39 protein-coding genes and 5 pseudogenes are annotated in these 45,604 nt (G+C 57.0%); 28 read left to right on the forward strand and 16 right to left on the reverse strand.

The window, feature by feature from the left end; translation table 11 throughout:
- The first annotated feature begins 81 nt into the window (after positions 1-81).
- The 9 genes from K0F75_RS10270 (at position 82) to K0F75_RS10310 (ending at position 7,045) form a co-directional block, all read left to right on the forward strand.
- Positions 82-1,542 carry a 2-hydroxymuconic semialdehyde dehydrogenase gene (locus K0F75_RS10270; RefSeq protein WP_219061762.1) on the forward strand — a complete coding sequence of 487 codons (1,461 nt, stop codon included), beginning with the start codon at positions 82-84 and terminating at the stop codon, positions 1,540-1,542.
- A 7-nt stretch (positions 1,543-1,549) separates the two neighbouring features.
- Positions 1,550-2,347, forward strand: coding sequence for a 2-oxopent-4-enoate hydratase (gene dmpE / locus K0F75_RS10275; protein ID WP_219061763.1), 798 nt, complete (start codon positions 1,550-1,552; stop codon positions 2,345-2,347).
- On the forward strand, positions 2,344-3,147 hold the full coding sequence (gene dmpH, locus K0F75_RS10280) for a 2-oxo-3-hexenedioate decarboxylase (protein ID WP_219061764.1): 804 nt from the start codon (positions 2,344-2,346) through the stop codon (positions 3,145-3,147). The genes dmpE and dmpH overlap by 4 nt, the downstream gene beginning before the upstream one ends.
- A 24-nt stretch (positions 3,148-3,171) precedes the next feature.
- On the forward strand, positions 3,172-3,384 hold the full coding sequence (locus K0F75_RS10285) for a tautomerase family protein (protein WP_219061765.1): 213 nt from the start codon (positions 3,172-3,174) through the stop codon (positions 3,382-3,384).
- On the forward strand, positions 3,381-4,295 hold the full coding sequence (locus tag K0F75_RS10290; protein WP_219061766.1) for an acetaldehyde dehydrogenase (acetylating): 915 nt from the start codon (positions 3,381-3,383) through the stop codon (positions 4,293-4,295). Before K0F75_RS10285 ends, K0F75_RS10290 begins: the two co-directional genes overlap by 4 nt.
- On the forward strand, positions 4,295-5,350 hold the full coding sequence (gene dmpG / locus K0F75_RS10295) for a 4-hydroxy-2-oxovalerate aldolase (RefSeq protein ID WP_219061767.1): 1,056 nt from the start codon (positions 4,295-4,297) through the stop codon (positions 5,348-5,350). Before K0F75_RS10290 ends, dmpG begins: the two co-directional genes overlap by 1 nt.
- 58 nt (positions 5,351-5,408) lie before the next feature.
- Positions 5,409-6,164, forward strand: a complete 756-nt coding sequence (locus K0F75_RS10300) for an SDR family oxidoreductase (RefSeq protein ID WP_219061768.1) — start codon at positions 5,409-5,411, stop codon at positions 6,162-6,164.
- A gap of 15 nt (positions 6,165-6,179) precedes the next feature.
- Complete coding sequence (locus K0F75_RS10305; protein WP_257604300.1) at positions 6,180-6,656, forward strand: tautomerase family protein; 477 nt, start codon at positions 6,180-6,182, stop codon at positions 6,654-6,656.
- A 92-nt stretch (positions 6,657-6,748) separates the two neighbouring features.
- Positions 6,749-7,045 (forward strand): 2Fe-2S iron-sulfur cluster-binding protein, encoded by a 297-nt coding sequence (locus K0F75_RS10310; protein WP_219061769.1) that lies wholly within the window; start codon positions 6,749-6,751, stop codon positions 7,043-7,045.
- A 72-nt stretch (positions 7,046-7,117) separates the two neighbouring features.
- Here the strand turns inward: K0F75_RS10310 and K0F75_RS10315 are convergent, their stop codons facing one another.
- The 3 genes from K0F75_RS10315 to K0F75_RS10325 are packed head-to-tail and all read right to left on the reverse strand — an operon-like array spanning position 7,118 to position 9,768.
- Entirely contained in the window at positions 7,118-7,738 is a 621-nt protein-coding gene (locus K0F75_RS10315) for a TetR/AcrR family transcriptional regulator (protein ID WP_219061770.1), read from the reverse strand.
- Positions 7,725-8,576 (reverse strand): 3-hydroxybutyryl-CoA dehydrogenase, encoded by an 852-nt coding sequence (locus K0F75_RS10320; RefSeq protein WP_219061771.1) that lies wholly within the window; start codon positions 8,574-8,576, stop codon positions 7,725-7,727. Before K0F75_RS10320 ends, K0F75_RS10315 begins: the two co-directional genes overlap by 14 nt.
- A 10-nt stretch (positions 8,577-8,586) precedes the next feature.
- Positions 8,587-9,768, reverse strand: a complete 1,182-nt coding sequence (locus tag K0F75_RS10325; protein ID WP_219061772.1) for an acetyl-CoA C-acyltransferase family protein — start codon at positions 9,766-9,768, stop codon at positions 8,587-8,589.
- 184 nt (positions 9,769-9,952) lie between these two features.
- On the opposite strand from K0F75_RS10325, the gene K0F75_RS10330 reads away from it, so the two are divergent.
- Both K0F75_RS10330 and K0F75_RS26220 read left to right on the forward strand, forming a co-directional pair.
- On the forward strand, positions 9,953-10,951 hold the full coding sequence (locus K0F75_RS10330; protein WP_219062032.1) for an AraC family transcriptional regulator: 999 nt from the start codon (positions 9,953-9,955) through the stop codon (positions 10,949-10,951).
- Positions 10,952-11,766: 815 nt separating this feature from the next.
- Positions 11,767-12,000: pseudogene (locus K0F75_RS26220) on the forward strand (methyl-accepting chemotaxis protein); the annotation flags it as partial.
- Positions 12,001-12,067: 67 nt separating this feature from the next.
- On the opposite strand, the pseudogene K0F75_RS25690 reads toward K0F75_RS26220, so the two are convergent.
- Positions 12,068-12,238 (reverse strand): annotated as a pseudogene (locus K0F75_RS25690) (chemotaxis protein); the annotation flags it as partial.
- Positions 12,239-12,297: 59 nt separating this feature from the next.
- On the opposite strand from K0F75_RS25690, the gene K0F75_RS10340 reads away from it, so the two are divergent.
- Together K0F75_RS10340 and K0F75_RS10345 are read left to right on the forward strand one after the other, a co-directional pair.
- Positions 12,298-12,741: a hypothetical protein gene (locus tag K0F75_RS10340; RefSeq protein WP_219061773.1), complete on the forward strand. Its 444-nt coding sequence runs from the start codon at positions 12,298-12,300 to the stop codon at positions 12,739-12,741.
- A 354-nt stretch (positions 12,742-13,095) separates the two neighbouring features.
- Positions 13,096-13,785: a dTMP kinase gene (locus K0F75_RS10345; protein ID WP_219061774.1), complete on the forward strand. Its 690-nt coding sequence runs from the start codon at positions 13,096-13,098 to the stop codon at positions 13,783-13,785.
- A gap of 24 nt (positions 13,786-13,809) precedes the next feature.
- Here K0F75_RS10345 and K0F75_RS10350 read toward each other — a convergent pair whose 3' ends face one another.
- From K0F75_RS10350 to glaH, 4 genes are all read right to left on the reverse strand, one after another.
- Positions 13,810-14,058, reverse strand: a complete 249-nt coding sequence (locus tag K0F75_RS10350; RefSeq protein WP_219061775.1) for a hypothetical protein — start codon at positions 14,056-14,058, stop codon at positions 13,810-13,812.
- A 210-nt stretch (positions 14,059-14,268) separates the two neighbouring features.
- On the reverse strand, positions 14,269-15,645 hold the full coding sequence (locus K0F75_RS10355; RefSeq protein WP_219061776.1) for an aspartate aminotransferase family protein: 1,377 nt from the start codon (positions 15,643-15,645) through the stop codon (positions 14,269-14,271).
- Positions 15,646-15,724: 79 nt separating this feature from the next.
- Positions 15,725-16,984 (reverse strand): L-2-hydroxyglutarate oxidase, encoded by a 1,260-nt coding sequence (gene lhgO / locus K0F75_RS10360; RefSeq protein WP_219061777.1) that lies wholly within the window; start codon positions 16,982-16,984, stop codon positions 15,725-15,727.
- An 88-nt stretch (positions 16,985-17,072) separates the two neighbouring features.
- Positions 17,073-18,050 carry a glutarate dioxygenase GlaH gene (glaH, locus tag K0F75_RS10365; RefSeq protein WP_219061778.1) on the reverse strand — a complete coding sequence of 326 codons (978 nt, stop codon included), beginning with the start codon at positions 18,048-18,050 and terminating at the stop codon, positions 17,073-17,075.
- 193 nt (positions 18,051-18,243) lie between these two features.
- On the opposite strand from glaH, the gene csiR reads away from it, so the two are divergent.
- The 8 genes from csiR to K0F75_RS10405 all read left to right on the forward strand — a co-directional run bounded on the left by csiR (position 18,244) and on the right by K0F75_RS10405 (position 30,332).
- Entirely contained in the window at positions 18,244-18,963 is a 720-nt protein-coding gene (gene csiR, locus K0F75_RS10370; RefSeq protein ID WP_257604301.1) for a DNA-binding transcriptional regulator CsiR, read from the forward strand.
- 868 nt (positions 18,964-19,831) lie between these two features.
- Positions 19,832-22,042, forward strand: a complete 2,211-nt coding sequence (locus K0F75_RS10375; protein ID WP_219061780.1) for a bifunctional diguanylate cyclase/phosphodiesterase — start codon at positions 19,832-19,834, stop codon at positions 22,040-22,042.
- A 163-nt stretch (positions 22,043-22,205) separates the two neighbouring features.
- On the forward strand, positions 22,206-25,205 hold the full coding sequence (locus K0F75_RS10380; RefSeq protein WP_219061781.1) for a molybdopterin cofactor-binding domain-containing protein: 3,000 nt from the start codon (positions 22,206-22,208) through the stop codon (positions 25,203-25,205).
- On the forward strand, positions 25,202-26,008 hold the full coding sequence (locus K0F75_RS10385) for a xanthine dehydrogenase family protein subunit M (RefSeq protein WP_060742345.1): 807 nt from the start codon (positions 25,202-25,204) through the stop codon (positions 26,006-26,008). Before K0F75_RS10380 ends, K0F75_RS10385 begins: the two co-directional genes overlap by 4 nt.
- A gap of 2 nt (positions 26,009-26,010) precedes the next feature.
- Complete coding sequence (locus tag K0F75_RS10390; RefSeq protein WP_219061782.1) at positions 26,011-26,511, forward strand: (2Fe-2S)-binding protein; 501 nt, start codon at positions 26,011-26,013, stop codon at positions 26,509-26,511.
- A 5-nt stretch (positions 26,512-26,516) separates the two neighbouring features.
- Positions 26,517-28,055 (forward strand): AMP-binding protein, encoded by a 1,539-nt coding sequence (locus K0F75_RS10395; protein WP_219061783.1) that lies wholly within the window; start codon positions 26,517-26,519, stop codon positions 28,053-28,055.
- A gap of 19 nt (positions 28,056-28,074) precedes the next feature.
- Entirely contained in the window at positions 28,075-28,878 is an 804-nt protein-coding gene (locus tag K0F75_RS10400; protein ID WP_219061784.1) for an enoyl-CoA hydratase/isomerase family protein, read from the forward strand.
- A 101-nt stretch (positions 28,879-28,979) separates the two neighbouring features.
- Positions 28,980-30,332 (forward strand): MFS transporter, encoded by a 1,353-nt coding sequence (locus tag K0F75_RS10405; protein WP_219061785.1) that lies wholly within the window; start codon positions 28,980-28,982, stop codon positions 30,330-30,332.
- Here K0F75_RS10405 and K0F75_RS10410 read toward each other — a convergent pair.
- A complete protein-coding gene (locus tag K0F75_RS10410; protein WP_219061786.1) occupies positions 30,325-31,110 on the reverse strand; it encodes an alpha/beta fold hydrolase in 786 nt (261 codons plus the stop codon). The two genes, K0F75_RS10405 and K0F75_RS10410, sit on opposite strands and share 8 nt — an antisense overlap.
- 90 nt (positions 31,111-31,200) lie before the next feature.
- Between K0F75_RS10410 and K0F75_RS10415 the strand changes: the two genes are divergently transcribed.
- Both K0F75_RS10415 and K0F75_RS10420 read left to right on the forward strand, forming a co-directional pair.
- Entirely contained in the window at positions 31,201-32,172 is a 972-nt protein-coding gene (locus tag K0F75_RS10415; protein ID WP_219061787.1) for an XdhC family protein, read from the forward strand.
- A 188-nt stretch (positions 32,173-32,360) separates the two neighbouring features.
- On the forward strand, positions 32,361-33,215 hold the full coding sequence (locus tag K0F75_RS10420; protein WP_219061788.1) for an AraC family transcriptional regulator: 855 nt from the start codon (positions 32,361-32,363) through the stop codon (positions 33,213-33,215).
- A 103-nt stretch (positions 33,216-33,318) separates the two neighbouring features.
- Here the strand turns inward: K0F75_RS10420 and K0F75_RS10425 are convergent, their stop codons facing one another.
- Both K0F75_RS10425 and K0F75_RS10430 read right to left on the reverse strand, forming a co-directional pair.
- Positions 33,319-33,615, reverse strand: a complete 297-nt coding sequence (locus K0F75_RS10425) for a DUF6388 family protein (RefSeq protein ID WP_219061789.1) — start codon at positions 33,613-33,615, stop codon at positions 33,319-33,321.
- A 70-nt stretch (positions 33,616-33,685) separates the two neighbouring features.
- The gene (locus K0F75_RS10430; RefSeq protein ID WP_257604304.1) at positions 33,686-34,438 is read right to left on the reverse strand and encodes an SPOR domain-containing protein; all 753 of its coding nucleotides are present in this window, start codon (positions 34,436-34,438) and stop codon (positions 33,686-33,688) included.
- Between the two features lie 593 nt (positions 34,439-35,031).
- On the opposite strand from K0F75_RS10430, the pseudogene K0F75_RS10435 reads away from it, so the two are divergent.
- Positions 35,032-36,796, forward strand: a pseudogene (locus K0F75_RS10435) (monovalent cation:proton antiporter-2 (CPA2) family protein).
- A 3-nt stretch (positions 36,797-36,799) separates the two neighbouring features.
- On the opposite strand, the gene K0F75_RS10440 reads toward K0F75_RS10435, so the two are convergent.
- Entirely contained in the window at positions 36,800-37,708 is a 909-nt protein-coding gene (locus K0F75_RS10440) for a LysR family transcriptional regulator (protein ID WP_219061790.1), read from the reverse strand.
- A gap of 109 nt (positions 37,709-37,817) precedes the next feature.
- Between K0F75_RS10440 and K0F75_RS10445 the strand changes: the two genes are divergently transcribed.
- Positions 37,818-38,825, forward strand: coding sequence for a zinc-binding alcohol dehydrogenase family protein (locus K0F75_RS10445; RefSeq protein ID WP_116579514.1), 1,008 nt, complete (start codon positions 37,818-37,820; stop codon positions 38,823-38,825).
- An 83-nt stretch (positions 38,826-38,908) separates the two neighbouring features.
- Positions 38,909-39,217, forward strand: coding sequence for a putative quinol monooxygenase (locus K0F75_RS10450; RefSeq protein ID WP_008155402.1), 309 nt, complete (start codon positions 38,909-38,911; stop codon positions 39,215-39,217).
- 54 nt (positions 39,218-39,271) lie between these two features.
- Here the strand turns inward: K0F75_RS10450 and K0F75_RS10455 are convergent.
- Positions 39,272-40,255, reverse strand: a pseudogene (locus K0F75_RS10455) (LLM class oxidoreductase).
- A 71-nt stretch (positions 40,256-40,326) separates the two neighbouring features.
- A pseudogene (locus K0F75_RS25695) lies at positions 40,327-40,485 on the reverse strand (alkene reductase); the annotation flags it as partial.
- Positions 40,486-41,008: 523 nt separating this feature from the next.
- On the opposite strand from K0F75_RS25695, the gene K0F75_RS10465 reads away from it, so the two are divergent.
- Both K0F75_RS10465 and K0F75_RS10470 read left to right on the forward strand, forming a co-directional pair.
- Positions 41,009-42,316 carry an OprD family porin gene (locus tag K0F75_RS10465; protein WP_219061792.1) on the forward strand — a complete coding sequence of 436 codons (1,308 nt, stop codon included), beginning with the start codon at positions 41,009-41,011 and terminating at the stop codon, positions 42,314-42,316.
- Between the two features lie 319 nt (positions 42,317-42,635).
- Positions 42,636-43,439 carry a CmcJ/NvfI family oxidoreductase gene (locus K0F75_RS10470; protein WP_219061793.1) on the forward strand — a complete coding sequence of 268 codons (804 nt, stop codon included), beginning with the start codon at positions 42,636-42,638 and terminating at the stop codon, positions 43,437-43,439.
- 141 nt (positions 43,440-43,580) lie between these two features.
- Here the strand turns inward: K0F75_RS10470 and K0F75_RS10475 are convergent, their stop codons facing one another.
- Positions 43,581-44,681: a low temperature requirement protein A gene (locus K0F75_RS10475; protein ID WP_219061794.1), complete on the reverse strand. Its 1,101-nt coding sequence runs from the start codon at positions 44,679-44,681 to the stop codon at positions 43,581-43,583.
- A gap of 374 nt (positions 44,682-45,055) precedes the next feature.
- A partial coding sequence (locus K0F75_RS25700; RefSeq protein WP_257604305.1) for an MFS transporter occupies positions 45,056-45,604 on the reverse strand: 549 nt, incomplete at its 5' end.

A 45,604-nucleotide genomic window follows, 5' to 3' on the forward strand; every position in this document is an offset into this window, starting at 1 on the left:
ACTCGCTTTCAGGGACTAATACTCGCTGAACCTGGGCAAGGTGCAGCGGGTAGTCATACAGAACAACACCCCGGAGCTTCCATGCGCCAGATTGAAAATTTCATCGCCGGTGAGTTTGTCGGCGCTGCCAGTGGCAAACGTTTCGACAAGCGTTCACCGGTCGATAACAGTGTTATTTGCTCGATCAGTGAAGCCGGACGCGGCGAGGTAGATGCCGCCGTCAGCGCTGCACGTAATGCCCTACAGGGCGAGTGGGGTGGTCTTACCACGGATCAACGCATTGAGTTGCTCTACGGCGTAGCTAACGAAATCACCCGCCGCTTCGACGACTTCGTTGAGGCCGAGATGTCCGACACCGGCCAGCCGGAGCACGTCATGAAGCACGTGTTCATCCCGCGCGGGGCGGCCAACTTCAAAGTGTTCGCCGACGTGATCAAGAACGTCGCCAGCGAATCCTTCCAGATGGAAACGCCTGATGGTCGCGGCGCCTTCAATTACTCGATTCGTCGCCCCAAGGGTGTGATCGGCGTGATCTGTCCGTGGAATGCCCCGTTCATGCTGATGACCTGGAAAGTAGGTCCGGCGCTGGCCTGCGGTAATACCGTGGTGGTCAAACCGTCCGAAGAGTCGCCACAAACGGCGGCACTGCTGGGTGAAGTGATGAACGCAGTGGGCATCCCCAGGGGTGTCTACAACGTAGTGAACGGATTCGGGCCTAACTCCGCTGGCGAGTTCGTCACCCAACACCCGCACGTCGATGCCATCACCTTTACCGGCGAGACCCGCACTGGCGCGGCCATCATGAAAGCCGCTTCCGAAGGCATGCGCGATGTGTCGTTCGAACTGGGTGGCAAGAACGCCGGCATCGTGTTTGCCGATGCCGACTTTGATGCGGCGGTTGAGAGCTTCTCACGCTCGGTATTCCTCAACTCGGGCCAAGTCTGCCTGGGCACCGAGCGGGTGTATGTCGAGCGTCCGATTTTCGAGCGGTTTGTCCAGGCCCTGAAGGTCAAGGCGGAAGCGGTCAAATATGGTCGTCCTGATGATCACCATGCCAACTACGGCCCGCTGATCAGCCAGGAGCACAAACAGAAAGTGCTGTCTTACTACCGCAAGGCGGTGGAAGAGGGCGCCACTCTGGTGACGGGTGGCGGCGTGCCTGATATGCCGGCGGATCTGGCCGAAGGTGCCTGGGTGCAGCCGACTATCTGGACCGGCCTGCCGGAAACAGCCTCCGTTGTGCAGGAAGAAATTTTCGGACCGTGCTGCCACATTTCGCCGTTCGACAGCGAGGACGAAGTTGTGCAGAAAGCCAACGCGACCGATTACGGCCTGTCGACCACCCTCTGGACCTCTAATTTATCTCGTGCCCACCGCATGGCGGCGCGGATCGACGTTGGCATCACCTGGATCAACAGCTGGTTCCTGCGCGATTTGCGCACCCCGTTTGGCGGTTCCAAACAGTCGGGCATCGGTCGTGAAGGCGGCGTTCATTCGCTGGAGTTCTACACCGAAACCCGAAATATCTGCGTGAAACTCTGAGGCCCTTATGGACAAGCAAAAGATCGAGCATTACGGCGATGAGCTGTATCAAGCTTTCGTCTCCCGTCGCGCCGTTGCGCCACTGCTCACCCGTGAGCCAGAGATCACCCTTGAGGATGCTTACCGTATCCAGGAGCGCTTTGTCGCTCGGCGGCTGGCGGCGGGTGAAACCATAGTCGGCAAGAAAATCGGTGCGACCAGCAAGCCTGTGCAGGACTTTCTCGGCGTCTATCAGCCGGACTTCGGCATGCTCACGTCGGCCATGGTTTTTCAAGAGGGCGACACCATCGACCTCAGCCAGTTGATTCAGCCGAAAGCCGAAGCTGAACTGGCCTTTGTGTTGAGGCACGACCTCAAGGGGCCAGGCATCACCGCGATGGACGTGATCCGTGCGACGGACTACGTGGTGCCTTGTTTCGAAATCGTTGATTCACGCATTACCGACTGGCAAATCAAGATCCAGGACACCGTTGCGGACAATGCCTCTTGCGGCGTGTTCGTCCTGGGTAAAACCAAGGGCGATCCGCGCAAGCTAGATATCATTCTGGCAGGCATGGTGCTGGAGAAGAACGGCGAGTTGTTCTCTACCGGCGTGGGTGCTGCGGTGCAAGGTTCACCGGCGAATGCTGTGGCCTGGCTGGCCAATACCCTGGGTGCGTTGGGTATTCCGTTCAAGGCAGGCGAGGTGATCCTCTCGGGTTCCCAGTCTTCGCTGGTACCGGTGATAGATGGGGATGAGTTGGTGTGTACCGTCGGCGGTCTTGGTAGCTGTCGCGTCAAGTTTTCCGGGAGGAGCGCAGTATGAGCAGCAATCTGACACTGTTGCGTGAGGACATCGTTCGCCTGTGCGAGCGGGTTGAAGGTGCGCAGACCCGCGCCTATGCCATCCCCAAGCTGACCGACGAGTACCCGGACATGACCATCGCCGATGGTTATGCCGTGCAGAGCGAGCTTCGTCGTCGCTTCATCGAAAAAGGCCACAAGCTGGTGGGCTGGAAAGCCGGGCTGACGTCGAAAGCCAAGATGCAGCAGATGGGGGTCAACGTGCCCTCGATCGGCTTTTTGACCGATCGCATGGCCCGCCCCGAGAGCTCGGCCATCTCCACTTCAGACCTGGTGCATCCACGGGTTGAATGCGAAGTGGCTTTTGTTATGAAGAGTGACTTGCAGGGGCCTGGTTGCACCGCCCAGGACGTCTTGGCGGCGACCGACTACGTCCTCCCGGCGGTCGAAATCATTGATTCGCGATTTTCCGGATTCAAGTTCGATCTGGCCAGTGTGATCGCCGATAACGGTTCTTCCGCGCGCTTTGTCGGAGGCGGACGTGCACGTTATGTCGATGATCTGGACCTCAAGACCCTTGGCGTGGTGATGGAGAAAAATGGCGAGATCGTCGCTATGGGTGCCTCTGCGGCAGTCATGGGCCATCCGGCCGAAGCCATCGCCATGCTGGTGAATATCCTGGCGGATATGGGCGAGATACTGCCGGCCGGCAGCTTCGTGATGAGTGGTGGCATCACCGAGGCCCTTGCGGTGAAACCAGGCGACAGCATTGTGGCTCGCTTTCAGGAGCTGGGTACCGTGTCGATGCGTTTCGTTGAATAACGACAAAAACGAAGAGAATCAAGCATGCCAATTATCGAAATGCACATGGTCGAAGGCCGCACCGCTGAGCAGAAGAGCCGCGTTGCAGCAGCCGTCACCACGGCGGTTTGCAACAGTCTGGAGTGTGCTCCAGAAACAGTGCGCATCCTCATTACCGAGCACGGTAGCGACGAGTTTTACGTGGCCGGTATGACCATGGCACAGCGCGCCGCGAAGAATAAGGAACAATCTCAATGAAGAAGATCAAGTGTGCACTCATAGGCTCAGGCAACATCGGCACTGACCTGATCTACAAAATCTTGCGCAGCCCAGTGCTTGAACCTGTCTGGATGGTCGGTATCGACCCCGAATCCGAGGGTTTGGTGCGCGCTCGTGCCATGGGTTTGAAAACCACCCATGAAGGCGTGGACGGTCTTCTGCCGCACGTGCTTGAAGATGGCATTCAGATCGCTTTTGACGCTACCAGCGCCTATGTCCATGCCGAAAACAGCCGCAAGCTAAACGCCCTTGGCGTGCTGATGATTGACCTTACCCCAGCGGCTATCGGCCCGCTGTGCGTGCCACCGGTGAACCTGCGAGAGCACGCGGAGAAGCTGGAGATGAACGTCAACATGATCTCCTGCGCTGGCCAGGCCACTATCCCAATCGTCAATGCCGTCTCGCGTATTCAGAGCGTCGAGTATGCCGAGATTGTCGCCAGCCTGGCGTCCAAGTCGATTGGCCCGGGCACCCGTGCCAACCTGGATGAATTTACCAACACCACCTCAAGCGCCATTGTGAAAGTCGGTGGCGCTCGCAAGGGCAAGGCGTTGGCCATTATCAACCCGGCCGACCCACCGATGATGATGCGCAACACCATCTACTGCCTGACGGATGACGAGCCGGATAGAACCCGAATCACTGAGTCGATTCTGAAGATGATCGTCGAGGTGCAGAAGTACGTGCCGGGCTACCGCCTGGTCAACGGACCTGTTTTTGAAGGCAAGAAAGTCTCCGTGTTCCTGGAAGTGGCGGGCCTGGGCGACTACCTGCCGACCTATGCCGGCAATCTGGACATCATGACGGCGGCCGCTACCCGTACTGCAGAGATGTTTGCCGAGGAAATTCTCGCCGGCAAGATTCAGCTTAAAGCTTCGGAGGTCGCGTAATGAGTCAGTCCCCCCGTTCCAGCCTCAAGGGCCGCAAGGTAATCCTGCACGACATGTGCCTGCGCGACGGCATGCACGCCAAGCGTGAACAGATCAGTGTCGAGCAGATGGTCAAGGTCGCTACCGCGCTGGATGACGCTGGCGTGCCTTACATTCAGGTCACCCATGGCGGTGGTCTGGGCGGCAATTCGCTGCAGCATGGTTTTGCCCCTCATACGAATGAGGAGTACATCAGCGCAGTGGCACCCAAGATGAAACAGGCCAAAGTATCGGTCCTGCTCATTCCAGGGCTCGGCACCATGAAGGAGCTGCACTCGGCGTTCGACTGCGGTGCGCGAAGCGTGCATGTGGCCACCCACTGCACCGAGGCGGACACCTCGCCCCAGCACATCGCCTATGCCCGCAAGCTGGGGATGGATACCTCAGGCTTTTTGATGATGGCGCACCTCAATGATGCTGCCGGCATCGCCAGGCAGGGCAAGCTGATGGAGTCCTACGGCGCGCAGACGGTGTATGTCACCGACTCTGCCGGCTACATGCTGCCTGACGATGTAAAAGCACGTATTGGTGCCCTGCGTGAGGTGCTCAATCCAGAGACCGAGATCGGTTTCCACGGCCATCACAACCTGGGCATGGGCGTGGCCAACTCCATCGCCGCCATCGAAGCAGGCGCGAGCCGCATTGATGGTTCCGTGGCTGGTTTGGGCGCCGGTGCTGGCAATACGCCGCTGGAAGTGTTTGCCGCAGTGTGCGAACGCATGGGCATCGAAACCGGCACGGACCTGTTCAAGCTGATGGACGTAGCAGAAGACATCATCGTACCCATGATGGAGCACATCGTGCGGGTTGACCGTGAGTCGCTGACGCTCGGCTATGCAGGTGTCTACTCGACATTCCTCCTGCATGCCAAACGCGCAGGCCTGCAATTTGGCGTCCCGGCGCGCGACATTCTGGTCGAGTTGGGCCGCAAGAAAATGATCGGTGGCCAAGAGGACATGATTTTCGACACGGCAATGACCATGGCCAAGGCCCGCGGCGTCGTTCTTCCCACCTGAATAGACTTCGGGGCATGTGATGCATGCTCCGAACCCGAAACTTAACGGCGGGTGGACGATGAACTCACGTAATGAATTAGCGGTGGTGGTGGGTGCAACGGGTGCCTTTGGTAAACAGATCGTTGCGCGTCTGTGCGCCAACGGATTGGACGTCGTCGCAGTGGCCCGCAGTTCAGCGGCTATTGATGAGCTGAGCCGGATTCACCCTAGGGTCATCCCTTGCGTTGCCGACATTTCTGCCGACGAGTCCATTGCGCATATCCGAAACGTGCTGGATCGGCCGGTACGGATGATTGTCCATGGCCCCGGCGTGGCGGTCGTAGGCGGCGTTCTTGACGCCCCTACGTCTGCGCTGGCAGATGCGGTCAATATTAAAGTCGGCGGTCTGTTGCGCCTGACCCGTGCTGTGGATGCGAGTCTCGTCAAAGGATCTCGTCTCGTCGCTATCGGTGGACACTACGGTTTTGAACCCACGGCATACGCGGCCTCCGCTGGCGTTGCAAACGCAGCCTTGGCGAACGCGATACGTCAGCTCAGTCTGGCTTATGGCTCGCGAGGTGTGACGGCGCATCTTATTGCGCCGGGGCCTGCGGATACGGAACGTCTGCACAAAGTGGCCGCAGACCGGGGAAGGCAGCGTGGTGTCAGTACTGAAACTGTTCTGCAGGAGATGTGTCGTGAGTCCTCCATCGGTGCCTTCACGACGCCGGAGCAAGTGGCCTGGGCCGTTAGTGTGTTGCTAGCGCCCGAGGCTGACGCGATGACCGGGTCCACGTTGATGTTGGATTCTGGACGACGTCGCGGTTTGCCCTGATGTGCTTTGGGTCGAGTGAATAAAAAAATAAATAAATATAAGAATAGGTATGAGGCCTTAAAAATGCCGGTAGTGAATTTCCATCTCGTTGAAGGGTATTGTTCTGCTGAGCAAAAAACGCGTTTGCTCCAGGATGCCTCGCGTCTTTACAGCAAGGTTTTACAGTCACCGATGGAGCGGGTGCGGGCCATCATCACCTTGCATACAGCTGATGAGTTTGCCGTTGCCGGAGACTGTGTAAGTTCCCATCGACTGCATGCGCCGTACTTCGAGTTCATCGTGCTCGAAGGACGCCCATTGGACGAGCGTCAGAAGTTAATGACCGGGTTTACGTCCTTGCTGGTCGAAATATTAGCAGTTGATCGGAACGTTGTGCGGGGTCGGTGCATCCGGGTTGAACCACAGGACTGGTCGATTGGCGGCATTGGCGCAGATGTCTTACGCGAACAGGAAATCTGTGCGCGTGCTGCAAAGCTTGAAGTTCGCGGATGAGTACTGAGGAACAAGACGAAGTATGTGCCAATGCCGCTTTAGAGGCTCTTGGACTCTTGCCGATAGTCACTTCCACTGAGTGAGAACGGGCCATGGAATATCAAGTACTGATCGAAGACACCGGAGAGCATTACGCCTGTGATGAGCGTGAGTCGGTTCTGCATGGTATGGCTCGTCTTGGCCGTCGTGGCATTCCATTGGGATGCCGGGGCGGTGGATGTGGCATCTGTAAAGTCCAGATTCTCAACGGCGCCTTTGAAGTAAAGGCCATGAGCCGCGCACATGTGAGCGTAGAAGAACTTGCCGCCGGCACGGTATTGGCTTGCCGTGTAATGCCTCAGAGTGACTTGTGTGTGCACGTTGTCGGAAAGATGAAAAAACAGTTTTAACGCATTGCGGCGGTTTGGCGAAAGACCACCATTCCTCGAGTGGAAAAGGTGAGGGCGCCTGATCGTGAGTCTTCAGGCTACCGATGCCTGAAGACCATGCGTTCTTGAGTGACGTGTAGCCAGCAGCCGCTCAATCGCCCCCATCATCAAGTCTTCCATCAGTTCGTCGCGGTCCTGATCGTCAAGGGTGCGCTGTGCCAACCAGGAGGGCGCGCTGCTGAGTAACGAGGCAATGGCGTGCCCGGCTGCCTGAAGCCGATGCGGGGTCAACCGTGTTCTATACCCCAGTGCCACGAGCAGTTGGCGCTCATATTGTTCGCGCAAATGGCTGACACGCAATTGTTGTTCTTCGTTCAGGCAACAACTGTCGCGTTCAGCCAGGCGAAAGTGCAACGGCATTTCCCGGTACAGATTCAGGTGCGCCCGGATAATGACTTGCAAGGTGTTCACCCCGTTATCGGGGCTTTGCTCTATCAGACGTACAGTGGTCAGCAGTTCTTCGTAAAGCTCCTCGATCAAGTCGAGGAGCAAATGCTGTTTGCTTGGGTAATGGTGGTAAAGCGAGCCAGGTGTAAGCCCGAGATAGGTTGCCAGCTCGCGCATGCCAACCTGACCGAATCCCTTTCTGGCAAACAGATCCAGTGCCTTGTCACGGCTCTGAGCGAAGCGTGAGCAGCGTTCAGGTATAGACATGGAAGCCGCGCCCGCTTTTGCGGCCCAGATAACCTGCCGCGACCATTTCTTTGAGCAATTGGGCCGGACGGTATTTCGGGTCATTGAAGCCATCATGGAAACTCTCCATGATCGCCAACATGGTATCCAGGCCAATCAGATCAGCCAGCGCAAGCGGGCCGATTGGGTGATTGCAGCCCAATTGCATGCCGGTATCGATGTCCTTGGCGTTGGCAAGGCCTTCCTGCAAAACGAAAATCGCTTCGTTGATCATAGGGCACAGAATACGATTGACCACGAAGCCCGGGCTGTTGCGAGCCGTGACTGCACTCTTGCCAATGTGGTCGGCGAGTTTAAGCGCCAAGGCGTGGGTGGTATCCGACGTTTGCAAACCGCGGATGACCTCCAGCAATGCCATCATCGGGACAGGGTTGAAGAAGTGCAGACCAATGAAGCGAGCAGGGTGATTGACCACTGCCGCCAATTCGGTAATCGACAGCGATGACGTGTTCGTTGCGATAACGCAGTCATCACTCACGGTGTCATCAATTCGTTTGAGAATGCGTTTTTTAAGCTCAAGGTTCTCGGTGGCCGCTTCGATGACCAGCTCGGCTCCATTCAGCGCCGCGTAGTCGGTGCTGAGGGATATCCGGGCGAGAGCACCTTGCTTCTCCGCCGCTGTAATCGTTTCTTTGCGTAGCTGGCGATCAAGATTCGCCGTCAGCGCCGACAGACCTTTTGCGAGCGCCTCATCGGAAATATCAATCAATGTCACGTTTATTCCGGCAAGTGCACACACCTGGGCAATCCCGTTGCCCATGGTGCCTGCGCCAATGACTGCTAGCTTTTGAATACTCACTTACAACCCCTCAAACGCGTTCGAAAATAGCAGCGATGCCTTGACCGCCACCAATGCACATGGTCACCAGCGCATAGCGCCCGCCGATGCGGTGCAGTTCATAGATAGCTTTGGTCGCAATGATCGCGCCGGTAGCCCCGACCGGGTGGCCAAGGGCAATGCCCGAACCGTTCGGGTTGACCTTGGCCGGATCCAGATTCAATTCCTGAGTCACAGCGCATGCTTGCGCGGCGAACGCGATATTGGCTTCGATAACGTCCAGATCAGCGACCGTCAGACCCGCACGCTTAAGCGCAAGACGCGTGGCCGGGATCGGACCGAGGCCCATCAATTCGGGCTCGACACCCGCATGGGCATAAGCGACCAGGCGGGCGAGGGGGCGCAGATTATTGGCTTTGACTGCGGCACCCGTCGCCATCACCAACGCGGCTGCACCGTCATTGAGGCCGGAGGCATTACCCGCAGTGACCGAGCCGTCCTTCTTGAAGGCCGGCTTCATTTGCGCCAGTTGTTCCAGAGAGGTAGCACGGGGGTGCTCGTCGATATTGAACAGTTGCGTGCCTTTGCGGCTGCGAATTTCAACGGCAGCGATTTGCTCGATAAAGCGACCTTCCTCGATGGCACGAAACGCCCGAGTCTGGTCTTCCATGGCCAGGGCATCCTGCATCTCGCGACTAATGCCATTGCGTACGGCAATATTCTCGGCGGTGATGCCCATGTGAATACCCTGGAAGGGGTCGTGCAGAATGCCAAGCATGTAGTCAATCGCCTGGGTGTTGCCCATGCGGGCGCCCCAGCGAGCGGCGGGCAGGATGTACGGGCCACGGCTCATAGCCTCGACACCCGCGCCAATGGCGATCTCAGCGTCGCCCAGCAGCAAGGTTTGTGCAGCCGAGATGATCGCTTGCAAACCGGAACCGCACAGGCGGTTGACGTTATAGGCGGGCGTTTCTTTCGGGATACCCGCGTTCATCGCCGCGACTCTGGAGATGTAGGCATCCTGCGGCTCGGTCGGAATGACATTGCCCATTACGACATGTTCGACCTGCGCCGGGTCGACGCCACTGCGTTGCAAGGCAGCCTTGACGGCCGTGGTTGCCAGATCGGCCATCGGCACGTCTTTTAGCGATCCGCCAAAGGTGCCGATTGCAGTGCGTGCGGCACCGACAACGTAAATATCAGGGGTGTTCATGGAGGGTGTCCTCGTCTGGATGACGGGCTTTCAAGCGGCCTTACCGAATTCAGGTAATGGCGCCGCAGCCGACATCTGGGATAATGCAGATCAGGTGGACAGTCTAAGGGGCGAGCAGGCGCCGGGCCTATGCCATAACCGCTCAGCAAAGCTGCTATTTTTTGCCATAGGCAACCCAGGATCCATGAACGAAAAACACTCCGTTTCTTCCTACTTCGCCAAGGCGCTGCTCTATCAATTTAGTGGCCGGCCGGTGGAGACGGGTCGTCTTTTAGAGCAAGCAGGGTTTGCGGAGCGCTCGCTGGATGAACTACCTGAACGGGTAGCCGCGACAAACTTCGCCGCGCTTTGGCTGGCCGTGGTGAAGGAGCTTGACGACGAGTTTTTTGGTTTGGACTCCCATGGCATGCCCTTGGGCAGTTTCGCCCTGATCTGCCGAGGATTGATCCAGGTCCCTACGGTGGAGAAGGCGCTAAAGCAGTCGCTCGACTACTTCAAACTGTTCTTGCGTGACATTGAATGCGAAGTACAGGCCCGCGGTAAACGCAGGGTGGTAGTCATGCGTTGTACCAGCAAGGATGAGCATTTACGGGCCATCGTGATTGAGACCTTCATGGTTCTGATCATTGGGCTGATGTGCTGGCTGGCTGGCAGGCGTATGCCCATCAGTCGCGTGCAATTCGAACATTCGTTGCCGGGGCACGGTGATGAGCACTTGCTGTGGGGTGCTTACGTGGAGTTTGACGCGAGTATTACGGAAATCGAACTGGACCCGGAATGTTTGAAGCTTCCGGTCATCCAGGACCGACAATCGCTGTACACCTTTTTACGTAACGCTCCGCAGTCGGTGTTTATCCGCTTTCGTAACAGAGAGGGATACAGCGCCCGAATTCATCAACGCTTGAAATCCTGCGGCTACGATCACTGGCCAACGCTCGAGCAGCTTGCCGCAGAGTTTGCGATTAACCTCAGCAGCCTGCGGCGTGCTTTAGAGCGTGAAGGTTTTACCTACCAACAGATCAAGGACGAAATGCGCCGTTCCATCGCCTTCGAGCGATTGCGAACGACGTCCATGAGCATCGCCGAAATTGCTCACGAGGCGGGGTTCCGTGAACCCAGCGCGTTTCATCGAGCGTTCAAGCAATGGACCGGGGAGAGCCCTGGCGTTTTTCGTCGTCGGTAAGGTCTGAGGGGGGTGGTCCAAATAGCTGCTGAAAACGTTTGTCGGCCCCTTGCCCGGGTCAGGTCTTGCCTACCTCGGGCACCATGACGCCACTTCTGCACAAAACGGATAGGTATCTGCACAGGTCGGATATTGCGTTTTGTTTCGTCTCCATAGCCTCACATGGCCTCAAAAAACGATGGACTTATCGTCCGCCGTTCTAAAAAAAATAATGAGAGACGGATGCCATGCGCAATATTGACGTACATGAGGTTATCGATAAACCGGCTGATCTTCAGTTATACCTGAACGCTGCTGTGATCGGCATGGAGGCTCATAGAGCACGTAAAGTATGGGCTGGTTTGCTGTTGATGGTTGCAGGCGTGGGCGCTGTGGTGTTGGCCTGGGGTGATAGCGGGCGCCTGCTGCTGGCCGGTGGAATAACCCTGGCACTGCTGCTCGCAGCCGCGCTTTATCATCGGCAACCTGCTGTTGTGCGACAGGACCCGCCGAAGCGCGAACTGGAGGTTCCGGTACTCAGTGCTCCCGTCGCCGTTGTGCAGGAACACGCTCAGATGCCCAACCCTGTGTGGCCGGGTGTACAAGTGCAGGCGACCCTGGAGCAGTTGACCCAAGCGGTGCTGCAGACTGAGGAGGACATGCGCTTCGCCGATCAGTTGGCACGGGCTGCTGGCGAACGGGTGAAGTCGAGTGCGCAAAGCATACAGTCTTCGGCGAGTGTGCTCGGGGATCTGAATCTCTATATGCAGGGTCTCGACCAGGTGTTCAACGAGCTAAGCAGTCAGTCGGTACGAATCGGCGCCATTGTCGGGAGCATTCAGGACATTGCCCGGCAGACCAATCTGCTGGCATTAAATGCCGCCATCGAGGCCGCACGGGCGGGCAGTCATGGTCGAGGTTTTGCAGTGGTGGCGGACGAGGTGCGCAATCTGTCTCGCCAGGCCGCTGATTCCAGTGCACAGATCCGACAAATCGCCACGGGCCTGGAACAGTCTGCCGAGAATGCGCGCCTAGCTGGACTTGAGATCGACTGTGTACCTGTTTGGTAAGCAAGCTGGTACACAGTTCTGTGCCCTTTGCGCTCAGGCGCGTCGTGTCTTCAGGGCGCAGACGGATTCATGCGACTATCCGTTTCGCCTGCAATGACAACTCATGCAGGCTGGCCAACCGCTGCATGATGCGTTCGACCACTTCTACCCTCGCTATCGCACCATTTTGAAGCTCGCCCATTGAGTGCAACGCGACCTCGGCCTTTTCCAGCCCCAACCGTGTCGACCCCGCCAAATGTTCGATACCTAAACGATGTCGATGATGGATTTAACCTAAACCCAAACAGGATAAGTCCCATGGTTAGCATCACCGCTGTTTCGATCAACCAGACCCTTTCGACGCCTTTGAGCAAAACCACGATCACCGACAGCAGCGGCGATACCACGTCTGCTACCGCAACTACCAGTGCATCCGGCGATACCACCAAGACATCCGCTGGCGGTGCAGCGCCTGCTGCCGGTGGCAGCAGTTCGAGCAGCAGTACTGAATCCGATACAGTGAAAGAGCTGCGCAAGCAGATCGCCGAGCTGCAAAAGCAACTGCAGGAACAACAGCAGCAACTGCAAGCGGCTCAGGCCAAGCAGGAAAGCGCCGATGCCAAAGCCGCAGACGTAGCGGCAGCACAATCGCAGATCGCGACCACCTCGGGGTCGTTGCAGACCGCCACAGCGTCGTTGTTGCAGGCGTTGCAGGACGAAGGCAGTAGCACCACGGGTTCGATGGTCAGTACCTCAGCTTAATTCGCCAACAACCTGAAATCGAAATTTAGTTATTGCTAATTACGGATATAAATACTCAGCCGCACTGAGTATTTATATGAAGGGCGAGGGGGCGATCGCCGGGTTCCTGCTGACGTCCGCTTAGTTGAATACTTGAAATTGAAAGACTTGGATGTCGATAATCCTGAGGATTTTTTTTGCTGGTGATCAACGCTAATGTAACCCTGGTTTTTGAGACCTGTTAGTCAGACATCAGGTTAGAGTGTTCATCAATGTCTGTTCATAAGGTCCCTCCACTCGATTCGCGTAGTCGCGCCAAGCGGTTTCAGTGAACGAACAGGGCAAAAAAACCGTATATCAATCGTTATGTGAAGAATGAATCGTCCGCTGTTTGTTTCTCTAGATGGGCCCAAGGGAACCGGCAAAACCACACTGTTGGAGGCCGTTACGAAAGCACTGAGGGCCGACAACAAAAAGGTGATCCGACTTTGCGAGAAAAAAAGTGATCCCTACAGGGGTGAAACAATGGCCCTCGTTAACAAGCTCGTCAGAGATCCCACCCGGGATTTGGAGTTGGAGGTTTGTGAGCGCTTTGCTGATAGCCGTGCCTGGATTTCCCAGCACGTGCTGGCTAAACAGCCACCAGGCAGCATCATCTTGATCGATCGCTGGTACCCGTCTGATGCCGCGTTTCGCCGGACAGTCCCGTTTGCAGAGATTCTACAGTTGAACATGGATCGAAACGTGCGAGTGCCAGACTTGCATGTCGGGGTTGTCACCGCCCCTGATATTTCATGGGCGAGGGCAGCAGCACGACGGCGTGGGCTGAGCAGTACTGTGATCCATAAGCTGGAAGAGCATGTCACTTGTACCAAGGCGTTCGAGCGAGCGATTTCAGATAACGGCTGGGTTTTATGCCGTAATGAAGGAACGATCGAAGACGCAACGATGCAGGTGATTTCGGAGATCTATAGAGTCCTTCGATGCCCCGTAGGCGAAGTACGCTGCGCCGGCCTTGATGCGGTTGAGATAGCTGTCAAATCAACACAAATCCAGCAAAGGTAGTGGTTCGCGAGGAGTCTGAGCGGGTTAGTGATATCTCGGCAACTGGGTCAATTCGGCCTCGGCGCCAACAACCACCGAAAGTACCAAGCCGATAATTGCGTTTTTAGTGCCGAACGTCATTGCCTGCGTGGCAGAAACCACCAGCCAGAACATTGCGCTGCAGATGCCCCACCAGGCAATCGTCAGCGAGTTTTTACTCATGCGGTGTGTGTCAGGAACGGTAACGACCGAGTAGTCGGTGCTGTTGCCCTGCTTCTTGAAGGTTGAGGCCATGGCTCTTCTCTTTATTTTTGTATGAAGAGTCATGATGTTAAGAGAAGCGGGGCGCCGAATAATTGCTGTGGGGGGCCCTATCTTTTGTCATTGAGTGAACGGGCACAGCGTCCGGTTGATTACTCTCGGCCCTGTCCGCAAAGCCGCTTGCTTACTATAAGCGAGCGGCTTTTTTATAGGCGAAGAACTCCCTCTGGGATCGCTGGCGACCTAGCGGCTAGCGTTGAACCAGCGTTGGGTATCCTCAAGCGAGCGGGCAAAACGCTCGAGGATCAAACGGATCTCGGATTCGCTGGAAATCAGCGGCGGGCAGAAGGCAATAGCATCGCCCATATTGCGAGTGATCATGCCGTGCTCCTGAGCGCGACCGGCCAGGTAGCGACCGAGCTTACCTGTCACCTCAAATGGGGCTTTGCTTGCACGGTCGGCGACCAACTCCACGGCGGCGATCAGACCCTGCCCACGCACTTCGCCCACCAACGGGTGATCGGCGAATTGGTTCAACCCGTCCTGGAGGATCTTGCCCATGGCGGCGGCATGCGGCACCAAGTTGTCCTCTTCAATGATCTTGATGTTTTCCAGTGCTACGGCGGCAGCGACCGGATGGCCGCCGGCGGTAAAACCGTGGCCCAGGGTGCCCAAGGCATGGCTCTGGTCTGCGATGCCTTGATAGAGCTCGTCGTTAATCAGAATCGCCGAGATCGGCTGATAGGACGAGGAAAGCTGCTTTGACAGCACCATCACGTCCGGGCGAATGCCGAAGGTCTCGCTGCCGAACATGTTGCCGGTACGGCCAAAGCCACAGATCACTTCATCCGCGACCACCAGGACGTCGTACTTGCGGCAGACCGCCTGAATTTTATCCCAGTAGGTGCGCGGCGGAACAATCACTCCACCCGCGCCCATCAGCGGTTCGCCGTAAAAAGCAGCGATGGTTTCGGGCCCTTCGCGCAGAATCAGGTTTTCCAGTTCTGCGGAGAGGCGATCGGCGAACTGCTCCTGGCTCTCGCCAGCCAGCGCATGGCGATAGTGATGCGGGTTGCCGACATGGTAGAACCCTGGCAGCGGCACATCGAAGCCGCGCTGGTTGGCTGGCAGACCAGTAAGGCTGGCGCTGACGATGGTGATGCCGTGGTAACCATTGATGCGACTGATGAATTTCTTTTTGGCCGGTTTGCCCAAGGCGTTATTGCGATACCAGATCATTTTGACCACGGTGTCGTTGGCTTCGGAGCCTGAGTTGGTGAAAAACACCTTGCTCATCGGCACCGGCGCCAGCTCGATCAGTTTGTCTGCCAGTTCGATGCTGGGGGCGTGCGCCTTGTGGCCGAACAGGTGGTAGAAGGGCAGCTTGCGCAGTTGACTCTCTGCGGCCTTGATCAGGCGTTCGTTACTGAAACCCAGGGCTGCGCTCCACAGGCCGGACATGGCCTCAATGTAGGGTTTGCCCTGGTCGTCGTAGACATAGATGCCCTCGCCACGCTCGATGATGAGCGGGCCGACTTCCTCGTGCACACGGGCATCGGTGTAGGGGTGAAGTTGGTGTTGTACGTCTTTTTCGGCAAGTGACAATTTATTATTGTTCATTGATTAGCACTCATGGATACAGGAAAAAGTTTCGATGACACGAGGGTGTCTCGGCGGCGCCCAGCTTTGGCTCCCAGCCTCAGGTTGCAGTGGATGCAGCCTGAACGGAGTTGAACGGTTTGACGAAACTGACGCCGGTGCTTGCTAACTGCTCGCGGACCTTGTCGACAATGTACGCACCGATCGGGATGGCCGACGTCGCTGCGGGCGATGGGGCGTTGCAAACGCTAACGCTACGGGCGGTGTTGATGAACAGGAAGTCGTCGATCAGCTTTCCGTCCAGCGAGACAGCCTGGGCGCGCACACCGGCCGGGTAGGCGGTAAGGTCGCTCTTGGCTATGGTTGGGCAATACTTCTGAACTTCTTTCAGGTAACCACCCTTGAACAACGAGTTTTTCATCTCGATCAGGCCGGGGCGCAGGTTCTTCATCAGCACTTTGAGAATGCCCGGAGTGGTCAGGGTTTCGAACATATCGGACAGCGAGATATCGGTCTTGCGATAACCTTCACGCTTCATCGCCAACACAGCGTTGGGGCCGACAGTGACGGTACCGTCGATCATGCGGGTCAGGTGCACGCCGAGGAATGGCATGGACGGATCCGGGATCGGGTAGATCAAGTGGTTGACGATCTGGTTGTGTTGCTTGGGCAGCAGGTAGTACTCGCCACGGAACGGGCAGATGATGAAGTTCGGCTTGATCCCGAGCATGCGCACGACGCGGTCGGCCATCAGGCCCGAGCAGGTGATCAGGAAACGCCCGTGGTGCTCCTGATTGCCGGTGCGCACCACAACTTCATCGGGACGCTCGTCGATGGCGACCACTTCGCTGTTGTAGCGGATTTCGCCACCGGCGTCTTCGAATTCGCGGCCCATGGCTACGGTGACTTGTGCGTAGTTCACGATGCCGCTGGACGGCACGAAGATACCGCCCAGACCGATGATGTTCGGCTCGCGCTCGCGCAGCTCGGAGGCCGACAACCACTCGCGCTTGAGACCGTTGGCTTCGGTACGGTCCCACAACGCGCTCATACGCTGCATTTCTAGCTCATTGGTGGCTACCAACAGCTTGCCGCACTCGTCGTAACGGATACTGTGCTTGTCGCAGAAGGCCTTGGTCGCCTTGTTTCCTTCCAGGCAGAAACGTGCCTTCAGGCTGCCGGGTGTGTAGTAAACGCCGGCATGGATCACGCCACTGTTATGGCCAGTCTGGTGCCTGGCCGGGCCGGACTCTTTTTCCAGCAGGAGGATCTTTGCGTCCGGGTAAACCTGGGTCAGTTGCATGGCCGTGGACATGCCCACAATGCCGCCACCGATGATAATGAAGTCGTACGCAGCCATTAGCTTGCACCCACCTGAATTACGTTTTGTTTGAGGCATGACGAGGACCGCACGTGGTGGCCCTCGTCATCTCAGCTGTTGGCAAACCTTACTGGCCGCGCTGGTACATGGTTTTTTGGTAGCTGATGTAGCCACGCTGGCGCATCAGCTCACGACGCAGGCCTGGGTGGGCGGTGAAGCGGTCACGGCCGTGCAGCCAGAACATGTTGTTGATCAGGACGAAGCTACCGACCGGCACCGGCACCGACACCTTCCTCTGGCTGCCTTCCAGGGATTCGCTCATGGACGTCAGCCAGATGCCTTCCTCGAAGTCCTTTGGCTGCACGAACTGGTCGATGTAACGCATGGTCGGGCGGCCTTCAGCGTCGTTGTCGAACACCGCGTGGAACACGTCTTCACGCACGTTCTTGCTTGGTGGGGCAGTGAAGCGCATTTCACGACGGGCCAGCGGGTGCGTGTAGTAGTGGTTCAGATCTTCCCAGTCGTCCAGGTGCAGCAGCAGGCTGTTGCCGCCTTCCATGTTCTGCTCGTCGATCTTCATCATAAGCACGTAGTCGGTGCGCTCCTGAACAAAGGTGCCGTCGTTGTGCAGCTCCATCACACGGTGTGGCTGGCGCAGATAGCTGTCGGAATTGTCGGTGTTGACCACTGCGAAGCGCGCGTAGAACTGGCCGCTCATGGCATCAAAGTTGGAGCGACCGATCAGGTGAGCCACTGCCGAAGAGAACTTGACCATGTCATCCGCCTGGGTCACGTCGCACAGGCCTTCAGGGGTGATCAGCATGCCGCCGGTGGCGCGGTCCAGGATGGTGTTGATCAGAACCGGGCGCAGAGTACCTTCGCACAGATCGTCAAGGATCTGACCGACGCGAAAGCGCAGGAACGACTTGTACTCCAGTGCCTGTACCGGCCACTCGGCAACAGCACTAACGAACGCGTCGACGGTTTCCTTGGCGAAGGTCAGCTCAAGAAGGCGAGGTGACTGCTTGGAAGGGGCGAGGGTGAAGCCCTTGCTTTCCGACGGCAGCGGCATCACAAGGTCCTGAATCTGAGTAAAGGCGTTCATGGCGGCTCCTGGCAAAGTGGGTGAAAAGCGCTTTCCCGTATTGATGTGGGTCAGCTAAAGGAGAAAATATCGCCATTAATTAAAAATGTCTACATTTTTCAAAAGAAGCGACAAAATAGATCATTGTCTGATATTTTTCGGCCAGTAGATGTTTAGGTATAATGGCGACTTTGACGAGTTGAGGAGCAGTACATTGGATAGCCTCACCCCAAGGCAGAACTCTCTATTCAGCGGGTATGAGCGACTTAAGCGGGACATCATCCGTGGAATTTTCAAGCCTGGAGAGAAGCTCCTCATGAGCGGTCTGAAGGAGCGTTATGACCTTGGTGTAGGCCCGCTGCGAGAAGCTTTGTCACAACTGGTTGCTGAACACCTGGTGGTGGTAATCAGCCAGAAAGGCTACCGCGTAGCGCCCATGTCACTGCAGGAAATGCAGGACATCTATGATGCCCGCGCCAACCTGGAGGCCATGATTGTCGGCCTGGCCATCGAACGCGGCGACGACGCCTGGGAGGCTCAGATACTCGCGCAGTCCCATACGCTATCTAAGGTGATGGACGTGAAAACCCGCGAGCAGGTGCTCGACGTCTGGGATGAGCGGCACAAGTCTTTCCACAGTGCCATTGCGGCTGGCTGCGGCTCCAAGCATTTACTCCAGGCGCGTACCTACCTGTTTGACCAAGCCGAGCGCTACCGCCACCTGTGGCTGACACAAACGGTTTTTTCTGACGAAGCCCTGAAGCTCAAGCGCGAGGAACATGCCGCGCTGGTCGAAGCCATCCTCGCCCGCGATACCGTTCGTGCAACCGCAATGATGCGCAACCACCTGATGACTCCAGTGCCCATCATCGTCGAGGTTATGCAGCGCGGCGGGCTGGGCAAGGCTTCCGTTGCAGTTTCAGCTTCGGGCTGAGCCAGAGGGCGTTTGTATGCAGCGGCTGGATCCTGACGTTGGAGAAGCTAGAAGAGCTGTGTGTTGGCGCTGATTGAAAATCTATCATTGGCGCCACCCATACCGATGGAACAACAGGTCATACCGACGGCACCACGGGCCATACAGACATAGGTGGAGTACACACTGACATTGCCGGGATCCATACAGACTTCGGTACAGCACACATCGACACCGAAGCTCCTCCTCATCTGGATACTGCAGCATCAGTGCATATCGACACACCCGAAACGCTGCACGTTGATGCACCATGACAACAACATTGATCGCTCGTGCGAGGCGCATTGCACAATGGTATGGCGGCGAAAATGGGCTGACTCGACAGGGCACAGGGTCAAATCGCCAATATGTACTCGGCCAACAACATTCTCACCGCACCATTGCGCGTACAGGCATCGAGCGGCGAGCCATTTATGTTGTTGCATAGAGGATAAGACAATAGGGACAGTCGGAGCCAAAGTGTTAGGTTGAGCATGATTCGCTATTTAACTTATGAGCGATGTCATATGTTCATAGGCAGGCCGTTACTATGTTTTGCTTCAGGTCCGAAGGCTATTGGCGTGGAAATGTTCATCGGTCCAAGTTCATGGAAACCGGGCTGCAGCTTCAGGACTGTCCGGCCAGCAGAACATCAAAACGGCCAAGCACCCCGACCATTCCAGCCAAACGGCGGCAATCTGACACTGTTTTTTATGTTGGATCTGAGCCTTTTATTAGTTAGCTGGCGCTCTATAGAGTGCGCGTCCGAAGCACTAGTGGACAGTGATCGGCCGCCACTATTTCTGGCTCTCTGAAGACCGGACGACCTCGAGAGTCTTCAGGAACCACCATGAATACTCGTCCAAGCTTTCACAGCAAGACCTTCCCCGAGTCGCAACGTGACATTCTCGGTATGATTGCGACCGATCATCACCTGGGCGACATACTCTGCGCTATCTGCCAGATGCTCGACGCACAGGCCCCCGAAACCGTCTGCTCGATCCTGCTCACTGATGCCGAGGGCAGACACTTGCTGAGCGGCGCGGCGCCCGGCCTGCCAGCCGAGTACAACGAGGCGATTCATGGAATGGCCATTGGTCCACAGGAAGGAACCTGCGGCACCGCAGCGTTCCGGCGCGAGTTGGTGGTCACCGAAGACATCGCCCGGGATCCGAACTGGGAGCGTTTCCGCAGCCTGGCGCTGGGGCATAACCTGCGTTCCTGCTGGTCGGTGCCTTTGCTCTCCCATCAAGGATGTGTGTTGGGTACATTTGCTCTGTACCAGAGCCGAACCCACTCGCCGGATCAGGCGCAGATTCAACGACTGGCCTGCGCGGCCCAGCTGGCAGTCATTGCGATCCGTCATGAGCGTGACGGCCAACGTCTGGAGGAAAGCGAACAGCGTTTTCGTTCATTGTTCACTTACAACCCCAACCCGGTGTTCGCCCTCGATCTGGCCGGCAACATCCAGAGTGTGAATCCGGCAGGCCTGAAGCTGAAACCGCGCACCTCAACCGATTTCATTGGTCATCACTTTTCCCATCTGGTACTCGAAGAAGACCTGGAACGGGTCAGTCAGCATTTTACCGCAGCCCGCGCCGGAGAACCTCAGCGCTTCGAGGCACGGGTTCTCGACGAGAGTCAAAAACTGCTGACCATGGACATCTCTAACCTGCCGATCATGGTCAACGGAGAGATCGTCGGGGTATTTGGCATTGCCCGGGACATCAGCGAGCAGAAGCATTTCGAGCGCCAATTGAGCTTCAACGCCAGCCATGACCGCCTGACCGGTTTGCTTAACCGTGTTTCGCTTGAAGACCGGCTTGTTCTGGATTGTCACATCAGTCGTCGGCGTAAGCGTCGTCTGGCGGTGATGTGCATTGATCTGGATGGTTTCAAATCCATCAACGATTCGATCGGACACTACTTCGGCGATCAGGTGCTGATTGAGGTGGCGCAGCGTATGAACCGGCAGGTTCGTCCCGGCGATACCATCGTGCGCATGGGCGGTGACGAATTTATCGTGCTGCTGCCGGACCTGCTTCGTGATGAGGACGTTGTACCGGTGGTCGAGCGCTTGATGGCCAGCATTGCCAGACCCTACTGCATTCAGGGCATTGACCTGCACGTGAGTGCAAGTATCGGCATCACCCTGAGCGATGGTCATATCGAGCAGCCGATGCAACTGATCCAGCAGGCTGACATGGCGATGTACAAAGCCAAGCAGCAAGGGCGCAACAACTTTCAGTGGTACACCAGCGATCTTAATCAGCGCGTTTGCGAGCACGCGAGCCTGCGCAATGACCTGCAAAAGGCTATCGAAACTCAGTCGTTGCAGCTGCATTACCAACCGCAGATAGACGCGCGCACGGGTCGGGTGGTCGGGATCGAAGCGTTGCTGCGCTGGGAGCATCCGGAAAAAGGGTTTATCTCACCCGCGGTGTTTGTGCCGGTGGCAGAGGACAGTGGTCAGATCATCCCGCTGAGCCTTTGGGTACTCGATACGGCCTGCGCGCAGCTGCGCCAGCTAGGCGAGCAGGGCACCACAGGCATCTCGATGGCGGTGAATATTTCGCCGATGCATTTTCAGCGTGGCCAGTTCGTCCAGTGTGTCCAGACCACCCTGGAGAAACATGGTCTGCGTGGTGAGCAGTTGGAGCTGGAGATCACCGAGTCGCTGCTGTTGCATAACGCTGAACAGGCGATCGACACGTTGCACCGGCTCAAGGCGTTGGGGGTGCGCATTGCGCTCGATGATTTTGGCACCGGTTTTTCCAGCCTCAGTTACCTCAAACGTTTGCCTATCGACAAGATCAAGATTGACCGCTCGTTCATCCAGGAAATCGCCACTGGTAATCACGATGCAGCGATCACCCAAGGCATTATTTCCATGGCCCATCACCTCAGCCTTACGGTGGTCGCCGAAGGCGTGGAAACGGCGTCTCAGGTGGATTTCCTGAAGAGCAGTCGCTGCGATGTTTTTCAGGGGTATTACTTTGCCAAACCGATGCCCTGTGCAGAAATCGAAGCTTTCCTGAGCCATCCCGCCTCACATCCCTGACCGCCAATTCTGTCTGGATCCAGACCTGAAAATCAGACGCTAAGGCAAATTTTCAGACCCCAGCGCAGAACTCCCTCTCCTCAGGCAAGGCGCTCCCCGCGCCTTTCTCACACACTCGGCTCTAACGCTATCGCGCTGCACAACAACAAGAGCCGCGAAAAAAATGACTAGTTTCCAGCCTGCTACCGAAAGCCAGACCGGCCATATCGGCGCCCGTCAGACCCGTGTCGAGGACGCCGCATTGTTGCGCGGCCTCGGCTGTTATGCCGATGACGCTGCGATCCCTCCGGGAACGCTACACGCGGCGATCATCCGTTCACCCCACGCTCATGCGCGGATCACCTCGGTGGACTTTTCCCGTGCGCTGCTGATGAAAGGTGTGCACGGCGTGCTGGTCGGCGAAGACGTCAAACGCTGGGCGCTGCCGTTCCCGGTGGGTGTCCGGCAGCCGATGGAGCACTGGTGCGTCGCCGTCGACAAGGTACGTTACGTCGGAGAGCCGGTGGCCGTGGTGATCGCCGAGAGCCGCTATCTGGCCGAGGACGCGATCGAAGGTGTGCGCGTTGAATACGAGCCGCTGCCCCCGATCATCGATCCCGAACTGGCCACCGCCGAACAGGCGCCGATCCTGCATGAAGCGGTCGGCAGCAACGTGGTCAACGAACGGCGCTTTCGTTATGGCGAGCCGGAGCAGGCCTTCGAGCAGGCGCCGCACAAGGTCTCGCTCAAAGTGAAGTTTCCACGCAGTTCCTGCACGCCCATTGAATGCTATGTGGTGCTGGCTCAGTACGAGCGCGCTACAGGCATTTATGACGTGCTGGCCAATTTCCAGGGCCCCTATGCGCTACATACGGTCATGGCCCGGGCACTGAATGTGCCCGGCAACCGCCTGCGTTTGCGCACACCGAAAGATTCCGGCGGCAGCTTTGGCATCAAGCAAGGGGTTTTCCCTTACGTGGTGATGATGGGCCTGGCGTCACGCAAGGTCGGTGCACCGGTGAAGTGGGTCGAGGACCGTCTGGAACATCTTCAGGGGGCTTCTTCGGCGACCAATCGGGTGACCGAAATTGAAGCGGCGGTAGAAGCGGATGGCCGCATCACCGCTTTGCGATATGACCAGATCGACGATTGTGGTGCCTACCTGAGAGCGCCTGAACCGGCGACTTTCTACCGCATGCACGGCAACCTGACGGGCGCCTACGCAATCCGCAATTTGCAAGTGCGCAACCGAGTGGTGCTGACCAACAAAACCCCTTCCGGCCTGAACCGTGGTTTTGGTGGCCCGCAGGTGTATTTCGCCCTGGAGCGGCTGCTGCAACACATCGCCGTGCAGTTGAAACTTGATCCGTTGGACGTGATCCGCCGCAACCTGGTGCCGGCCGATGCCTTCCCTTATCGCGCGGCCGCCGGTGCGTTGCTCGATTCCGGCAATTACCAGGCAGGCATTGCCTTGGCGGCGGCTGACGGTGGACTCGAGGAGTTGCTCAAACGTCGTGATCAGGCGCGTGCCGAAGGCCGAATCTATGGCATTGGTTATGCAGCGGTCATCGAACCCTCGATTTCCAACATGGGTTACATCACCACCGCGATGACGCCCGAAGAGCGACGCAAGGCCGGTCCGAAAAACGGCGCTGTCGCCACCGCAACCATCAACGTCGGCCCGTTGGGTGACGTCAGTGTGCACGTGTCCTCCGCACCGCAAGGGCAGGGACATCAAACCACCGTCGCTCAGGTCGTTGCCGAAGTGCTTGGGGTTGCGCTGGAATCCATCGTGGTCAACGTCGAGCTGGACACTCAGAAGGACGCTTGGTCGATTGCCTCTGGCAACTATTCCAGCCGTTTCGCCGGAGCGGTGGCCGGTGCCGTCTACAAGGCAGCGCTGAAGATCCGTGATCGCCTCGCCGCGATTGCCGCCGAGCAATTGCAGGCCAGTCCCGAAGATATTCGTTTCGCGGGTGGCAAGATTTTTGTGGTCAATGGCGGGGCGGTAGCGCCATTTCATCGGATTGCCGGTGCGACCCACTGGTCGCCGGGCCTGCTACCGGAAGGTGAAAGCGGCGGTCTGCGCGAAACCGCGTTCTGGAGCCCGCCGCAATTGGAGGCACCGGACGACCAGGATCAGGTCAATAGCTCGCTGTGCTACGGCTTTGTCTTCGACATTTGCGGTCTGGAAATCGACCGCATGACCGGCGAGATCCACATCGATCGCTACGTCACCTGCCATGACGCCGGCCGCCTGCTCAACCCGGCGCTGGTCGATGGCCAGATTCGTGGTGGCTTCACCCAAGGCCTCGGCGCGGCGCTGATGGAAGAGTTCGCCTACGGAGAGGACGGCAGCTTCCTAAGCGGGACCTTCGCCGATTATCTGGTGCCGACCGCACCGGAAGTGATCGAACCGATGATCCTGCACATGGAAACGCCATCGCCATTCACCCCTCTGGGCGCCAAGGGTGTGGGTGAGGGCAACAACATGAGCACGCCGGTGTGCATCGCCAACGCGGTGGCTGACGCCCTCGGTCGCTCGGACATCCGTTTGCCACTGACGCCATCGAAAGTACGCACGCTGATCGGGATCGACGAGCCGCCACGGCCCGCCGGTATGGAGGCCGATGAAAACCTGGACGTAGCACCTGCCGGTGGACCGGCACTGCGGGCCAACGACTCGGTGGTGATTCCTGCTTCGCCTCAACAGGTCTTCGATACCTTGCTCGACCCGCAGACGCTGGCGGCGATCATTCCCGGTTGCCACGACCTCGTGCTTGAAGGCGAAAACCGTTACCGCGCAGACGTCACCGTCGGCGTCGGCATGATCCGTGCGCGCTTCGAGGCCAAGGTTGCCCTGAGTGATCTGGACCCGCCGCATTCATTGCGTCTGTCCGGTTCCGGCAGCAGCTCCATGGGCTCGGCCCAGGGCCAGGCCAAGGTGCGTTTCGTCGAACTGGAAAATGGCCACACACGTCTGGAATACCAATACCAGGTGGCGGTCAGCGGCAAAGTCGCCGCGGTCGGCGGCCGAATGTTGCAAGGGGCCTCGAAAGTGATCATCGGACAAATCTTTACTCGCCTGTCGCAACGGGTCAGCGGCCAAGCCATCTCCACCGGCTGGTGGGCGCGATTGCGGGCCTCGCTTGGCGCGCTGTTTGTCAAGGGAGGTGCTCAATGAAACCGGCTGCTTTCGATTACGTTCGGGCTGACACCCGTCGTCAGGTGGTTGAGTTGCTCGCCGAGTACGGCCAGGAAGCTCGCATCATCGCCGGTGGCCAATCGCTGATGGCGGTGTTGAACATGCGTCTGGCTCAACCCAAGTTGCTGATCGATATCAATCATGTGGCTGAGCTGGCCTATATCGAACTGCGCAAGGATTGCCTGGCGGTAGGTGCCGGGGTACGACAGGCGCAGTTGCTGGCGCGTTCGACCCTGATGGACGAGGTGCCTTTATTGGCACTGGCGATGCCCTGGATCGGTCACTTCCAGACGCGTAATCGCGGCACAGTCTGCGGTTCGGTGGCTCATGCCGACCCCAGCGCCGAGTTGCCGCTGTGCCTGGTGACGCTGGGCGGCGAGATCGTTCTCGAGTCGAAAAAAGGCAAGCGCATCGTCAAGGCTGCCGACTTCTTCCAAGGCATTCTCACCACCGACAAGCGTGCAGATGAACTGGTCGTCGAGGTGCGTTTTCCGCTCAAACGCGAAGGCATCACCTATCGCTTCCGCGAAATCGCCATGCGCCACGGCGACTTTGCAATCGTCTCCCTGGCCGCGGCCATCGGCGCGGACCAGGTCGAACTCGGCATCGGCGGGGTCGCTGACCGTCCGCAACGTCGCAGTCTGCCTCGTGGTGCGGGGCTGCCGGACGCGCTCAATCAAACCGCCTGGTCGCTCGACGCACAAGACGACGTGCAGGCCAGCGCTGCCTATCGCCGCCAACTGATTCGCGAGCTGGGTCATCAGCTGATCGAAGGAGTCTGAACATGCGTGTAACTGCCGACCAAACCTTCCCGATTCGCCTGGAACTCAATGGCCGCTCCCGCGAAGCCCTAGCCGAACCGCGGACCCAACTCTGCGACTTCCTGCGCCACGATCTCGGTGCCACCGGTGTCCATGTCGGATGCGAACACGGTGTCTGCGGTGCCTGCACGGTGCTGGTGGACGGAGTCGCCATGCGTACCTGCCTGATGCTCGCGGTACAGGGGCACGAGCGGCGTATCGAGACCGTCGAGTCCCTGGCTGACGACGACACACTGAGCGACCTGCAACAAGCCTTTCGCCGTCATCACGCCTTGCAGTGTGGCTTTTGCACTGCGGGCATTCTCATGTCCTGCGTGGACTTCCTCGAACGGGTCCCCAACCCGGACGAGACCCAGGTACGCGACATGCTTTCGGGGCATCTATGTCGCTGCACCGGCTACACCGGCATCGTCCAGGCCGTGCTCGAAGTCGCTGCCCAGCGCCAAACGAACAAAGGGGTATAACAAAAATGTTCGATCTCGGACGCAGTTTCCTCGCTGCCGTTGAACGCCGGCCGCACGCCGTGGCGGTCAGTGACGGTGCGTTGAAGAAAACCTATGAAGAATGGTTCGACGATATCCAGAGTGCCGCCTGGGGCTTGCAATGCCTTGGGCTGCAACGCGGTGATCGACTGCTGGTAGTGATGCAAAACCGCTGGCAGATGGCGACCCTGCATTGGGCCTGTCAGTTTGCGGGCATCGTCATGACCCCGTTGAACTGGCGTTCGACTGCCGAGGAGCTGGGTTACTGCATCGAAGATGCGCAAATCCGTGCAGTGGCTTACGACGACGCTACCGTGACCGCCGTGGCCGGTTGCAGCGCCGCCACAAGGCTGCCACGGATCGCCACCGGTCTGCGTGCCGCCAACACCGACCTGAGTTTCGAGGAACTGTGTTCGCAGACCCCCTCCGGCATCATTTTGCAGGCCGACGCCGAAGACTTTTCACTGCTGCTGTACACCTCCGGAACCACCAGCAAGCCCAAGGGCGTGCCCCGTCGTCACCGCTGCGAACGCGCCGCGGCGGTTGCCCACGTAGCGCAAAACCTCTACCGCCAGAACGAGTGCACGCTGGGTGTCATGCCGCTTTACCACACCATGGGCGTGCGTTCGTTGCTGTCCATGGCGCTGATCGACGGGCATTTCGTCTGTGTGCCCAAGTTTGACGTGGAAGCCACGCTGCAGGCCATCGAGCGGGAAAAGGTCAGCAACCTGTACCTGGTGCCGACGCTCTACCACATGCTCATCGAACACCCGGCCTTTGCCCGCGAGCGAGTCGCCAGTGTGGAAAAAATAGGCTTTGCCGGTGCACCGATGAGCGACGGTTTGATGCGTCGCGTCGAGCAGGCGTTCCAGCCGCAATTGTTCGTCAATCATTACGGCAGCTCGGAGATCTACACCTTCACCATCGACCAGCAAGCCAGCCGCAAACCCGGTTCGTCAGGGCGCAGTGCAATGAACCAGCGCGTGCGCGTGGTGCCGATCGATGCTGAAACGGCAGACGTGCAGGTCAACCCAATGGAGGAGGGCCAGATCATCGCCGACCTGGCGAGTGACGAGGCATTCGAAGGCTACCTGAACCGCCCCGAAGCGACCGCCAAGGCGTTGCGTGACGGATGGTATTTCACCGGTGACATCGGCTACTTCGATCTAGAGGGCGATCTGTTCGTCACGGGGCGTGTCGATGACTTGATCATCACCGGCGGCGAAAACGTCAGCCCGGCGGAAATCGAAAACATGCTTTCTCTGCACCCGGCAGTGGAAGAAGTGGTGGTGGTCGGTCTGCCCGACGAGCAGTGGGGCAAGATCATTGCCGCGTTTATCAAGCTGCGCGCCGAAGTCTCGGAAGGCGACCTCGATGCCCATTGCATTACTTCGGGCCTGGCCAAATTCAAGCGGCCACGGCGTTACCAGTTCATCGACCAAATTCCCAAATCTCCAGTGGGCAAGGTGCTGCGGCGCGTGCTGCTGGCCCAATTTCAGGAACAGGCCTTGAAGGCCATCAGCTAATCATCCAGAGGACACTCTCATGCAACAGCAAGCGATCCAGCAATTTCTCGACACTCAGTTCGATGGCTTCCAGGTTGAAGTCGATGTGTCCCGCGAGCGCGCTGACATCATCCTCAACCGGGCGCCGTTGAACGTCATTTCCATGGGGCAGCGTGATGAACTGCGCCTGGTCTTCGAAGCTCTCGATGCACACAAGGGCGTGCGCGTCATCGTGCTGCGCTCGGTGGGTGAACACTTCTCCAGCGGTGGCGACATCAAGGGCTTCCTCGAAGCCTCGCCGGAGCACGTATCGAAGCTGGCCTGGAACGTCGCGGCACCGGCTCGTTGCGAAAAACCGGTGATCGTTGCCAACCGTGGCTACACCTTTGGCGTCGGTTTCGAACTGTCTTTGGCCTGCGATTTCCGCATTGCTTCGCAGACCACTCGCTACGCCTTGCCAGAGCAGAACCTGGGGCAGATCCCCGGCTCGGGTGGCTCCGCGCGCCTGCAGAAAATCATCGGCATCACCCGCACCAAGCACATGGTGATGCGCGCCAAACGCATCACCGGCGACCAGGCCTATGCCTGGGGTATCGCGACCGAGGTCGTGCCGGATACCGAACTGGAAAGCACCGTCGATGCGTTGGTCGACGAGCTGCGTCGCTTCTCGCCGCTGGCTCAACGCACGGCGAAAAAACTGATCAACGACAACGAAGATGCGCCGCTGACCGTCGCGATCGAAATGGAAGGCCACTGCTACAGCCGTTTGCGTAGCTCCAAGGACTTCAAGGAAGGCGTTGAAGCGTTTCACAGCAAGCGCACGGCCGTGTTTATCGGCGAGTAAATCGTACCGGCGAACAGGCCCGGGAGTATGTTGGTAACGGCGTACACCTTACGGAGCAGGGTCTGTCGCCCCTTTTGATTCACCGCTTGTGTGAGGCAACCATGACTACGACAACAACAATAACTGCATCACCCACCAGCGACGCTATTGATACACCGCAGATTCCACCGGGCAAAGCCTTGCTCGCGGCATTTGCCTCGACATTTGGCTGGGCGCTGGATTTGTTCGACCTGTTCATTCTGCTCTACGTGGCCCCAATCATCGGCCGCATGTTCTTCCCCTCGGACACCCCGACACTGTCGCTGGCCGCGGTATATGCCTCGTTCGCCGTGGCCTTGCTGGTACGTCCGCTGGGCTCGGCGATTTTCGGTGCGTATGCCGACAAACACGGCCGCAAGCGTGCGTTGATGGTGTCGATGGTCGGCGTCGGTATTTCCACGGCACTGTTTGGCGCGTTGCCGACCATTCACCAGGTCGGGGTGTTGGCCCCGATACTGTTTTTGGTATTGCGGGTGATTCAGGGCGTTTTCGTTGGCGGCATTGTCGCCTCGACTCACACCATTGGCACAGAATCCATCTCACCGCGCTATCGCGGCTTGATGTCCGGGTTGATCGGTGGCGCCGGTGCCGGCATGGGCGCGCTGTTGGCGTCAGTCACTTATCTGGTGTTGTCGCAGATCTTTCCCAGGGATGAATTTGACGTCTGGGGCTGGCGCTGCATGTTCTTCTGCGGCCTGCTCAGCACGTTTTTCGGTCTGGTGATGTTCCGTTATCTGGAAGAAACCCCGGTCTGGCAGCAACTGCAACAAGCGCGCAAAACCAAGGGGCCGGCGGTAGTGGTCGTGTCGCCACTCAAGCGTCTGTTTGGTCGTGAGTACCGCGCCGTGATGCTGGTCAATCTGCTGATTACGTTCGGAGGCGGTGCCACGTATTACCTGGCCTGCGGTTATCTGCCGACATTGCTCAACGTGGTCGCCAAAGTGCCCCATACGCAGACTTCGCAACTGCTCATGTACGGGTCGGTGGCAACCATTGTCGGAGCACTGGCCTTCGGTTACCTGAGTGACCTGATCGGTCGCAAGAAGACTTTCCTGCTGCTGGGTGTGATCAACCTGGTGAGCCTGCCGATGATGTTCCTTGGTGTCGCCGAGGCGGGTTCGCTGACCCGCACTGCGCTGTATTGCGTGGGCATCGCCTTCATGGGCGGGGCGATCATCGCGCCGATTCTGATCTTCCTCAACGAACGCTTTGCCACCGAGCTGCGAGCCAGTGGCACCGGGTTGTCCTGGAACATCGGTTTCGCCCTCGGCGGCACCATGCCGACCTTTGTGTCCCTGGTCAGCAGTAGCCCGGCGCAGATCCCCATGGTACTGGCGATTTTCGCTGTCGGTCTGTCGGTGATCTACCTGATCGGCAGCGTGGTGATTCCAGAAACCCAAGGCAACTTTAAATAAAGGTGGGGAGGCGCTCCAGGAATTCGCAGATCAGCTGCAAGGTCCGCTCGGTCGCTTCGGTTTGTGGAAAGTGCCGACAGTCATCCAGCAACACGCAGCGGCACGGTCCAGGTACCTGTCGCTGGATGACCACCAGTTGCTCGGGCGTGGCGTAGTGGTCTTCGCGACCCTGAATAACCAGCAGCGGCTTTTCGATGTAAGCCAACTGCGCTTCGAGATCATCCAAGGAAAAGTCTGGGTGCAACCAACTGTCGCTCCAACCGTGAAAAGCGCCGTCGACATTGGTCCCGTGGTGGCGTGCCAGGCGTTCGCGCAATTCGCCCTGATGCCAGACCTCAGTGGTATGGCGAATGCCATCGAGGCTCTCGGTCTCGACAATCACGTGAGGCGCCAGTGCAATGCTGGCCAACACGCGTGGATCGTTGGCGGCGGCATAGGCAAGGACGATGGATGCGCCGTCACTGTGACCAAGCAAGACCACCTGCGGCAGTTGCAAGGTATCGAGCAATTGCCGCAGTTCACGAGGCCCGTCGCTGCTCAGGTAATTCAGCGGACGCGGCAGGGTTACCGGGCTCGATTGTCCATAACCCTGACGGCTGTAAGTGACCACACCGTAACCACTGGCCTGGGCCAGGCGCTGGGGGAAGTCTTTCCATTGGTCGGCGCTGCCGAGGCCTTCGTGCAGCAGCACAAGCGTCGGTCGCGATGGGTCAGCCGCAGGGATTTGGCGATATTCCAGGCGCAGCGGCCCCAGTTGCAAAAATTGTTGTGGCGACATGTTGAATCAACGATTGAACAAGGTTGCTCGCAGGTTACCGTAAACGTAACCCTGCATGCAGCACCACGCTTTGCTTGAGGTACAGAAAACATGCGTCATCTCGATGTTCAGGTGATCGACCAGGCACTGCAATGGGCACGCGCCGGGCAGGCCCAGTGGCTGTGCACGGTGCTCTCCACCTATGGCTCGGCGCCGCGTGCGCCGGGTGCGATGCTGGTGACCAATGGTGCGGGGGAACACGTCGGCTCGCTGTCGGGTGGCTGCGTCGAAGAGGAGTTTCTCGAAAGCCTGACGCGTGGTGAATTACGCGAACCGGCGCAGATCGTCAGTTATGGCGACAGCGTCGAGCAACGCCACCGTCTGCGATTGCCCTGTGGTGGCGTGCTGATCGTGCTGGTCGAGCACCGCGCTGCCAGTCTCGAATGGATCGTACACCTGGAGAGTCTGCAAGCGGCGTTGCTGGGTCAACGTCGTCTGCAGCGTCATGTCGAGCTGAGCAGCGGTGCCTTGCGCCTGGACGCAGACACCGGACACGGCAGCGAGCGGGTGCAAGTCGTCGACGAGACAGTGCGCATCAGCGTTGGTCCGGCGTTGCGACTGATTCTGGCCGGGCTGTCGCCGGTCGCGGAAGTCTGCGCCAGTTTCGCCCGCGCCATCGGCTGCGAAGTCATCGCCTGCGACCCCCGGGAAGAGATGCTGCATGTCCAGCTCGAAGGCGTGGAGATGCAACGCGTGCTGCCCTCGATGTTCATTGCCGCCGGAGGTTGCCACGCGGCGACCGCGGTGGTGGCGCTGACTCACGATCCGCGAATCGATGATCTGGCGCTAATGGAAGCGGTCCACACCCCGGCGTTTTACATCGGTGCCATGGGGTCCCAGGCAACCTCGGCCAAACGCACCGAGCGGCTCAAACGCATCGGTGGTCTGACAGATGAACAGATTGCCCGTTTGCACATGCCCATCGGCCTCGATCTGGGTAGCAAGGCCCCGGCGGAAATCGCTCTGGCGGTTGTGGCCGATATCCTGCGCGTTTATCACGGGAAAGAGCGCCATGCCTTGTAAGGTGGTTTTTCCGACGAGTGTGGGGGCTGCGAAAGTCGAGGTAGACGCTCAATCATTCGCGCGCGATAGTGGCCAGCCAAGTGTTGCTGAACCATAGAGCGATCGCCGGACTTGAGAAATAGATAGACGCCCCGATGATATGCATTGAGGCCGATAACGATATCGCTTCAAGCGAGCGGAGGAATCTGATGTCGATTGCCCAACGGGTTTTCCACGGCAGGTTTGGCCGGGTCGCCTTGCTGAATATGGATCGTTCGCTGGTCACCCATACCCATTCCGAATGCCATGTACTGGTCAAAGTGTCCGGCGAGGACACTTACTTTAATGTCAACGGTCGGCGGGTTCCGCTTAGCGATCGTACGGCGGTGCTCGTCAACGCCTGGGAGCCGCATTTCTACGATCCGCAGCCGGGTGCCGGTGCCACCCTTATCCTCGCTCTCTACATAGAGCCCGCTTGGCTGGCCACTGCCCAGCAGTCGCTGGCGCTCAGCGGTCGGCCGGACTTTTTTGCCCAGCCGTGCATCGAGCTGTCGAGTCGTAATCGCACCTTGGCTGACATCCTGGTCGCCGAAGCGCATGGCTGCGGGATCGTGCCGAAAGAGCGCATGGAATTCATGCTGTTCGACTTCCTGATCGCACTGATCGAGGACTTTTCCAGCTGGCGGCATTTGTCGCTACTGGGTGCGCCGAACTCAGCTGAGTTCCGGGACGCGCGCGTGCGCCGTGGCACCGCCTGGTTGCTTGAGCACCTCGATGATCCGAACCCGATCGACAATGCCGCGCGGGCTTGTGGTCTGTCGCGGGCGCACTTCTTTGCGCTGTTCAAGAAAGATACCGGCATGACGCCGACCCTGTTGCTTAACGACGCTCGCATGCGCCGGGCTTTTGCCTGGCTTGAGCGTGAGCGCAGTGGAACGTTGGGCCTGTTATCGGAGAATCTCGGGTTCTCCGAGCAAGGTCATTTCACACGGTTCTTCCGTCAGCACATCGGAGCTTCACCCAGCCAATATCGGCGTGTAGTGGATTGTTATGCGACGGTTTGAACCGAGAGGAGGGCGGGGGTATTGGGCAATACTCCCGTCAATGAAGTTAGTCTTTTATTTTGAAGCTGGCGGCTTTTATAGGCTGCGAAAATTGTAGGGTCTATTAATTATCCAGAAAGTCATAAATCTCTTTCATGCGTTCTTCTCGCATCAACTCAAGTTCTTCCTTGGTTTCGGCTACCCACTGTAGGATGAAGTCCCAGCAATCGCATTCGTGAGCGTCCGCTTCTGCTTCTGCTTCAAATGCTTCTTTCAGAAATTTAAGGCGATATTCTTCTGGCGAGAGCCCGCAGTTTTCAGCGAGGCTGTAGTTCAGTTCGCTGAGTTCAAGTTGGATCCATAAGTTGGCGTCCAGGAATTTCTTCAGGGCGAGTTCGGCTCTAAGTTCTTTTGCGATCATGAATGCTCTCTTGTGGCATACAATAAGTAGCTGGTTGTTCGAAGTCGGCCCAGCGCTAAATCGGACTATGTCAATTTCCCGCCATCACCCATCCTCTAACGCCATGACTTTCACTCAACTCTTTCACGACTCGAGCCGCGTCCTGCTTTTGTTTATACGGGCCGATGACGACAAAGTTGTTTTCTTTACGCGCTACCGGTAACTCCAGCTGCTTAATGGCTTTTGTGGTGCGATGACGGCTGGGTGTGTTCAACGCAATTTCGATCACCCACAGGCCGGATGAAGGCGTGGCTGAAGAGGCTTTTGCAGCGTGGGAAATGAAGCCGCCGCACGTCAAACACGGGCGTTCCTGGTTGATTAACGAGCCTGGCACGGTGCGAAAGACGTGCCATTGCGGATCAATGGTTTTTTTGCGGGCGAAGACTGCCAAGAGCAGGCCGGTAAAAGCAATCAGACCGCTTAGAATAATTGTCCATTTGTGTGCCTGTGTGGGCAATGAAGGCAGCGTAAGTTCTGGTGTTTCGTCCGGCTTTTCGACCAGAAACTGTACGGCGTCAGCCTCGGTTGAATCTGGTATGTTGGATCTGTTTTTCTCAAAGGGCACGAGCCCGCCGGAATGTTTTGTACTGAGCTCTGTCACAACTTTATTAGCGGTGTCATCGAGTAGTTTTTCGAACGTTGTCACTTTTTGTTGGATGTATGAATTGTCGACGTTATTTTGACAAATTGGTCCTGTGGACGTGTAGGTCCATAGCAGTGCTGATAGTTGCCAAAAAACGCCAGTTACCAGGAAGCCCAAGCCAAGCTTTCGCACAGCGGCCATCTCCAAATCAAGTGAATAGCTATTTGTCCCATTTATTTCTGATAAATAGGGTTCTATTGTTGATCCTGGGATGGTCTAAATTCTTGAGCGCGTCAGTGTGCCCAAGAGCCAAAACTAGTTGGCTGCTTTTTGTTATTTGAAAGAGCATCGGGCATGCACTTTATAGACTGTTGGTTGACGAAAAAGGCTCAGGTGATCGAAGATTTACCATATCAGATGGATTGGTGGATGACCCCTTAAAACACTTGTATTTAAGCTGAATATCGTGGGCAAAGTGCATTACCCAAGATTCAAGCCATGCCTGCGCGCTCGGTATAAATGAAAGGATTGTTAGGAGGCCCTTTACGGTACGGACAGGCAGAAGCTGCTGAATCTTTGGTCACCCTTTCAAACGATGCCGGTGTCCTGAACTACACTTCAGGTGCCACTCCTACCCTGGAGAGTTCCTGGTGAACGCTCCGGATCTTGTGCTTGGTCCAGAAGAATTTGCGGAACTGAGCGCTTCAGACTGAAAGCTCTGCTCAACACGCCTGGCCGTGGACGCATTACCGGTCCTGATGTGGGATGAGGGATGAGGGATGAGGGTCAATGCTATGGCCGTTGAAGGCAATGCAGGACAATTATTTGCTGTCGTCACTTTGCTTGCCGCCGCCGTGGTGGTAGTGCCGCTGCTCAAACGCATCGGGCTCGGCCAGTGGTCGGTTACCTGGCGGCAGGGCTGATAATTGGCCCCTTCGGACTGCAACTGATCAATAACCCCCACACCATCATTGAGGTGGCCGAGTTGGGTGTGGTGATGTTTCGGAGACGAAACCCTCGCACCTATGGTAGCTGCGCAGGCAGATCTTTGGCCTGGGCAGCCTGCAGGTGGTGGTCTGTGCTGTTCTGCTCACTTTTGTCGGCAGGGCCTTCGGTTTCCCTTGGCAGGTGTCATTTGTGAGCGCGGCGGGTTTTGTACTCACATCCACGGCCATCGTTATGCAAGTCCTCTCGGAACGCGGTGATATCACCGAGCCGAGGGGGCAGCACATAGTGTCCATTATTCTGTTTGAAGACCTGTTGATAGCGCCTTTACTGGCAGTGGTGGCATTTCTGGCGCCCACTGAGTTGGTACATGAGCCCACGTCACCCCTTTGGCAACACATAGGTATCGCAGCCCTGTCCTTGGGCGCATTGGTGGCCATCGGATTGTGGCTGCTCAATCCCCTGTTTCGGGTATTGGCCCAAGCCAAAGCGCGCGAGGTCATGACTGCCGCTGCGCTGCTGGTTGTGTTGGGAGCAGCGCTGCTGATGGAACTCGGCGGCATTTCAATGGCGATGGGTGCTTTCGTTGCCGGTGTGCTGCTGTCGGAGTCCACATTCCGCCACCAGTTGGAGGCCGAAATAGAGCCGTTTCGCGGCCTGCTGCTGGGGCTGTTTTTCCTCGGCGTCGGCATGACGTTAGATCTGCAAGTGATGGCCAGGAATTGGATGCTTATCACCTCTGCTGTGCTGGCGCTGATGGTGGTCAAGGCGCTGTGTATTTATGGGGTCGCGCGCCTCGCGAAAAGCGGCCATGACGACGCGCTGGATCGCGCCGTGATTATGGCGCAGGGTGGTGAATTTGCTTTTGTGCTGTTTGCCGAAGCGCTCAAACTCCGGGTCATCAGTCCTGAAGTCAACGCCAACATGACGGCTATTGTGGTGCTCTCCATGGCCATTACGCCGGTGACTTTATTGCTGTACAAACGGTTTGCTCGCGTACAGCCCGTTTCTATGGACGGTGTGGAAGCCGCACACAATCTGCACGGCAACGTACTCATCATCGGTTTTGGCCGTGTGGGTCAGATTGCCTGCCAGGCGCCGCTCGCCCAGGGAGCGAATCTTTCCATAATTGATATAAATCCGGAGGTCATCCGCGCCACGGAAGCCTATGGCTTCAAGGTCTATTACGGCGACGGCGCCCGCCATGAAATATTGCACGCAGCTGGCGCCCATCACGCCCGCGCCATCATTGTTTGTGTGGACGATAAAAAAGCCGCGACACGCATTGTCGAAAGTACGCGGCACTACTGCCCGCAAGTGAAATTGCTGGTGCGCGCTTTTGACCGCGAACATGCGCTGGAACTGGTCAAACACGACGCCGACTATATCGTGCGTGAAACCTTTGAGTCGGCCCTGCTGCTCGGCCGTCAGGCGGTGGTGACTCTGGGGGCGTCGGAGCGCGAAGCCGACGCGGTGATCGACGAAGTGCGCAAACGTGATGCCGAACGTTTTGCCTTGGAAACATCGGGCGGCCTGTTTGCCGGACGAGCACTGGTACTGGGGAACATCGAGCGCATTGATCCGCCAAACGAAGAAGCGCGGGATGCTCAGTGAGCATCAATCGCAGTCATTCGGTTCACGGCGCTCCAGCGCAGAAAACTGACCACTCAACCACGTATAAAGCTGAGAAACCGCAGGGCTGATCTGCTTGCGATGCGGGCACACCAGACTCAACGGCGAAGCTTCGCCAGGATAATCCGGTAGCAGCACAAGCAGGCGCTCAGCGGCGATATCGGCACTGACATCCAGCCAGGATTTGTAGGCGATACCTTCACCGTCCAACGACCAGCGTCGCACGACATCGGCGTCATCGCTGAACAGTGGCCCCGAAACCTGCACGGTTTGCCCGCCCAGGTTCCACTTGTCGTAGACCCGGCCATTTTGCAGATAGAGCAGGCAGTGATGCTTGCTCAAGTCATCCGGCGTTTGGGGAGAACCGCAGCGTTGCACATACTCCGGCGAGGCAACCAGCACCCGCTGGTTCCACGGTGCAAGCGGCAGTGCCACGTAGTTGGCGTCTTCATTCGGACCGTATCGAATCGCCACGTCCACCGGGTCGCGAAAAAGATTGGCCATCTGGTCCGACAGGAAAAAACGCAACGTCAATTGCGGATGCTGACGGCGGAACAGCGTCAGCCACGGCAGCAGTATGTTGCGCCCCAGATCGGACGGCGCTGTCACTTGCAGTACGCCCTGCAGCGTGGCGTTCTCACCACGCATGTTTTCCCTGCCTTGCTTCAGGGTCTCAAGTACTGAGTGGGCGGTGGGCAGATATTGCTCGCCCTCGGCAGTCAATCGCAGGCTGCGAGTGGTGCGGGCGAACAGGCGTACGTCCAGCTCGCGCTCCAGACGTTTGATGGCAGCGGCGACCTGACCAGGCAATTGATCAGCCTCCAGCGCCGCTGCGGTGAAACTGCCCAGCGCGGCGCTGCGGATGAATAAACCAAGATCATCGATGCGGATCATTTTCACTCCTGCAATGAAAGTGTTGGCGCATTCTGCTTGTTTTTCTTTGTACTTGGGAAGTCGAAGATGGCTGCGAACGAGTGCATCACCCTTCAGACAGCGAGTGTCCATGAAAGCCATCACCTTTACCGAACATGCTTTGCCCATCGACAATCCACACGCATTGATCGACATCAGCCTCCCGGTGCCTACGCCTGGTCCACGGGATCTGCTGGTCGAAGTTCGCGCGGTGTCAGTGAATCCCGTCGATACCAAGGTGCGCGCCGGAACTTTCACAAAAGAACCGAAAATCCTCGGCTGGGATGCCACAGGCATTGTCCGCGAGATCGGCTCTGAAGTGACGCTGTTTCAGCCGGGCGATGAAGTGTTCTATGCCGGCTCGATTGCCCGCACCGGCAGTTACAGCGAATTCCATCTGGTCGATGAGCGGATCGTCGGGCACAAGCCTCGGTCATTGAGTGCCGCCGATGCGGCAGCGTTGCCGTTGACCTCGATCACTGCATGGGAATTGTTGTTTGACCGGCTCGGTGTCGTCGAGGGTTCGGGGGAGGGCAAGTACCTGTTGATCACCGGAGCGGCTGGGGGCGTCGGTTCGATGCTGGTGCAACTGGCCCGACAGTTGACCCGCCTTACCGTCATCGGAACTGCCTCACGCCAGGAAACCGCTGATTGGGTGCGGCAGTTGGGCGCGCATCACGTGATTGATCATAGCCAGCCACTGCTCGCACAGTTGCAAGCGCTCGGCGTGCCGGAGATCGACTATGTCGCCAGCCTGACTCACACCGAACAGCACTTTGCACAACTGATCGACGTTCTCAAGCCGCAAGGGCGTCTGGGTGTGATTGACGATCCCGACAGCCTCGACGTGATGCCGCTCAAGCGCAAGTCGCTGTCGTTGCATTGGGAGCTGATGTTCACCCGCTCGCTGTACGAAACCCCGGACATGATCAACCAGCATCACCTGCTCAATCGGGTCAGCGCTCTGATTGACCAAGGTGTTCTGCAAACCACTGTGGGCGAGCACTTCGGTGCGATCAATGCGGCAAACATGCGTCGTGCCCATGCGCTAGTCGAGAGCGGCAAGGCCCGGGGCAAGATCGTTCTCGAAGGTTTCTGATTTCACTTCAGGCGGGTCGCTTGCGGGCCCGCTGAACCGCCTGCGGCATCACTTGCCATTTTTTTAATGTTGGAGCGTTGACGATGAACTCGTCCAGTAACGTGTTGGTATCGATTGCCGTGCTCAAGGCCAAGGCAGGCAAAGAACTGGCATTGAAACAAGAACTGCTGGCGCTGGTAGAGCCGACCCGAGCAGAGCCGGGCAATCTCGATTATGTGTTGTTCAAGCTGCGCGACGAGCAGGACACGTTCTACATGCGCGAGGCTTTCAGGGATCAGACGGCGCTGGATGCGCATTTTTCGATGCCTTACTTTCAGCGCTTTGCCGCCACGGCAGATGACCTGCTCGAAGAGCCGTTGCAACTGATATTCCTTGAGCAGGTATCGGCCTGATGATTCAACCAGTTGCACCGCACCACCTCGGCCGGCGTGGAGGCGGCCGGCGGATCAATTCGCTTCAGGACGCGGCTGTACTCCGAATTGCGGAACGATGTGAGTCCCCAGCTCCTCAATGACTTGCGCAGCAGGGCGCTTTCCGTATTTGAGATTCAGGATAACGTGGTCCACTCCGATTTCCTCAAGCGACTCCAGCAAAAACCGGAGTTGGTAGTGTCCAAGTTTGAACCCCAAATGAATGCGAGTGGGCGGCGTGGACGGGTTCTCATCGAGGTCGATGTAAAGCGACTGAGTGAAGGGCTTATAGACTGAACCACATTGCTTCATGACCTCCAGCCGCCAATCTTCCACGATCAGTCGCTGCATGTTCGGTGGGCGTGGATAGTTGATTCATCCGACGCTTTCGCGCGCGATCCAATCCAGTGACTGGCGGCTATTGCCGGTCACGAACATTGGAATGACTTGGGTTGTGGGTTTCGGAATGAGGTCTGCACCCTGCATCTCACCACCGCTCCAGCGAATGGGCTCAAAGCTGGTGCTGTGGGCTTGGCGAATCACTTCGTAGTGCTCTCGAAAGATGTCTCCGCGCCTTTCGGGATCGACGCCAAAAGCCGAAAACTCCACTGGGCGATCGCCGGAAGCTACACCCAGAATCAAGCGACCTGCGCTCAACTGATCGACGCTGGCTGATGCCTTGGCCGTGTGCAGAGGATGGTGTAACGGGATGGCAATGGATGCGGTGCCAAGCGCTATCTCCGACGTATGAGCGGCCATATAGCCCAGGTAAACCCAGGGGTCGAAGACTTGGCCGACATCACCGAAATTAGGGTCCCGAAGAGGCACATCGCGAAACCAGAGCGCGCAGAAGCCCAGCGCCTCTGCTCGTTTGGCCAATGCGACCTGGTTGAGCATGTTCGGCATGTCCCCATCGAAGGCCTCCAAAGGAAAGAACAATCCCAGGCTCAAATGACCCGGAGTGAAGGTTCGGCTGAACCCTCGATGCTCCTGATAAGGAATCGTGCTCGGCCGATACATACTCATCTTCCTCAATGGGAGAACGTGAACAGCGCCCCTGTTTCCAGAGGTGCTGCGGCATCGGTCGCCTGGGAACGACAGGTGGGGTAGTGGGTGCAATCTTTGCCCGTTGCGCCGTACATGCTGGTCGGGTCGACCGGAGTGAGGGGCCAGTTACTGGCGATACGCGCGGGCAGGTCCGGATTGGCATTGAGCGGACGGTCAAAATAAATCAGATCGTTCCAACCCGATACATCGCCTGAGCAAAAGCACGGGGACCATCCAACAAGCGTAGGCGGCATTGCGGGGAACCGCCATGTTCGTCGTCCGTCTCGGTACCTGTCGCAGATGATTACACCGCAGTCTGGGCCTTGGGCGTCGTGATCGGCGCGCCGCGGGTTGCTATTTAGGACAGTCGTCAGGTCAGCCCGCTGAGCCTTTAGATACTCGGGCGACAATTGTGTCCGGCCCCAGTCCTGAAATTCGGACGATAAGATAAATTTTCAGACCCCAACGCAGAACTCCATTTCCCCAGGCAAGGCACTCCCTGCGCCTTTCTCACACAATCGGCTCTAACGCTATCGCGCTGCATAACAGAAACAGGTGCGATGAGCGACTTTGGAACTTGCATTAACAATATTAACTTGATGCAGGAGGGGCTAGGTATCGTCGATTTCTCGTGTTTAGCATGATGTTACGAATAATAAAAACGCGCACCTGGAAAATTTTGCGTTGCTTCTATTACTTCAAAATAACAAATGGAGCGCTATATAAATGAGTGGAAAAACAATAACTGCAAGTTCGGTATTTCTTAGTATCACCCTGAGTGCCCAGGTGCATGCTGACTTCCTGAGTGATAGCAAAGCCACCTTGGGAATGAGAAACTTCTACTTCAATAACGACAACCGCGATGGCGTTGCCGCACCTTCCAAAACCGAAGAATGGGCGCAGGGTTTCATGCTGGACTTCAAATCGGGCTATACCGATGGAATGGTTGGCTTTGGTGTCAATGGCCTGGGGTTGCTGGGGGTTAACCTAGACAGCGGCAAAGGACGGCATGTCGGTAGCAGCATGATGCCTTCTGACAGTGACAACCGTGCCGTCGACGAGTGGAGCCGGCTGGGGCTGACCGTAAAAGTCAAAATGTCGAAAACTGAACTTCGCTACGGCACTTTGATTCCCAAACTCCCAATTCTGGTCGCCAACGATGGGCGCGTGCTTCCACAAACCTTCGAGGGCGGTCAAATCACCTCGAGCGAGTTCAAGGGGCTGACCTTGACTGGAGGTCGGATCGAACATGCAACAGGACGTGGTTCGAGCGATCAGACGGGGTTGGCCGTTGCCGGTGGTACGCGGGAAAGCAATCAGTTTGACTTCGCCGGGGGCGATTGGAACATCACCAAGGATCTGACAACTCAGTATTACTACGCCAGCCTTGATAACTACTATACGCAGCATTTTTTGGGATTAATTCACACCCTTGCCCTCTCCGACAATCAGTCCCTCAAAACCGACCTGCGCTACTTCAAAACTGACTCGTCTGGTGCCAATAGCTCCGGTACGTCAGGCTACAGAATTAGTGGCTACACCAAAGACGGTAGTGGAGAGATCGACAACCGCACCTGGAGTGCCGCGTTGATTTATACACTGGGTGGCCACGCGATTACTGCGGGGTACCAAAGTGTGTCGGATGGCAGCAACTTCACTCAACTCAGTCAGGGTAGCCTGACAGACAAGGGCGCCGGTGGAGCAAGCCTGTACCTGTATACAGACCGCCTTATCCAAACTTTCACCCGCGCAGGCGAGCGCACAGCTTTCGGTCAGTATGCTTACGACTTCGCCGCTCTGGGTGTCCCTGGCCTGAAAGGCTCTGTCATGTACCTCTCCGGTGATAATATTAAAACTACGTCAGGCAACAACCAAAAGGAATGGGAAAGAGACATTAGTCTGGACTACGTCCTTCAATCCGGAGCGCTCAAAGGCGTCGGGTTCGGCTGGCGTAACGGCAAATCCAACAGCGAAGCATCTCGTAACGTAGATCAGAATCGTGTTTTTGTGAGTTATAGCATTCCGCTTCTCTAGATAGTGGTGCGGGAAGTTTGATTCAACCAACGTCCGAACCCGTCATAGTAGACAAACGATTGTAAAGGGCGGGCCGGGATATCGGATGCTCATGATCGGCGCAGACCCGGAGTGCGACGCGCCAGTCATGGTCAAGCTGGTCGTCGATGCCGAGGTAACAGTGGTCCTTTTTTACCAGTCGGGTGCCATGCACCTCGGGCTAAATTTGATAGTGTCCATTCGAAGGCATACGATTGAGCGGGAAGGTGTCTAGGTACAAGTTATAGATCCGCCATGGTGACACCACGCCTGAAGCGGTCAGCAGACTGGGAGGTGTTACTTGAAGCTCACAACTGATACGCCCGCTAGCGTCATCACGACACTTACCTACCTGGTCAAGCACGATGCGAAGCCCTATGTGCATACCGAGGCTCTGACCGGTAACAGTGAACCGCACTACTTTGCTGAGCAGGAGGAGCGCGAGGTCACGATACACAACGGTCGTCCGTTGGCAGACAGCCTTTCTCTGGACAAGCAGGGGTTTGAACTCCATCGGCGGGATACGGTGGTCGACGATCTCTACGACGATACCTCAGTGGAAAGCATCTACTATGACGAGGTCAAGGCCTTGATCAAGGAGTTGACGGGCGCGAGCCGGGTCGTCATCTTCGACCACACCAAGCGCAGCGACGCCGAGCGGCGGGATATTCGCGGTCCAGCCAGCCGTGTGCATAATGACTACACCGACCGCTCGGGGCCTGAGCGTATTCGCGACGTGCTGGGTCAGGATCAGGCCGGCGCACAGGTGTCGGTGGCCCAGATTAACCTCTGGCGCCCGATGAGCGGGCCCGTCAAGCGCTCACCGCTGGCCGTGCTGGACGCCTCGACGCTCGACTCCAATGACCTGCTGGCCACCGACTTGGTCATCGGTGAGATCTACCACCTGGCCTACAATCCGCAACAGCGCTGGTACTATTTTCCGGACATGCGCCGTGACGAAGTCTTGCTGATCAAGGGGTATGACTCACGTCACGACGGCCGTGCCCGCTTCACGCCCCATACCGCCTTCAAAGATCCCAACACGCCGCCGGGAGCCCCGCCGCGCGAGAGTATCGAAGTTCGCACCCTGGCCTTCTTTGATTAGGTTTTTGCCGCTTGGCGCGGGCCCCACGCCGCGCGGTGTTTGCCCCCATGCTTTCCAGGCGACCACCCGCTTTGGTTGGTAGGGATGTGTTGATGTGCGCGGATAGCTGATCCACCCGTGATATGGCCTAACTTTAAAGATTCAACGATACCTGAAGTTTAGTAAAACATAACAGATCATGATTGCTGTCAGGCCGACCAATATGTACTCAATACGGGATAGGAATATAACCAACCCACCTAGAGAAAACACGATCAAGGTGTTTTGTAGTATGTATTTCCTTATTTTAGGTACCGCTATGAAGTAGCCATATTGCTTGCCTAAGAAAAATAAGGCCATGCCGATGATTGACGTAATCTGGAAATCGCACATCGCAATGTCATTCAAGATCGCATGCCTGATCAAATTTGCGAGAAGTGCTAGCCCCATAAATAGAAAAAGGTGCGAGTAGATTAAGGAGTGTCCACTCATACTACTTTCATTTTTGCTCAGTAGGTAAAAGCTATCAAAATAGATCCACCAGATACTGCAAATCATGATAAATCCGGTGATTGCCGCCATCACATTATAACGATCCCATTGAATGTCAGATAACCCTCCAGAAAGGCTAATTACCGACTCGCCCAATAAGATGAGGGTGAGTAAACCTAGTCGTTCAACCAAGTGTTCTGTATGTGCGGGCAATGGCTTTAGCTTACCCCAAGAAAATAAAGGGAGCAGAATGTCAAGAAAAATCCCAATGTAAGCGACAAGGTAACGCATAGGTGGGTCAAAAAGAATGGATGAAAGACTAACAACTGCGCTAACTAACAGGGCGAAGCCAAGCCTGGAGGAGAATTCGCTACGGTGATCGAATTTATTTATGGACGAAATGTACATAATACTGATGATGGCACGTATACCAAAATAGCAGGCAATAACAAGCGCATAGTTTACTTCCAATTCTTCCCCAATCCGTGCAGACAGCACAATGAGCAGCAACATTAAAAATAATGTTGCCAAGCGGTGAAGGTTACTGTCTGTATCAAACCTATTTGAGTAAATCGTGTGGCTGGACCAGATCCACCATAATGGAACAAAAAGCAGTAAAAATGTCCATAATTGCTCCTGTTCAAAATGGCCGTGATGAAGATGTCCGAGAGTATGCGTAACCTTGCCAATTGCAACAACAAAAATCAGGTCAAAAAACAACTCTAACCATGTGGCGTGTCGATTTTTTTCATAATACTTCAAAGATTTCATTCGCTGCTGGCTCCGTGTGCACCTCTTTAATGTAGAAGGAAAATAACGGATAAGCGAACGGGTGGACGGGTATAGGCGTCAACCTTGGGGGGCGGTCGCAAAAACTGAGTGCAACACCTGACCTAGTCCACCACCACTATTGGCGCTGATGCGATTTTGACCCAGGCTGCTGATTTTTACTGACCTATATGCGGCCTCCGAAATCCCGCAAAGACATCGTTTGCTGAGTATTCGGATGGGTCAATGAATTCCGGCAGCCTAGGTCAAAATCGCATCAGCGCCAGCACAATCGGCGAAGAACGAAGGCCAGGACGTGTCACTTGGTATTCAAAACGTCTTTAGGCAGGGAAGTTTTGTTCGTTCAATGCGTTTTGCTAGTCAGCGGCTTGAACCAAATCAGCCACTGACCTATTACGTTGTCGATACAAGACCATCGTTGCCGAGAACCCGCACAACGCTGCGAACATCAACCAATATGCCGGAGACGCCTTGTCCCCGGTTGACTGCACCAGAAAGGTCGATATCGCCGGGGTAAACCCACCAAAAATTGCGGTCGCCAGGCTGAAGGCCAAAGAGAAACCCACCACCCGTACATTCTGTGGCATGACTTCGGTCAACGCCGCGACCATTGCACCGTTGTACATGCCGAAGAAGAACGAAAAGTACAGCAAAACCACCAACAATCGCTCAAAACTGGGGGCCTCAGCAAGCCAATGCATGGCCGGATACGCTGTGAAAATACACAGCAGCGAGATCGCCAATAGCAGTGGACGACGGCCGATTCGATCTGAAATCGCACCGCCGATGGGCAACCAAATGAAATTGGTGAGGCCCACAAACAACGTCACCACCAGGCTATCAGTGGTGCTCAAGTGCAGCACCGTTCTTCCGAACGTTGGGGTGTATACGGTGATCAGGTAGAA

The sequence above is a fragment of the Pseudomonas sp. UMAB-08 genome (assembly GCF_900095225.1).
Taxonomy (GTDB): Bacteria; Pseudomonadota; Gammaproteobacteria; order Pseudomonadales; family Pseudomonadaceae; genus Aquipseudomonas.

Coding starts and splice junctions, on each gene's coding strand:
- K0F75_RS10415 (WP_219061787.1), top strand. CDS start 31,201: ATGCGTCATCTCGATGTTCAGGTGATCGACCAGGCACTGCAATGGGCA.
- K0F75_RS10375 (WP_219061780.1), top strand. CDS start 19,832: ATGAATACTCGTCCAAGCTTTCACAGCAAGACCTTCCCCGAGTCGCAA.
- K0F75_RS10270 (WP_219061762.1), top strand. CDS start 82: ATGCGCCAGATTGAAAATTTCATCGCCGGTGAGTTTGTCGGCGCTGCC.
- K0F75_RS10405 (WP_219061785.1), top strand. CDS start 28,980: ATGACTACGACAACAACAATAACTGCATCACCCACCAGCGACGCTATT.
- K0F75_RS10475 (WP_219061794.1), bottom strand. CDS start 44,681: ATGAAATCTTTGAAGTATTATGAAAAAAATCGACACGCCACATGGTTA.
- K0F75_RS10390 (WP_219061782.1), top strand. CDS start 26,011: ATGCGTGTAACTGCCGACCAAACCTTCCCGATTCGCCTGGAACTCAAT.
- K0F75_RS10355 (WP_219061776.1), bottom strand. CDS start 15,645: ATGAACAATAATAAATTGTCACTTGCCGAAAAAGACGTACAACACCAA.
- K0F75_RS10410 (WP_219061786.1), bottom strand. CDS start 31,110: ATGTCGCCACAACAATTTTTGCAACTGGGGCCGCTGCGCCTGGAATAT.
- K0F75_RS10300 (WP_219061768.1), top strand. CDS start 5,409: ATGAACTCACGTAATGAATTAGCGGTGGTGGTGGGTGCAACGGGTGCC.
- glaH (WP_219061778.1), bottom strand. CDS start 18,050: ATGAACGCCTTTACTCAGATTCAGGACCTTGTGATGCCGCTGCCGTCG.
- K0F75_RS10340 (WP_219061773.1), top strand. CDS start 12,298: ATGGTTAGCATCACCGCTGTTTCGATCAACCAGACCCTTTCGACGCCT.
- K0F75_RS10430 (WP_257604304.1), bottom strand. CDS start 34,438: ATGGCCGCTGTGCGAAAGCTTGGCTTGGGCTTCCTGGTAACTGGCGTT.
- K0F75_RS10315 (WP_219061770.1), bottom strand. CDS start 7,738: ATGTCTATACCTGAACGCTGCTCACGCTTCGCTCAGAGCCGTGACAAG.
- K0F75_RS10310 (WP_219061769.1), top strand. CDS start 6,749: ATGGAATATCAAGTACTGATCGAAGACACCGGAGAGCATTACGCCTGT.
- dmpE (WP_219061763.1), top strand. CDS start 1,550: ATGGACAAGCAAAAGATCGAGCATTACGGCGATGAGCTGTATCAAGCT.
- dmpG (WP_219061767.1), top strand. CDS start 4,295: ATGAGTCAGTCCCCCCGTTCCAGCCTCAAGGGCCGCAAGGTAATCCTG.
- K0F75_RS10285 (WP_219061765.1), top strand. CDS start 3,172: ATGCCAATTATCGAAATGCACATGGTCGAAGGCCGCACCGCTGAGCAG.
- K0F75_RS10420 (WP_219061788.1), top strand. CDS start 32,361: ATGTCGATTGCCCAACGGGTTTTCCACGGCAGGTTTGGCCGGGTCGCC.
- lhgO (WP_219061777.1), bottom strand. CDS start 16,984: ATGGCTGCGTACGACTTCATTATCATCGGTGGCGGCATTGTGGGCATG.
- K0F75_RS10445 (WP_116579514.1), top strand. CDS start 37,818: ATGAAAGCCATCACCTTTACCGAACATGCTTTGCCCATCGACAATCCA.
- K0F75_RS10330 (WP_219062032.1), top strand. CDS start 9,953: ATGAACGAAAAACACTCCGTTTCTTCCTACTTCGCCAAGGCGCTGCTC.
- K0F75_RS10465 (WP_219061792.1), top strand. CDS start 41,009: ATGAGTGGAAAAACAATAACTGCAAGTTCGGTATTTCTTAGTATCACC.
- K0F75_RS10345 (WP_219061774.1), top strand. CDS start 13,096: ATGAATCGTCCGCTGTTTGTTTCTCTAGATGGGCCCAAGGGAACCGGC.
- K0F75_RS10385 (WP_060742345.1), top strand. CDS start 25,202: ATGAAACCGGCTGCTTTCGATTACGTTCGGGCTGACACCCGTCGTCAG.
- K0F75_RS10290 (WP_219061766.1), top strand. CDS start 3,381: ATGAAGAAGATCAAGTGTGCACTCATAGGCTCAGGCAACATCGGCACT.
- K0F75_RS10380 (WP_219061781.1), top strand. CDS start 22,206: ATGACTAGTTTCCAGCCTGCTACCGAAAGCCAGACCGGCCATATCGGC.
- K0F75_RS10440 (WP_219061790.1), bottom strand. CDS start 37,708: ATGATCCGCATCGATGATCTTGGTTTATTCATCCGCAGCGCCGCGCTG.
- K0F75_RS10350 (WP_219061775.1), bottom strand. CDS start 14,058: ATGGCCTCAACCTTCAAGAAGCAGGGCAACAGCACCGACTACTCGGTC.
- K0F75_RS10425 (WP_219061789.1), bottom strand. CDS start 33,615: ATGATCGCAAAAGAACTTAGAGCCGAACTCGCCCTGAAGAAATTCCTG.
- dmpH (WP_219061764.1), top strand. CDS start 2,344: ATGAGCAGCAATCTGACACTGTTGCGTGAGGACATCGTTCGCCTGTGC.
- K0F75_RS10450 (WP_008155402.1), top strand. CDS start 38,909: ATGAACTCGTCCAGTAACGTGTTGGTATCGATTGCCGTGCTCAAGGCC.
- K0F75_RS10400 (WP_219061784.1), top strand. CDS start 28,075: ATGCAACAGCAAGCGATCCAGCAATTTCTCGACACTCAGTTCGATGGC.
- K0F75_RS10325 (WP_219061772.1), bottom strand. CDS start 9,768: ATGAACACCCCTGATATTTACGTTGTCGGTGCCGCACGCACTGCAATC.
- K0F75_RS10395 (WP_219061783.1), top strand. CDS start 26,517: ATGTTCGATCTCGGACGCAGTTTCCTCGCTGCCGTTGAACGCCGGCCG.